Genomic DNA, 42,410 nt, shown 5'->3' with positions numbered 1-42,410 from the left:
GGATAGGTGGGAGGCTTTGAAGCACAGTCGCTAGATTGTGTGGAGCCGTCCTTGAAATACCACCCTTGTATGTTTGATGTTCTAACATTGGTCCCTTATCGGGATTGTGGACAGTGTCTGGTGGGTAGTTTGACTGGGGCGGTCTCCTCCCAAATAGTAACGGAGGAGCACGAAGGTTAGCTAATCACGGTCGGACATCGTGAGGTTAGTGCAATGGCATAAGCTAGCTTAACTGCGAGACAGACACGTCGAGCAGGTACGAAAGTAGGTCATAGTGATCCGGTGGTTCTGTATGGAAGGGCCATCGCTCAACGGATAAAAGGTACTCCGGGGATAACAGGCTGATACCGCCCAAGAGTTCATATCGACGGCGGTGTTTGGCACCTCGATGTCGGCTCATCACATCCTGGGGCTGAAGTCGGTCCCAAGGGTATGGCTGTTCGCCATTTAAAGTGGTACGCGAGCTGGGTTTAGAACGTCGTGAGACAGTTCGGTCCCTATCTGGTGTGGGCGTTGGATGATTGATGGGAGCTGCTCCTAGTACGAGAGGACCGGAGTGGACGAACCGCTGGTGTTCGGGTTGTCATGCCAATGGCATTGCCCGGTAGCTATGTTCGGAACGGATAACCGCTGAAAGCATCTAAGCGGGAAGCCGGCCCAAAGATGAGTCATCCCTGAACTTTAAGTTCTGGAAGGGTTGTTATAGACGATGACGTTGATAGGCAGGGTGTGGAAGCGTTGTAAGGCGTTAAGCTAACCTGTACTAATTGCCCGAGAGGCTTAACCATACAACGCCCAAGAAGCTTTAGGCTTTTGAGTGTTGTAGACAAGCTAAAGTAAGTAGAGTGAAAAGTAGTTACTCACTGATTGAATTGATATCCAGTTTTCTAGATTGTTACCAGTTTTTCCTGGCAGCCATAGCGATACGGTACCACCTGACTCCATTCCGAACTCAGAAGTGAAACGTATTAGCGCCGATGGTAGTGTGGGGTTTCCCCATGTGAGAGTAGGACACTGCCAGGTCCCATTAAGAAGAACCCGCCTAACGGCGGGTTTTTTGCGTTTGGAAGAAAGAAAAATGATGGGGTCAGAGTACATTAATTTCCCCGCCATGCACCAGCGAACATCAAAATGGGGTCAGAGTACTTTATTACTTCAAATATCAGTACGTGGTTATCCCTTCTTCCCCAGTGCAGCTAAGTCATAGAAAAGTACTCTGACCCCTTTATTTGTAGGGGTTAGGCTTCGGTTTGAAGGGCTTGCTTCTTTAAGGTTTCTATCATGTACTCGCGCATTTTAAATTTCTGAAGCTTCCCTGTTACTGTCATGGGGTACTCTTTCACTACGCTGATGTATTTGGGTACTTTAAAGTAAGCAAGCTTAGATCTCAGGTAGTCGCGTATTTGCTCTTCATTGATGTGTCGGTTTTCTTTCGCTTTTATCCATAGGCAAACTTGTTCGCCATATTTGTTGTCAGGAATACCAAAGACAGCAGCGTCTGACACGTCCTGATGCTGATATAAAACTTCTTCGATTTCTCGTGGGTAAATGTTTTCGCCGCCGCGAATAATCATGTCTTTTATTCTACCAACTATAGTGACATAGCCTTCTTCGTCCATTTCTCCCAAATCACCAGAATGAAGCCAACCTTCATCGTCTATGGTGGCTTTCGTCTTAACCTCATCACCCCAATAACCTTTCATTACACAGTAGCCTCTCGCGCAAATCTCACCCGGTTCTCCAATAGGCACCGTATTGCCTTGGGGATCTATGATCTTCACTTCTGTATGGGGCATAGCGCGTCCTACGGTTTTGACCTGCTTTTCAAATGGCGAGTCAATGTCAGTAATATGATTGATAGGGCTACACTCTGTCTGACCATAACCTATGACGACTTCTGTCATATGAAATTCACTATGAACTTTTCGCATGAGCTCTTCTGGACAGGTACTACCTGCCATAACGCCGGTTCTTAGTGTTGAGAGATCAAAGCTCTTAAAGTTAGAAAGTTCGAGCTCGGCAATAAACATGGTTGGCACGCCATGTAATCCCGTGCACTTTTCTTCTTCTACTGTACGGAGTGTTGTCTCAGGGTCGAATGACTCCCCTGGGAATACTGCGCATGCACCTGATGCTAAGCAAACTAAGTTGCCCAATACCATTCCAAAGCAGTGATAAAGCGGTACGGGAATACAAAGTTTGTCTTTGTGTGTGAACCTCATTGCTTGTGATACTAATAGCCCATTATTTAGAATGTTTCGGTGAGTTAACGTTGCGCCTTTCGGGTTTCCCGTGGTGCCGGAGGTAAACTGAATATTGATGTTATCATTCGCGCTAAGGTTCGATTCAACGGCCTGCAACTGAGATTTGAGCGCTTCCGTTGGTTCTATTTGCAATGCAGAAAAAGCCTGTAATCCTTCTACAGGCTTATCCCCAATAGTGTATACATATTTAAGTGAAGGCAACTTAGCAAGCGTTAGAGGACGCTTTGGTGTGTTCTTATCTTGGCTGTCTATTTCTGGCGCAAGCTCTTTCAACATAGCGACGTAATTTGACTGCTTGAATGACTGCGCCATGACTAAGTATTTTACGGAAACGTTATTAATAGCAAACGCTAATTCATCAGGACGATAAGCAGGGTTCAGGCATACCATTATCGCCCCGATTCGCGCAGTGGCCATCTGTACGATCGACCATTCGATATTGTTCGGAGACCATATACCCACACGGTCGCCAGGTTCTACATCGTTTGCAAGTAAGCCGCAAGCAACACGCTCTACTTCATACCAATAATGCTGATAGGTCCAGCTAACGTCTTGATGTTTTACAATGATCGCTGGATTATCGCCATAATTGTCGACAACATTTTTGAAATACTGACCGATAGTGAGCGACGTCAACTCAGCTTCATCAGAGCCAGTAAACTCACTTTTCTGAAGAGGGAGTAGTGAGTTTGGTGTAAGTTTTGATTCCATCATATTTTGCCTCCATGCGCGTACGCATATGATTTGTATATAAATAATAGAGTTGGCTGTTTCGGATTTTGGTTCCAAATAACCAATGGCAACAATTGCAGTAAATGCTGAATACGCAACGAATAAAACAAATAATTCAATCTTTATTAACAATATTGTTGCAAACGGGTTTTGTCGACAAGATGTTAGTCGTATATGGCGTTATTCAACGATGAATTTGTGTGACTCGTCGTACACGCTGAAAGGAGAGTAATAACTAAAAGTGACAATGTATTTGATGTCTAAAGAAAATTGTCTCAACTTTAATGAAACAAAAAAGCCTCCGACGAAGGAGGCTTCTTAAAAATTTTTACTTTACGAGTAGTGAGCGTCTATTCAGACTCAATTCCTTCGAAATATGCACGATATTCCATACGAGTAACGTAAGAATCGCCATTTTCATCCATCATCTCAAAGTCACCTTCGACATGTGCAACCTTTAACTCCTCGGCTGTAAGCTTACCGTCGCTGTCTACATCGATTTCAGTAAACTTATTGTCGGCTGTAGCTGACATCTCGGTGCGAAGCTCCTTATTCTTCTCTGATATCATTTCACCGTCAGCTTTAGAGAATAATTCAGGGTTGCCCTTTTCCGAGAGTAGAGCGTCATTGGTGCCTTCAGTTTTCACCTGAGTAATGATGTCATCGCTAAATATTGATGGTTTTTCATCAACAAACTTGTTGAATTCAACACGGCTAATCATGCTGTCACCATCGGTATCCATTTTTGCGAGAAGCTTACTGTCAATAACGCCAGAAGACTCAGAACCGACGATATAGCCGTTTCCATCCTTATCCATTGCGTTAAACCCCATCGAGATCTTCTCTTCGTGGTGGCCTGCTACTGCTGAAGCAGATAGTGTTGCAGCAATAACAGCACTGGTAATCATACTTAGTTTTGTGATCTTCATAATCAAATTCCTTCTGGCTTTTACAGTGAACTCGGGCGTTCAATTGCCCTAACCACTAGGTCCACAGACCTCAACATAGGTGCAGATTGGAAGTAAGTTTCAATCTGACACCGCTAATGACTTACGTAATTTATTATTCATTGAATGTGCCAAATGCATAACTAACTGATTTAGGAGGTAATAAAAATTTAAGGCAAGGATTTCAATGTTATTGCTATGTTAAATTGTCGCAGTGTTTGCAAGATCTTCATACGACAAACTTAAGCTGATCTCAGATAAAGATAGAACCTCATTAATGAGATTAAAACAGCGAGAGTTGATCGTTCGCTATTGTCTCAAAATTCAGGCCGATAAGAGGCAAGATACTATCGGCAATCGGCTGGATTTGCTTTTCAATATAGTGGTCATATTGAAGAGGGGCGGTGGCAGTTTCTACGGTTTGAGGGCCCTGTACTGTAATAACGTAAGCAATGGTAGTATTAAACTGATAGCGAAGTGGCAACCCTTGTTCTTTATAGTACTCGTCCGCTAATCGCGCAGCCTTTACGTGGGGAGGCAGCGACTTTGTATACGACGACAAAGGCTTTCGCAGCCGCTTTTTATAGACCAAAGCGTGATCCATCTCACCAGACTTTATCGCTGCTATCGTGCTATTTATGTAGTCTTCAACAGGCTGTCCAGTAAACACTTTTTTGTACAACTCGTACTGGAAGGTTTTAGCTAGTACTGTCCAATCAGAGCGGACATTTTCTAAGCCTTTAAAGACAAGTTCACCGCCCTTCATTCCTGCGTAACGTTTTTTGCTGCCTTCGGAAGAGCCTCGGATCGTCGGCATAAAAAACGTAGAAAAGTGAGATTCAAACTCAATTTCTAAGTGGCATTCAATGTCGAACTCACTTTTTAGTAACTCAGTCCACTTTCGATTAATAATGCTAGCTAGCTCAAGTCCAGTCTCTGACGGCGAACCCAGTGCATCACTCCCTTCTACATGAACAAATGTTGAATCGGTATCACCGTAGATAACCGTATAGCCTAGTTCTTCAATCCAACCCGCAGTGGTTTGCATGATCTCATGACCCCGCAGCGTAATAGAGCTAGCCAGGCGAGGATCGTAGAAAGGACAGCCTCCGCTACCAAGTACTCCATAGAAGGAGTTCATCAATATCTTAATCGCTTGAGAGCGTGGCGCATCTTTCTGTTTTTTGGCTTCGTCGCGCTGAAGCCATAGGTTTTCAATGATGGAAGGTAGAAAATGAGATTCGCGGCTAAATACTGCGCCTTTAAAACCTTCTATCGCCGTGTCAGGGGACTTAAGCCCTTCTGCAAGTCCCAACGGATCGATTTTAAATGTACGAATTATGGAAGGATACAGGCTCTTAAAATCGAGGACTAGAACGTCCTTGTATAAACCTGGCTGGGAACGCATGACATAACCACCCGGACTAGCCAAGCCTCCATTTTCAGGTCTTACCCCCGCGACATAAGACTTGCGGTGAAGCTTAGGCAAGTACACATTTAAAAACGCGGCCACTGACCCTCCGGGGCGACTCATATCTAGGCCGGTAAGAATACTGCGCAGCGCCAGAAAATCGATAAATTGGGTTTTATCCTGAATGCGGTTGACCAGTTCCGTGTCTTTAAAGTTATAGTTAGCGAGTGCAACGGGGTCGCTATGATAAAGACGCTTTATCGCTTCAAGCTTGTCGGCAGCTTGAATAAGCTTATTTTCGCCAAGCAGTTCTTCAGAGACGTGATCGAGCGAGAACGACTCGAATTGATAAGTCATTGTTTTTAGTGCTTCGATTCCATCAATAACACATCGTCCGGGCACATCAACGAGGGTTTGATCCTCCCACTGTCTTACAGAAGCCTCTCGGCCATGGCGGCCGATAGCATACTTTAGCGAGTTAGCCCTAGCGCGGCGTTCAAGTACCGCCATATCGAACTGTTTAACATTCCAGCCTAAAATAATATCTGGGTCGTAGGATGTAAGATAAGAAAAAAATGCTTCAAGCAGTGCTTTTTCTGATTCAACGACAATGAGCTCGTACGCGCTGTCTTCTTGTCCTTGCAATGTTTGCCCAACAAAATGTGGCGGGCATAGAAGCAGCACAACGTTGAGTCCTTCACCGGCTAACGCAATGCTAAAGAGTTCTTCATGCTCATTGCATTCGATGTCTATGCTTAGCGATGTAAATGTGGTTCTGAATTGACAGGGTCTGATTTGCGCATTTTCTATAACGGTCTGTGACGTATCGTCGAAATCTTGCGGAGCCAGAAATTCCACCGCACCATACACAAAGCGCTCCATTAAGTAGCGATCGGCAACGCGAATATCCGCTTCGTACAATACAATACTGCTTTCCTGCGCATGCTGGCGAAGCTGATGCATGTGTGATTCGGTTGCGGTTTTTACCGTCGCAACAGGAACTTGTTCCAGCGTGTGAAACCCGTCATCTGAAATACTGATCTTTGCTGAAGTACGCTCGGCGATATTGCGTAAATCATTGGCGTGATCAACAGATACAAAACAAGTGGGGTATTGGGGTGAAGAAATTAACCTAGCGGTGCTACTGGGCGTTTTTACCCATAGCTCAACATACACCTTGCCTCGCCGGGTAAACGTACTTTTATTGAGTATGAACCCTTGTTGTATTGTTGAGGCTGACATGAATCTGATTTACTAACCGGCTTTGTTGACGTTAATTTCTTTAAATAGCCTCATGGGCGTGTACGTTTTATAAACTCGCATTACCATCGTCTGTTCAATAACTGGCGCAGCGGTGCAATAAAAATGCGCTACCACTGTGCACGAGAAACGGCAGTAGGCTTAGTATAACGTTTGTTATCACCTACTCCTATAGATCTCTATTCGACAGATATGTTTGTTTTTGTAAGCAGCGCGAGTTAAAACGAAAACGTACAGTCTTTGTGCACGTTAGACCATGCACGATAGAAAAGGTGAGGGCGATATGGAATATCTATTCGATAAACAGGTAGAGCCGGGCGAGCTAACAGAAGTGGCCGATGGTGTTCTTTGGCTAACAATGCCGCTTCCATTTGAACTTGACCACATAAATTTGTATCTGATCCGCGGTGAAGGCGGTTGGGTGGTCATTGATACTGGCATAGGAACGTCCACCACCAAAGCGCTGTGGGAGCGTATATTCAAGCAATTAGACGGGCCAGTAGTTGGTGTTATCGTTACGCACTTACATCCTGATCATGTGGGGCTAGCGGGCTGGATAGCCGACGCGTATAACGTCCCCTTTTATATGTCTCAAACTGAGTATTTTACTGCTCGAGCGTTTGCGGCAGGAAGAAATGGCGCAACGAATGAACGGGATGTGCAATATTACCAGCGAGCAGGTTTAGACGAATCTATGATCGACAAGCTTACTTCTGGTGAAGGTAATGGCTACAGCAGCGTCGTTTCACCACTACCTATTAGTTACACTCGTCTAAAACATGGGATGACGCTATCGCTTGGTGGTAGCGAATGGCAGATCATCATTGGTCGCGGCCACTCTCCCGAGCATGCGTGCCTTTACAATAAGCAAAAGAATATCCTCATTTCGGGCGATCATATTTTGCCAATTATAACGCCTAACATTGGCGCTTATTCAACAGAGCCTGATGCCAACACCTTAGGCGACTACCTCAGCACGCTGCCGCAATTTAAAAACTTGCCGAAAGATACAACAGTGCTACCCGCTCATAAGCTTCCTTTTACAGGCCTGCACGAGCGAGTGGATTCGCTTATTGCTCATCATCACGAGCACCTAAAGGCTCTGTTAAATGCGTGCGAGCAACCTCGAACGGTCGTAGAGCTATTACCGGTTATGTTTAAGCGCAAGCTCTCAAGCCGAAACATGGTGTTTGCAGTTGCAGAGTGTTTGTCTCACCTTAATTACTTGCTTAATGAAGGGGCCATTTCTCGGACGTTAAACATCAAGGGTGTGTATACATTTAAAGCCTGTGAAGTAAAAAAGCTTGCCTGTTAGTTCAGTCAGAGGACATACAAACAGAGTGAGGATTAACAACGTCTTACTCTGTACTGGGCTATCTGTTTTCTAGGCCGTTTGAGAGTTTTCCGCTTCGTTTTCTTTATTCTCTTCATTATCTTCACTGGACGGGGGCTGTGCTGCAGGCTGTTTCGGAATGGTGATCTCTACCACGGTTCCTTTTGCCTCTTTGCTGCTAATAGATATTTTACCTTGATGTTGTTCAATGGCGGTGTAAGCCACAGAAAGGCCCAGCCCTTGGCCTTGCCCTTCGGGCTTTGTAGTAAAGAAAGGTTCAAAGACTCGCTTTAGATGTTTTGTAGGAATACCGCAACCCGAGTCTAGTATTTTGATGGTCACTGTCTTAGGGGACTCAATAACTGTAAGCTTGATGAAGCCCTTACCTTCTATAGCCTGCGCAGCATTGATCATGACATTCATGAGCGCCTGCTTCAGCGGCCCAGGGTTCCCCATTACTTCAACTTTTTCCTGCTCACATTCGACCTTATACTTAGGCGCGCTGTACTGGGCGGATATAAGAGTAATTAGCTGGTAACACACGGCGCAGATATCTACTATCTGCACGCCTTCGGTAGTCTCCAGCGAAAAGTTCTTAAGGTTTTCGACGATGTCTTTTACGCGGGTAAGACCGTCTGTAGACTCGGCAATTAGCTCAGTAATATCGTCCTTTAACAAGTCGTAGTGATTAGACTCAAACAGTGCGTCGACCTGCTCTTTAAGTTCGTCGGTGAAGTGTTCGAGTTGCCCCTGAACGCCATCACAAATCGCAATAAGGTGAGTTGCGTATTGCTCAAGTGTATTGAGGTTAGCGCTCACAAAACCAATAGGGTTATTAATTTCGTGGGCGATCCCCGCCGCTAGCTGACCAGTAGAAGCCATTTTCTCTGCTTGAATAAGCTGACTTTGTGCGGTATCGAGTTTGCGAATTAACTTTTTTTGCGCTTCGTGTTCTTTTTTTAGCGCTTCTGAAAGCTTTTGCTGGGCTCTAAAGTAGCTGGCTTGGGCGGTCACATCTTGCAGAAAAATACACGCCAATTTTTGCCCTGTGCTTTTGTCTTTAATGGGCAAGATTTCCATGTTTTGATACATCTGTGTTTCTTCACCCGTTATAGGGCGAGAGCTTTTAAACGGAAAGATGTGGGGGCGTTGTTCCCAATAGCTAAAACTTGGGTGCTGTAGGACAAATACTGATTTTAGCCTGCGTTTTAGAAACTTACCTTGTCCTTGAAATAACTCAACAACTGGCGTTTCTTTATAGCAGTCGCGCATATTGTGAGGAAGTCGATCTAAAAAGAAGTCGTTTAGATAAACAACCTTAAAGCTCTCATCGACTATACCAATTCCGACAGGTAATTTACCTACCAGTTGTTCAAACATTATGCGAGTAACTCATCCAATGTGTCTTTCATGCGTGCAAGAGATTCATCGTCTAAGCAGAAAACAACTCGCATGCTAAACGACGAGATCGCGATAATAAACTGCACTTCCATCACTAAGCTGTGCTGCCATTGCAACTCATCGAAGTTCGCTTTATCGGGCAAGAATAACGTGGGCATGTTCAAATTAGTGGTAAGTTCCAACTGGTCGGAAAGACCAGCCAAACACGCACCTGCCAAAATGTTACAAAGCTCCAAGATAATCTCTTGAATGTCTTCTTTGCTTAATGGTTCATCGTAATCCATTAACGTTGCGACCTCACTCAATCCAGCTTGAGATAGCACAGACATCACTTCGCCGTGTACGTCGCCTAAGAAAGACTGACGGGTATAGAAAGCGTCTTCGGTTTCAAATAAGAGACTGTAAAGCTGGGTGGGAGTAACCGCTGAGATTTTTGGGATAGAAATATCAATTTTGGTTTCAATTAACTGCGCAAGAGAGTTTGCGGCTTGCCCCATGGAAATATTTAGGAGTTCTTGAAGGGCATCTCTTTGCTCTTCGTCTAGTGGTAGTACAACGCTCATAGATACCCCAGCTCAAACAGTGCCATTGCCAACTCTTCTTTATCTAAAGGCTTGCGCAGAAATCGCTTAGCTCCAAGCGACATAACGATCTTTTGCTTTTCCGGCTGAAAGTCTGCGCTTATCACGATCACGTTTGGCATGTCAGGTCGTGCATGTAAAAACTCTAATACTCCCACTCCGTCGACCTCAGGCATAGTAAGGTCTAGAAGAACGAGTGCGAACTCTCTCTCAGAAAGTGCAGTGATCGCTTCTTGCCCGTTTGTTGCCTCGGTTATGTCGTACTCCAAATCCTGAGGTAGCGAGCGAATAACGCTGCGCCTCGACAGCTTGGAATCATCAGCAACTAGTAGAGAAAGTGACATTTACAGCCTCCTTGAGCGGCACGTGAAGTGATGCCTTTTTAGTAAAGTATGTGCAACTTTTGCGTTACTGCAACAATACCTTTAAAAATTATTGTTGTAGTCATGCTCTGCCTGCTTATTAACAGTTTAGAGTATATGACAAAGGTGACTTTTGTGCGTATTAGACTTTTAGTTGAATTGATAATGTGCGGGAAACGAATAAGGTAAGAAACGAGAGGGGGCATGTACTGATACAAATACATGCCCTATGTATTTAGCCTTTTTGCATTGCTTGCATTTTTTCTAACGCGGCTGGCATGGCATCAACATAACGTTTGACGTCAGCTATTTTACCCATACTCACTCGAGACCAATTGTTATAGGTGCGATAAATACCTCGTATAAGTACGTCTTTTTCAGCCATAGCTTGACGAAAATATTCAGCGTTTCCGTTACCAAGATTAACAAAAATAAAGTTAGTACTTGAGGTTAGGGCTGTCAAACCGTTTGCTTTAACGGCGTCCATAACCATGGACTTACCTTCATAAATCTTCGAAAAAGTTCTTGCTACGATGACATTGTGGCCCGCTTTAACAAGTGGAATCATTGGGTGTTTTGGTGGCTCATCAATGAGTTCGTTATACGCCTCATCCACTAAAACAAGTGTCTTTTTAGAAGCTTTGATGCAAAAGTCGCGAAGCTTATTCGGGGCAAGTACTTTACCCGTGGGATTGTTAGGGTTACAGATATGTACCATGCCAATTGAATATCAATTGCGGCATATGAAAACAAGGATGCACTAGGTCAGCTTATTGCTGATTATGAGAGGGCTACGGGCGTGAGTTTGGAACATGATCTTGCTTACGCAGGGCAGCTTATGACAGGGTTAAGGCAGGTAATACAAGGAGAGGGTGTGATGGTCTTACCTACCTCGGCCATTTTTCATTTAAGAGAGTCAGGGCTGGTATCGACACTCAAAATTACTCAGCCCGAAATGCACAGAACTGTATTGGCGGCGACAAACAAAAAGAAAAGTTTGCGCTCGACTATGGAAGCATTATCGATATTGTTCGGAAAGTCGTAGCAAAAGAGAATGCACTGAACCATTGGTGTGGCACGCTGGAATCTGCGGCCTCTGCCTTTGCCGCGAAATCGGCGTAATACAACACTTTCTAATTTACGGCGTTACAGAACACAGAAAAATTTACGATTCAGGTAAGACAATATCTACTAACACCGGTAAGTGATCAGAATACACCCTTGTTTTTGCATTCTTAAGCTTTCGGCATGACTTCACTTCAATATCCTCTGTTACCCAGACGCGGTCCAGAGAAAACACCGGAAATTGACTGGGAAACGTAGCGCCAATTTTTTGTTGCGATAGCAACTGATTTAATCCTTTAAATGCCTTAGAAAAAAACTGCCACTCGTTAAAATCACCGGCCAGAAATAACGGGGTTTTTCTTTCTTCCAAAAGAAGCGAAAGGTGTTCGTGAAGCATGGAAAACTGAGAACGGCGCTCGAGCTTTTTCAGACCCTTGTGGGTATTAACCACAGTAAGAGGTGTTTTTTCAGTCTTCAACTCGACAATTTGCACATTTCTCGGTTGTCGACCCGTTTGACTCACATCCAGAGTATCGTGTTTTAAAACGTCAAATCTACTTAAAATAGCATTTCCGTACCAGCCACTGGGCTCTCTTATGGCGGGAGAGGGGATTAGCGTGAATGCATTGTTTGCACATATGTCTTTAATATCCTGAGCGGTGTCACGTTCAACGGGGCGTGTATCCATCTCTTGAAGTAGTACGATGTCAGCGCCACTGTTTGCTAGAAATTGCCCTATGCGTTTGTAGTCATGCTTCTTATCCCTGCCAACTCCACTATGAATATTGTAGGTCACTATGCGGCACATTTTTCGCCCTCATCTTTTGTACCGTTACTACCTTGTGTCGCGTCACCATTTGACTCTTTTCTAGCCTGATAGTAGCGTGCAAATTTTTGTGAACCCCATATCATGAGGCCCCACATAATGATTCCTCCCACTAAATAGCTAATAGTCTCCACAGAAGGGTTCTGCCAAATTTGAGCAATCGAGTCGCCAACAAGGCCTTTAGCAATCATAGGCGGAAACATGCCCAAAAATGTACCGACTAAAAACTGTAAAATGCCAATAGATGAAATGCCCGCGACTAAATTCACCAGACTAAAGGGGGCAATAGGCAACATGCGAATTGCCGCTACGCCAACTATGCCACTGCGTTTCAATTTTTCATCAACGGCTGCAACCTTTGGTCCACCTATTTTTCGAAGGCCGGCATTACCCGATAGCTTTCCAACACCAAACATAATCGCTGAGCTCATTAGTGCGCCCATCATGCCGTAAATAGGCCCCCATATAGGACCGAAAATAGCGGCTACAGCCAAAGACAGTACAGTAACCGGGAAGAATAGGATGCCGCCAACTACATAGACGAGCAAAACTGTGGGAAGAGCAAAATAAGTGCCCCTGCTTTTCTCCAAAAAGGCATTGATACTGTCTGAGCTTAACCATGGGATTGATTGGCTAGCCCAAAACATCAACCCGCCGAGTACCGCAATAATAGCAACACCAATTAAAATCATTATGCTGCGGCGCTTAGGGTTACGCGCGGGCAGCGCGTCACCGCCAAGTGTGGGTACTGAAATAAGTGGTTCTTCAGGGTCTGATAGCGCGCGAAATACATTTTTCACCGAGTGTTCTGTGAATACCTCATCACGAACTTCGGTAAGCACATAGCCGTGTGCGATCTGACCCTGCATCAATGCTTCAACAGGGTATTGGCTGTTAAATATCTCCGGCATTGCATCTATATCACGACCTGTATGCTCAGCAAGTAAGTCATTTCTTACTTGTTCTATACATGCCTGATTGTCTTTGCTATTGCCGAATATAACCGTATCAATCTCTGTATCTAATGTCATTGAACGGTTACTTAGATTTGAAGAGCCGATAACAAGGTACTTGTTATCTATTGTCATCACCTTAGAGTGAATGCGTTTATACGCCTTACGACCTTGCATATCTTCGATTGAAGAATAAGTCAGTTTTACTCGATTGGGGTCGATCCCTTTTTCCAAAATTGCTTTAAATTCAATTCGGCTTGCCCAAAAAGCCTCACATTCAAATTTACCTTTTGGCTCGTAAGAGCTAACAATGATGACCGAAAGATTTGGCTTTAACTTTAGTTGCCTGTTAAGAGCCTCAGCAATTTCTTGGCGAGTCGTGAATTGATTTTCGATGTATATAACCGACTCTGCCTCACCAATCAGGTCAAGCAGCATATGGCGAACTTCTTGCGCCGGCTCTACTTCATCCATAAACGGGATGGTGCGGGCAAGGGCGCACTCTACGTTTTCAAAAAGAGGGGGGAAGTCTTCAGGCCATGCGTCCGGTAGCGGTGCATCTTCGTCAATAAGTGCCTCTTCACGCATGTCGATAGGAGATTCATCAGCTACGCGCTGCCATCTCCATCTAACAAGCTGCGCAAAATCGGCAACGACGGGGCCGCTCGAAACCATTTGTACATCGTGTAACGGACCGTACTCACCGTCAGGACCATCTCTTTCTTCAGAAACCACCGGATGGTCTCGGGTATCCCAGCGATTGGTCGACACATCCATGCCGCCTGAAAAAACAAGTTCGTCGTCAACAACCACGATTTTTTGGTGCTGGCTTCCGCCCATGGGAATAGTATCGTCGAGCTCTGTTTGAACATTATCTGGCGTTTTCTCTTCCCATACTTCTTTAGCCCACATCTCACGTTGCGCAAAAAAGGCTAACGACGAGTCCCATCGCAATAGGTAAATTTTAATATCGGGGTTTTGCTCAGCTTTCCATTTAAGCAAGTCGCTAATAACACTAGGCGCTTCGCTAGAGGCTTCATCGTCACCTCGTAACAAGCGGATTCGACTATCAATATCCCAACCCACAATAAAAATACTGTGCTTTGCTTTGACTATCGAGCTGTGTAGGGCTTTGTAATAGTTCCCGCAATCTACTAGAGGCGTGGAAAACCGCGCTTTGCTCTCTACCCAACAGTTTTGACCTGGTTGAAAAACACTCTTACCTGATTGCATGGTTCATTACCTAGTTTTATCGATCTACATATCTATTTATCTATGAGTTACTGCAGAATTCATACCTTATTAACCAGTGGGCGCTGGAATGTTAAGCGTCTGATTTGATTTATTTATTTAGCTTTTATCAATTTTTTTGAAGGCGAGTTTCAGTTAATTCTGTGTAATTTTTTCACATCAAGGCGAGATTAATGCTCAGAACTGGAAAAAGGTTTGAACATCTTCTATATAGCTTTAGGGTTATACAAAAGGATAAGGTTAATGAGGTTTTTTCCCAAAGAAGACGCATCGAAGCAGGCACTAGAGCAGTCGATACTTGCTGTCGTGACTATTGATGAAAAAAATAACATCACGTTTTATAACGGCGCAGCTCAAAAGTTATGGGGTTACATGCCTGGCGAGGTATTGGGAAAAAATATAAAAATATTGGTGCCTCAAGAGCATAAAGCCAATCACGATAGTTATGTTAATTCACATAGACAAACTAATATTAATAAGATTGTTGGAAGCTCTCGCGAGGTTGAACTTGAAACCAAAAGCGGTGAGCGTATCTGGGTGCAGCTGGCCTTGTCACAAGTTATTGTACAAGGCAAAAAGCATTACACTGCGTTTGTTCGTGATGTTACAGAAGAGCGTGAATCTAGAGAAATTGTGGAGCAAACCCTAGAGCAAGCACTCGATGCGGTGGTGTGTATAGACGAGAACAACAATGTCACCTTGTTCAATGCATCTGCTGAAAAATTGTGGGGATACGCGCGAGAAGAAGTTATCGGACAAAATGTGAAGATGCTTGTTCCCCAAGAGATTCAGGCAAACCACGATAATTACGTGAACGCGAATAGAGAAACGGGTCAAGATAAGATTGTCGGCACGAGTCGCGAAGTGAAAGTCGAGAGAAAAGACGGAAAAAGCTTGTGGGGAAGGCTATCGTTGTCGAAAGTAAGACTCGCTGATAGAACGCTTTATACGGCCTTTATAAAAGATGTTACTGAAGAGGTTGAACAGCGAGAGATGCAGAGAATGCTATCTCTTGTTGCTAACGAGACGGATAACGCGGTGATTATCTCCGACGCCAATGGACTAATAGAATATGTGAATAATGGATTTTACCGGCTAACGGGCTGGCAGCTTGAAGAAGTTAAAGGTAAAAAGCCGGGATCATTCTTACAAGGCGAAGAGACCGATCAGAGGACCGTTAGCGTAATACGACAAAAACTTAAAAACCGCGAAGCCTTTTACGATGAGATCCTTAATTACAAAAAGGATGGTGCTCCTTACTGGACGTCATTATCGATAAACCCTGTCTTTAAAGACGGAAACTTAGTCAATTTCATTGCCGTTCAGGCTGATATCACCCGAGTAAAACAAATGGCACTCGACTTTACTAACAAGTTGAAGGCAATCGGAAGTGCATTGGTACTACTTGAAATCGAACCTAGCGGCAAAATTATTGAGGCTAACAAACTACTTCGTGAAACGTTAAGTGGCGTGATGAGTACAGAAACATTTGCTAGCGAAGTTATGGGAAGTCTCACTACAGAGGATAAATCAACATTAGAGAAATCTGGGTTCGTTTCAAAAATTGCTGAGTTTAATATTGGGGATGATTACTTGGCGTTTGACGCTCGAATAAGTGCACTTAAAAATTTCAATGGGCAAGTAACGCGGTACGTATTCTTTGCCGTCAATGTTACGTCGAGAAAGCAAGCGGTGAATGATACACAAGATGCCATGAAAGAACTCTTAGTGACCAGTCAGACTATTAGTAACATTGTTGGCACAATTAACTCAATTTCAGAACAGACTAACTTATTAGCGCTGAACGCTGCCATTGAAGCCGCAAGAGCGGGAGAAATGGGGCGAGGTTTTGCGGTCGTTGCTGATGAAGTAAGAACGCTGGCAGGTAACTCACAATCATCATCAAATGAAATTGATAACCTTGTAAAAACAACGGTATCAAAAATAGAAGAGTTAGCCCAACTTATTCAGCGTATAGATGGTTAACACAAAAAAGCCTTCGTTAAACGACGAAGGCTTTCATAAATTATCCGTTTAAAATTCAAAACGGTTGCATCGTGTTCAATTAAAAGCGGTACTCTACCCCGATACTTGCCTGTTTTAGATCAGTTTCAAAATCAGTATCATCAATATCGTCAAACGCTTCGTCTGCATCCAGCTCCGTGTCATATACCGTGTATTCAGCGTTTACTAGGAAGTTGCTGGTAACGGCATAGCTCAGACCTGCACCGACGAAAAGACTCTCGTCGTCGTTATCACGTGAAATACCTGCGAAGTTGTATTCTGTCTCTGACCAAAGTTGGCCTGCTTTCGCGTACAGCGAGAAACGCTCGGTTAGTGGTAGAATGCCTTTAATGGCTGCAGTGTAGCCGTCGGTTTCAGCCCCTGCAATGTCGTTACCGTAGTCACCAAAATCGATGTACCCGCCTTCAATCGCAATCCACTCGTTAAACTTATAGCCCACGAGACCTTGCCAAACGTCTTTGTCGTCGTCAAAGTCATCTTCACCTTCAACACGTAGATAACCGTAATTACCACCTACGTAGAAACCACTGTCTTTTGCTTCAATTTGATTTGATTGAGCATTGGCACCGAAAGACGCCATGGCGCTTAAAGAGGCAACCGCGGCAATTCCAGTAAGTGTTTTAAGTGTGTTTTTCATAAGTTCATCCTCATTACTTCTTAACATTCCATCGACTTCTTTTATGAAGCTAATGCGTCTTGATTACATACTTCCTGTATCAATTGCTGTGCCATGGTAGAAATTTCAAACTTCGTTTCAATTGAGAGCAAACTTTACATGATACATTACGTATCTGTTTGTTTATTAATCTACTTTCGGAAATTTACCTATGTTTGAAAAGCTGAAGGCGAAAAATTTTCATAACCATTGAAAGAGATTCACAGGTGTTTAATAGGTTGGCAAGCATCACAAGCTTTTCTTGGATCAACCATCGTTTTATATTGTTGTTTTAATGTAATTGTCTGAATTTATATTGTTTTTTATTTGATTGGATTTTCTAATCAGTTGAATTCATTTTATCAACTGTAAATGTAGAGTAAGTATGTCTATCTTTTAAATGCTTGTGAGGTAAACAAAATGTTAATAGATGAGTGGTTTACAGATAACCCTCATTGATTAACGACAACAAACTCAGATGGGAAAAGACCATGACATTAAATAGGTTCAGAAAGACCACGCTGTCAGCGCTAGTTGCGCTTTCGTTGGGAGCGACAGGTGCCATAGCCAACGACCAAATCAGTAAACCCGCTGGTGCTAAAGGCACGGGCATGTCTAAAGCGTTCCAAGCGAAAACAAACCAGTTTTGGTGGCCCGATCAACTTGATCTGTCACCGCTTCGAGATCATGACAACCGTTCAAATCCACTTGGTGAAAATTTTAGTTACGCCAAAGCGTTTGCAAAACTTGATCTCGATGAAGTGAAAAAAGACGTAAACGAACTGCTTACTACATCTCAAGACTGGTGGCCTGCTGACTTTGGTAACTACGGCCCTTTCTTCATTCGACTTTCATGGCATAGTGCAGGTACCTATCGTACGTTAGATGGTCGTGGCGGTGGTGACGGTGGCCAAATGCGTTTTGATCCGCTTAACAGCTGGCCCGATAACGGTAACCTAGACAAAGCCCGCCGCCTACTGTGGCCAATTAAGCAAAAGTACGGTGAAAGTTTATCTTGGGGTGACTTGATGATCCTCGCCGGTACCGTAGGCATGGAAAACATGGGCTTTGACACCTATGGATTTGCGGGTGGTCGTACCGACGACTGGGAACCTGACATGGTTTATTGGGGTCCAGAAGTGGAAATGCTTGCGAGCGATCGTGAAGAGCGCGACGGTAAGCTTCAGCGCCCGTTGGGGGCAACGCACATGGGCTTGATCTATGTTAACCCTGAAGGTCCGAAAGGTGTTCCTGATCCGATGGGTTCAGCGAAAAATATTCGTACTGCATTTGGCCGTATGGCGATGAATGACGAAGAGACCGTTGCCCTAATAGCGGGTGGTCATACATTTGGAAAAATGCACGGAGCACACAAGCCTGCTGATTGTTTAGAAGCTGAGCCAGGCGGTGCAGGCTTAGAAGAGAAGGGACTAGGTTGGAAGAACAACTGCGGTAAAGGTAATGCAGAAGACACAGTAACGAGCGGTTTGGAAGGTGCTTGGACACAGCTACCTACTAAATGGACGAGCCTATATCTTCAAAACTTATTGGGCTTTGAGTGGAAGCAAACTCGCAGTCCTGCTGGCGCTATCCAGTGGATCCCTACCGATGAATCGCTTCATAAATCAGTACCAGATGCGCACGTAGAAGGTAAGAAAAACCCTCCTGTGATGACTACAGCTGACTTGGCGCTTAAGTACGATCCAGAGTATCGAAAAATTGCCGAGCGCTTCTTGGAAGATCCTAAAGAGTATCAAACAGCGTTTGCTAAAGCGTGGTTCAAGCTAACTCACCGCGATATGGGTCCTAAGGCACGTTACTTGGGTAACGATATCCCAGAAGAGAACTTCATCTGGCAAGACCCAGTGCCTAAAGCTGACTATAAAGCGATCTCTAATAAAGACGTTAAGAAACTTAAAGCTGACATCTTAGACAGTGGTTTAACCGTTCAGCAACTTGTGAAAACAGCATGGGCGGCAGCATCTAGCTTCCGAGCATCTGATTTACGCGGTGGAGCAAACGGTGCTCGTATTGCGCTAGAGCCACAAATGAGCTGGGAAGCTAACGAACCTGAAACGATAAAAGCTGTTGTTTCAAAACTTAAAGAGTTGCAGGAAGACTATAACTCGCGCATGTTCTCCAAGAAGAAAGTATCTCTTGCTGACCTCATTGTGATTGGCGGCGCGGCAGCCATTGAAAAAGCAGCGGCAGATGCAGGTGTTGAAGCGACCGTACCTGTAGTACCAGGTCGTACGGACGCAACTCAAGAACAGACTGACGTGAACTCTTTCTCTTTGCTAGAGCCAACGGCCGATGCGTTTAGAAACTACTATAATGCAGAAGCGAGCTATCGTTCGCCAACTGACATGCTGGTAGATAAAGCCGATCAGCTTAATTTAACGGTACCAGAAATGACTGTTCTACTTGGCGGTTTGCGTTCATTGGGAGCAAACATAGGTGGCACTAGCCACGGTGTATTTACCGACAAAGTGGGCACGCTTAACAACGACTTCTTCGTAACGCTACTAGATATGGGCGTTAAGTGGAGAAAAACGGATAACCCGTCGGTATATGAAGGTGTAAAAAGAAGTACTGGTGAAGTTATGTATACAGGTACGCCTGTAGACCTAGTCTTTGGATCAAACAGTGAGCTGCGTGCAGTGGCCGAAGTTTATGCCTACGACAACGCGAAAAGCCGTTTTGTTAAAGACTTCGTCGACGCTTGGACCAAAGTGATGACGCTAGACCGTTTTGATTTACGTCACGATCTAAGCGCCAGCTTGGGTAAATAGATGCGGTACAACTGCTATTGCGAATTAGCTGAACCACTAATTCTCAATAGACATAAAGACTAAAAGGGCGCTTCGGCGCCCTTTTTAATTGATTTCTATAAGTCGTGTTATGAATTCTTAATGTGATTAAAACGACCGCGAGACCATCGCAAACCCATCTTTAATTCGATACACTGAATCTTTATTTTTCGCTTCTACAGACAATTACCACAATGGCTAGTCTTCAACGAACGTTGGTCAATTTAGAAATGCTAAGCGACGATATTAATGCACTTCACGTCGACGCACTTGATACGCACACCCACATTAAGCTTTTACACAATGTGTTGAATGAGCTAAAGAACGCCGAGCAATTTGTTGCCTTAGAAACAGAGGCCAGTTTCCAAAAGTCATTATCCGGTTCACTGTTTGAGAACATACTTGAGCGAAAGCGTATGGTGGGTGTTTACATAAAGCTGGTGGGCTATGTAATTACAGCGTGGGAAGCGACCAATAAAGCGAATGCAATCATCAGTGAAAACTTCGATTCAAGTGCAGATAAGCGATTGGAGTTACTTCAGGTAAAAGCAATAAAAGCCAAATCTCAATTAAAAACTGTAGCGTCAGCGATGGGCAAAGAAGACTATGCAAAGTTTGTCCAGACGTTAGGTCTGTCTGCCCAAGAGTGGCAATGGGATACACTTCGCGCTAGGTTTTAGCCAGCGCGAAGGTATGACTCAAAGCGCTCATGTCATGAGCGAGTTTAGCTACGGTGTGGTATTTCGAATACCAATGCCTTGTTCGTTGATGACTCTTACTTCGCGTTGAGGGAACGGTATTTCAATGTTGTGCTCGCGTAATGTTTCAAACACAGTAAGCAGCAAATCGCCACCCACGCGGTTTTTACCATCGTCCACCCCTTCCATCCAAAACTCGACGAACATGTTAACGCCAGAGTCGCCAAAGCTATCTATTTCACAGTCAGGTAGCTCTTCAAATGGAACATCATCGCCACTGATCACCTGCGGGTGTTCCGATACCGCCTCTTTAATAATCTCTACCATCGCGCGGATATCAGTTTTATAGGCGACAGAAAAGTCGATGCGGTAACGTTGTTTTTGGTTTTTGTGTGTCCAGTTTATTAGCAAAGAGCTGATAAACTTTTCGTTAGGCACCAGTACATCTTTACCGTCATAAGTTTCTAATACGGCATAGCGCATTTTAAACTCTCTGACGATACCTTTCTGCCCGTCTTCTAATTCAACGTAATCGCCTACGGTCAACGATTTATCCAATAGAATAATGATGCCCGAAATGAAGTTTGATGCGATGGACTGCAAACCTAAGCCTAAACCCACACCTACTGCACCACCAAACACGGCTAATGCGGTAAGGTTAATTCCCATGACGTTAAGCAATAAAAGAAACACCACACAGAACAGGGCAACTTCAAACAGCTTTGCGAACACTTCTTTGGTAGAAACGTCGAGCGACTTATGGTTTCGAATAATATCTTGACCAATGGCATTCGAGCTGCGGCCTAGCCAGAACAGCAAGCCACCAAACAACAACACTCTTGTTACGCCATACGCTGAAATTTCAACATTGCCGATTGATATTGCCATTGACTCCAATGCTGAAGTTATCAGCGGAAGCACGCCAACTAAGTGTAAAAATAGGATAGGTAAACCCACCCATCGCATAAACGCTGCAATGGTGTTGTTTTCGACAAAACCAGTAATCAAGGAATTAACAAATAGCATGAGGGCTACAACAACGGCTATTTCCAATAGCCATGCATCAAACTGAAATTGCGCCCCCAACACGGTAGTAAGCTTTAGCATACTGATGGTGATAAGCGGGAATAGTGCCTCACCCAGATTGTATAAAAAGCCGTGCATTGTATGTGCGCCTTGCTGTGGCTTTTCTCGGGTAAACTTAAATGGCTTTTTTACTTGTCGTGCAAGCAAAAACGCAACGCAATAAATAATTGCGATTGTTGTAAGCTGGATAACAAAGCTATCAGACATCACCGATGCTTTGACTAAAGCCAACTTTTCCTCAAAGTGCTGGGTTAAACTATCAACATTCATGTTTTCTACTTCACTTGTTTACCACACTGCAGCAGCGTGGATGTAATTTGAGCGTGGAATAACTGCGCGCTTTTTATCTGTTATAACAAATATGGTAAAGCTTTTTTTATCCATCTAATAAAAATTGACCAATAATTGAAAGCTGGATATACCATTTTTAGTGTTAATTCCGAGCGAAATTGATGCAAAATACTGATGTTATCGAGTTTTTAATGTTATTTGAATTAAGCGTCTTTTGCTCGTATATGATTGTTTACTAATTTATTTTTTTATTTAAAGATTAAAGGTGGTTCACATTAACCTCCATTCTTCATTCATAAAAATATTTGTCGTTTAGATAGAAAAAATGCTGCGCTTTTCAAAAAGAAACTGGAATAAGTAACACACTGCGATTACAAAAGGTTTGATGCATCGCGCGTCTAGCTCCTGCAGGGGCTTTGTTAGCAAAGGCGTCAATAAAGTACTTTGGGGTCTTTAAAAACGATGCTTTCTTTCTTAATGAGTGGTGCGATTAGTTGTTATTTTTCAAAAGAGGATTGGCATTTAGTGTCTAGATTTCATTTGAAAATTATGGGGAGGCGCAACTCGACACTTAACTAATTTAAAACGCTGGTGGTCGAGTCAGCGTTTTGATTCCTTGTTGTTTTGATTGGAGTTATCTTCCTACCAAGCTATCATTAATGTAGTTGCTCAGTAGAGGCGATACAAACAGTACTAAGCCTTAAACACTTTTAAATGTAAATTGACTATGACCAAATTGATGTTGCTGCCTGTTATTATCGCTATCGGCATACTTTTTTTTGCTCCCGTAGGGCGCACGGAAGGCCTCGAGTTTTCCGGTTTTGCAAGGGCGGTTGCTGGCAAAATAGATACTGAAAAAGCTACCTATGAAGGTTATGACAACAGCATAAGCTTTTCTGAAAAGTCGCTCATAGCACTTCAAGCTGACTATAATTTTTCGTCCTCATTCTCCGCATCAAGTCAATTTCTTCTTCACACCGACGACGATAGAGAGTCAGGGATAGAGTGGCTGTATCTAACCTATGCTCCTAGTGAAAGTTTTCAAATTAACGCTGGCCGGCTTCGTACCCCTTTTTTGAAGTACTCTGATGTTATTGATGTTGGGTTCGCTTACCCGTGGATAAATGCACCGCAGCAACTCTATAGCAGCTACTTATTCTCTCAGTATGAAGGTGGTAATGCTAGGTTGAGAAGGTCTTTTGGCGATGTTGTAGTTGATATAGAGGCTTACTATGGAAAGTATGAGGATGAGCTGGTCTCGAGCGGTATCAACGTAGATGTTGAAGTGGATAACTTGTTCGGCGGCGTTATTGAAGTCAACTATGGTGGTTTGCAGTTAAGAGCAGCCACTGTTAATGCGCCTAAAGTTGAAACAACTATCGATGAAATAGCGCCTCTTGTTCAGGGACTTAGAGCTGCTGGGTTTGACAACATAGCGGAACAGTTTGATATCAATGATCGTGCTGGAGCTTTTTTACTGGGTGCCAGCTATGACGCGCTTAACTGGTACGTAAGCAGTGAATGGATGAAAGTTTCATCTGATATCGATGTGCTCGCCAATCTAGATAGTTTTTATGTCTCGTATGGCTATTATCTTGATGAAGTCCTTTTACACCTGACCTATGCTTCATCTAGGCAATCACTCAATACCATCGAAAACACTATTCCGTTGGGTGCGTCACCCGAGTTAGATCAACTTTATTTCGCAGTTGAGCAACTAAATAGCTTCTTTCCTACAGATGACCTTGATACCTGGACACTAGGCGCTAGGTGGGATGTGAAAACTAACATTGCACTTAAAACTGAAATATCAATTCTTGACGGTAAAGAGGGAAAATCATCGTTTTACGACATTAAAGAGAATAGTTTCGATAGAAATGCGACCTTGTATCAAGTGGCAGTAGAGTGGGTATTTTAATGCAAAAATATTTGCTCGTTTTCTTTCTCTTACTCTTACTTTGTTCTCGTATAGCCGTTGCGCAAGATGGTATTTGGGTTGTTGCAAACGTTCCTGAACAAAACTTCGTGCTAACAAAAGCAGAAGTACGCAATCTTTTTATGAGAAGTACAACATCATCCAGCGATGCCCTAATACCCGTAGCTATGAGCCCAGGCAATAGGGCGCGGGCCATTTTCAATACCAAGATAATTGCTTTGACCGAATCACGAATTCAATCCTATTGGGCGCAAATGCGCTTCAGTGGACGACAAACACCGCCTATTGAGTTCAATAATTTGGACGCATTGCTTGAGCACGTAACAAATACTGAAGGTGCGATAGGTTATGTTCCCGCTGGAACGGCGTTACCCGAAAATGTTAAGGTGGTTTATCGAAGCTTTTAAGCAACCGCACCTTTTAGGTGTTTTGCGATTGATTTACAGTTTTACCAACCAATTCCATCAGTGGAATTGGCCGGCTGTAAAGAAAGCCTTGAAGCGTATTGCACCCCTGGTTTATTAAAAACTTGGCTTGTTCTTGAGTTTCAACGCCTTCTGCACACACGGAAAAGTTCAAACTTTTAGCCATATCAATGATGGTCTTAGTGATCATTTCTGATTGCTTGGACTCACCTATTTTGTTTACAAAACTTCTGTCAATTTTTAGCGTGTCTATATCAAACTGCGTTAAATAACTCAGAGAAGAATAGCCAGTGCCGAAATCATCAAGGGCAAGTTTACAGCCTAACTCTTTCAGTGATGCAAAAAACGGGTTCGCCACGTTGAAATTATTCATATAAGCAGATTCCGTAATCTCAATTTCTAAGTTTGAAGCGGGGAGTTTGCCTGTATCTAACTCGTGGAGTAAAAATTGCGTGACATTGTGGTTGTTTAAATCGTGGGGACTCAAGTTAACCGATACAACGACGTTGCTGCCGAAGGCTTCAAGGAGAAGTGGAAATTCGTCCCGAAGTTGCTTTAAAACCCATAGGCTTATTTGTGATATTTTGTCGGTTTGTTCTGCGACATGAATAAACTCACCTGGCGGAACCTGACCTAACACTTCGTCTTTCCAGCGAAGCAGAGTCTCAAACCCCGTGATGTTCTTATCTGAATCCACTTTAGCTTGATAAGTGAGGTAAAACGCGTTGTTTTCAAGAGCGTCAGTTATGCGAGTGGATATAAGCACTTTGCGTTGGGTACGTGCCAGCATTTCATCTGTAAACCATACGAATCTAGATTTACCATCGTCTTTAGCCTTGTACATGGCGACGTCAGCGTTAGTTATAAGGTTGGTTAGTGAGTATTTACACTCACTTGCAAGTGCAAGACCTAAGCTAGCACTTGAGTCTAGCTTCAGTCGGTTAATGATATGAGGTTGAGACACTACTTCTACGAGCTTTAGCGCTATTTTTTCTAGGTCACTAGGCGTTATAAGCTCCCGTACAATAACAATAAACTCGTCACCGCCTAAACGCCCTAATGTACAATTATCTCCAAGTGTACTGTCCATTAATAAACTGATGTGAAGGAGAAACTTGTCTCCCGTATCGTGGCCGAAAGAATCATTAATAGCTTTAAAGCCGTCTAAATCGATAAACAGCAAACCCAATTCATGAGAATTTTTCTGCGCTAGGGCGAGTTCATTTGATAAAAGCTTCATTAAGCACTGTCGATTCGGCAGTCCTGTTAATGCATCGAAATTAGCAAGCCGCTCCATCTGAGACTGTTGCTTCTGCAACATTTCGTTTTTTTGACGATTCGCCTCAGACTGTTTTTTTATGTTTGCCATCATATTGTTAAAGGCCCGAGACAAAGCAAGCATTTCCTCTTTGTTTACTTCCTCAACCTTAACATCGTAAGCGTTGTCATCTACTACACTGTCCATTGTTTTAATTAGGGTGTTCAGCGGACGCATTGCTCTGCTCTGAGCTCTTGATGATATGAATAACGAGATAATAATGAGTAAGGCAACGGAAGGCGTGACCAAAATAATATATCTTTGCCGGCTTGCTTTTAACGCTTCTTCAAGATTGAAAACCAGTGCAAGTCTCCCCATAGGAAAAACCTCTTCGCCTACTGTTTTCACTACTATTACTTTGCTAGAAGTGAGATGTAACCCAATGGAGAGTGTAGCGATACTTTTATCGATGTCAGTTTGGCTGAGCTGAGGAGACATTTTTTCTTGCGGTTTAGTTAGCCCGCCTTTAAAGCCGGCAGGACCTATATAATGGCTCAACAGCGTACCGTCATTACCGAAAATATAGGCAGCTTCAGCATATTCATACTCGTCTAAACGAAGCAAAATTTCCGTTTGATTGAAACTGCCGGCAGGCTCATCGATGAAGTCGATGAGATCAACAGCCATGTTTACACTTATAGCATCTACTTCCGCAGACACGAATTCAACGTAAAGCTTCTCATAGACATAGATAGACAGACCAATAATCAGCGCACTGACTACGGATATAGATGCAAGCGTATTGAATGATATTTCAGAACGAAGGCTTTTCAAAAAGTACTCTTTTAAATTGAACTAAGTGGCAGCAAATACTTTTTAAAAGTATTAGAAAAAAACGTTTTTTCTTTTTTACCAGTATAGACGTTTTACATCATTTCTTGATTAGCAATTTGGGTGAAATTACGTGAGGGCGCAATATTAAACTATCAGTTGAACAAAAAATGCTCTGGTGGACTTTAGTGTTTAGTGGTAGACTCCGCGCGCAATTTGTAAGAGTAAACACCTACGTTCTTTTCTTGATGTCAAACACCAATAAGCCAAGTTGGCAATGGCGTATCTCTTTAGGTTTTCCCAGTAATCTATAACCCCCACGGTTAGCAATAAAGCACCAACGCTTATACCTTTGCGGTATGCAATTTTTTATAAATACCTATGACAGGAGTTTATTAATGTCATTTACCCAATTAGGGCTCGCTGAACCCTTGTTAAAAGCTATTGAAAAACGAGGGTTTAGTACACCATCACCAATCCAGGAAAAGGCAATACCAGAAGTATTGCAAGGAAAGGATGTGTTGGCAGCTGCGCAAACGGGAACAGGGAAAACTGCAGGATTTGGACTTCCTATTTTACAGAGATTGATGGAAGGGCAACCTGTATCTGGCAACAATGTTCGGGCACTTATCTTAACACCCACGCGAGAACTTGCTGCTCAGGTAGAAGAAAGCATCAGAGCGTTCAGTGAGTTTTTGCCGTTAAAAACTGCCGTGGTATTTGGTGGTGTAGGTATTAATCCTCAAATGATGAAGCTGCGTAAAGGTGTGGATGTGTTAATTGCTACGCCTGGACGATTGCTTGACCTCTACCAGCAAAACGCTGTTAAGTTTTCTCAGCTTGAAGTGTTGGTATTGGATGAAGCCGACAGAATGCTTGATATGGGCTTTATTCACGACATTAAGAGAGTATTGAAGCTATTGCCACAAGAGCGTCAAAGCTTACTGTTTTCAGCCACGTTTTCTGATGAAATCACTGCGCTGGCGAAAACAATAACGCGCAACCCTGTGAGTATTTCAACCGCACCAGCCAATACCACGGTAGAAGCTGTTCAGCAGCACTTAGTGACCATTGATAAATCCAAAAAGACGACCGCGCTTATATGTCTGATCAAACAGCAGAAGTGGGAGCAGGTGTTAGTATTTAGCCGCACGAAACACGGCGCTAACCGTATTGCAGAAAAGCTAACTCGGTCAAAAATTCCAAGTGCCGCTATTCACGGTAATAAAAGCCAAGGAGCGAGAACTAAAGCGCTCGCTGACTTTAAAAATGGCGCAATTAAAGTGCTCGTAGCCACCGATATCGCAGCACGCGGCATCGACATTAGTGAATTGCCTATCGTTGTAAACCTAGACTTACCCAATACGGCTGCTGATTATGTTCACCGAATTGGTCGTACAGGGCGAGCAGGCGCTAGTGGTCAGGCGTGGTCATTTGTATGTGCCGAAGAACTGCAAAACTTGAAAGATATTGAGACGCTGATTCAAAAGCTGCTTCCTCGTGAAACGTTGGAAGGTTTCGAGCCTCAGCAAGCCGTGCCCGTTACCACGCTGTCTAAGCCTAAAAAGCCCAAGAAGCCGAAAAAGCCGAAAGCACCAAAAGGTGAGAGCGGCAGCGAAGATAAACGAAGTGGCGAGAATAAAAAGACGGGTCAACGCCAAGGTAACCGTAGTGGAAACGGTAATCCGCGCGCAGGTAAATCGGATTCGCGCAACAATAGCGGTGGAAAGCCTGCAGGTCGAAGACGCCCAGGAAGTGAAGGAAGTGCCGCTAAACGACCAGCTAAGCGCAGAAGTAATGCATCAACCGGGTCGAGCAGCGCAAAAGCGTAAATAGCTGAATATCCCCCTGATAAAATGCGGTTAAATTAAAAAAGGGCCCTCCATTACGTGAAGGGCCCTTTTTCTATTTTTTTCACTAAGCGCTTTAATTCTGCTCCCAAGAAAACGGATTGTAATGTCGCAATGCTGGCGTGGTGTTGACTCCGTTGCCATCCTCAGAATCTAACGTAAGCTCGGCGCGCTTTATCAGCGTTTTTTGCAGTTCAGTGCGAAACCCTTTGGTCTCTTTCCATAGCTCGTTAAGCTCTTGTGGGGTATTACCTTGTAAATCTAGCGCAAGTAGCGGACCGAGTTTGTCATAAGCGCTTTGTAGTCTGAGTGCTTGCTCTTTATTGTAAGCTTCTTCTTCATCTGTCGTTTCCCAGTTGATAAACGGGGCTTTTTGCGCAGTTGTCATTGCAGGAAAGCGAGAGAAATACTGAATGTACTCCGATAAGGGAATGCTGTCAGCGCGCCCCCATATATCCATTGACGTTCTGTTTAACAATGCGCTGGTTTTAGGTTCAACTACCATTACTGTTGGTGTGGCGTAATAAATGGGGTAATCAAATCGCTCGGTTATATTTCTTCTGTCTTCAAGTGTTCCCACATCAACAAATACGGTTTCATAATGAGCTCGTAGAATAAGGTCCATTTCCTTTGTCGCAAAGCGCTCAGCTAAGCCAGTACTGTCGTGGCACCACTGAGCACCCAGTACAACCAAAAGTAATTTGCTTTGTTCCACAGCTCGCTGCTGTGCACTAACCACATCTTGATAGGGTGATGCAGACGGAGCATAAGTGTAAGGACTTTCATTTTGAGTACTTACACAGCCATTTAACGTGGTGAAAGTGGCAATTAGGACAGCAATGTTCAGGCATTGTCTAAAAAAGCGGGCTCGGCGAGCAATGAATTTTTTTTGCATACGGTTATCAAAATAGTAGTTAAATCAACAGCAATGTAGCATAAAAAGGATGCAGCGACGCACCTAAAACGCAGTAGAGTAACTTAAGCACAGAAGGGCAAAGTCAAGCAAACTCGGGTGCCTGATGGTTTGTTCTGAGAAATATCAAACTCACCATTTATCAACTTTGCGCGTTCTCTCATCGACAGCAGGCCGAGTGTGGGTTCAGCGTTTGCTAAGTGGGCACTATGCTCAGGGATGCCGCCGCCATCGTCAGTAACGGTAAACACGGAACTGTGTTGCGCATAGTTGATATCAATACTGAGCGACGTCGCATTGGCATATTTTATACTGTTTGTCACCGCTTCCTGCACAATACGATAGATGTGTATTTTCTGGTTTGAATCGAACGGTACTGGCGTGCCGCTAACGTTAAACGAATAGTCTATGTTTGCGCGTTTGAGCGTGGTAATAATCTCTGAACGTTGAATCACGCTTTCAATGGGAAGTGTATCAATACCGGACGGACGCAACCCCCCTAAGCTCTTCTTCATTGCGTGGTATAGAGCATCTATCTTATTGAGCATCATGTCGTTGTCGCTTTCTCTGCTATCTAGCGACAAATGAAGTTTCAAATCGACTATGCGGTGACCAAAGTCGTCGTGTAAATCCCGCGATAAGCGCTTTCGTTCATCTTCTTGCACTACCACTAATTGACTGGCCAGTGCTTGAGCGCTTTGCACCGATACTTCAAGATCCTCGTTTTTCTTCGCAAGTTTCATATTCAGCAAGGTAGATTGGTTAATTGAAGCACCTAAAATGAGGCAACTTGTACATGATGCTAAGATGTAAAACTGATGCTCAATGGGAGGAAGTGCGCTCTGGCTTGCCACCACGAACGCAGTAATACCTATGAGTAAACACGAAAACGCACTGCCAACTATGGCATAGCGATACGATAAAAACAGCGCGGGGAAAACCGCTACGTACTTAACCTGATAGCTGATGTTAATTTGTTGGGAGTAGGCATAGCTGCTCAGTATCAGTAAAACCAGCCAAGCGATTGTTGTAAGGTACAGTGCTAAGTGACTCTTAGGAATAGATGGCCGTTTATATAATGCGAAGAGAAACGGACAAAGAACAACAATTCCTACAAAGTCACCTAATGAAAAATCAAACAAAATAGAAAGAAAAACCTCTATGTCTGTTTGCAGTTCAATAGCCCTTCTTCCCAAAAATACCGCCCCAAGAGCAACACTTATAAGAACACCAAAAGCCAACGTGGCAAGGGTGCTGGAAACATTGTCTATATAAGGTGCGCTAAAGCGACGTCTGAATAAATAAACGCAGGTGCAAATTACCGCAGGTGACAGCACTAAATGGACTAAGTACCAACCTATGGTTCCACTTAAAAACGCCGTGTTGTCGAGAATGCCACCGGGGTGAAATAAAATGAAGTGGGTTGATTTTTCTGCGATGAGTAGCAGTGGCCAGCTGTAAATTGGCAGTAGTAAAAACGCCGCCAGGCGAACACCAGCAGGCAAATACCAGCTCACCGTACCTGAAATAATTTCAAATTGAGTGCTGAACAACCACACACCGTGAAATAGCGCGGTATAACCTAATCCTATTAGTAAATAGGTAACGTTGAAATACCGCGTTAAATTCATCAATTTACTTTGACTAGCGTATCGTCGTAGATAACGTCAGAAACGTCGAGGTACCCAGTTTCTAACGCAATTCTAAGTAAACCAAATTGGGAAGTTACATTGAGTTTCTTGTAAATATTAGTTCTATGAACCATCACTGTTTTCGGGGCAGTGTCTATGTAGTATGCAATCTGTTTTGGCTGAAATCCTTTTGCTAACAGTAAGAAAATTTCCTTTTCCCTTTCAGTAAGGATAGAGGTTAGCTGTTTATCACCGAAAGCTAACTTTTTACTGATATCTGTGCTTAGATAATTCTCGTCTTTTTCTAGAGATTCCAACGCGTCCATTAACTCTTTGGTGGCGGCATTCTTTGTAACATAGCCATCGGCGCCGAGCTCAAGCGCTTTACTGATATAGCCTACATGATCATACATGCTCAGCATCAAGCACTTTATAAACGGCGCGTCTTTCTTGATTTTTCTTAGCGTGTCGAAACCACTTTCCTGTGCTAACGAGATATCTAGAATGGCAACGTCAATATCGTCTAACGTAGCGAAGGAGGGAAGAGCATCCAGAGAGCTTACTGCGTAAGAAACATGCCAGCCATACTCTTGCTCGATGAGTGTTTTAATGCCATCCCTTACAATTTCGTGATCGTCAATAATGAGTATGTGCATGGAAAAAATGCTTATTATTCCTTAATGCATCAAGTGTACGTTGTATTTGGCTTATAGTGAATAAGCCGATGGCTTAGACTGGCGCTCTCTTTAATTCTCAGAATAAAAAAAGCCGGCCTATCCTTGGCCGGCAATTGCTTAACTCTTAACTGTTCAGCGTTTCATTCGCCAACTGTCACGAAGAGTGCGTCAGCGATACGCAAACTACATTAAAGGTTTACCGTCACTGGTGCTGAGCACGCTGAGGTTTCATCACACACCGTGTAAGTATACTCACCCGGTTGGACGCCCCTGCTTCTGTCGCGATAGCGACCAGAATTGCTTACTTCTTCGAGTAGCTCACCATTGCGATAAATCATTACCGTATCGGCCATCGAGCCGCTATAAGATAAATCTACACGTAGTGAACCGAAGCGAGAAAGCATAGCGCGGTCAATCTCGGCAACAATGTTGCTATCTGAAACTGATACTGTTTCTGTTGATACGCCAGTTTGGCCTTCAGAGTCGGTAACCGTAAGGGTTACGTCATAGGCGCCAGTGCTCGCGTAAACATGCGTTGGGTTCTCTTCTGTTGAAGTAGAGCCATCGCCAAAGTCCCAGCTATAGCTGACAATGTCGTCATTAACGTCGTTACTGCTATTAGTAAAGCTTACTGATAAGCCTGAAGCGTCATAGGTAAACGCAGAGTTAGGCGGTGTTGAACCTACTTCACCAATACCGGTCACCACAAGGCTCCATGTGTTTACAGTGCCGTTGTCACCGTTGAACGTATCAAGCACGTTCAAGGTCCAATCGCCTGTTGCTACTTCGCCGTTAAAGGCATCAGAGTTATAGCTCTCAACAATATCATCTGTAGCGCCACCTTGATTCTGACGAAGAACGGTGGTCGTACCCTGAGGAGAGGTTAGTGATAGTACGAGGTCACCGCTATAGGTGTGTGTGATATTTACCGACGCCTGCATCCCGAATACGGTTAAGTCGTCAGGTACGTTAATTACCAGGTCTACGCCAACATCGTCTGGATCTTCTTCATTCGGTAACGTAGGTACAGCATCACCAGAATACGCGTAAGGGAATTCGTTTAGCCCTTGAGGGTAAACGTAAAGGTTCGCTGATTTAGATTTTTCAATATCACCGCTTACACCGTTAACCGTAAAGCTGTACGGACCCCAAGGCGTATCTTCAAATGTCTCTACGGTCAGTGTTACCGTATCGCCAGGCATTGCCGAGCTTGCACTTAAAGACGCGATATCACTTGGTTCTGCAAGCGATAGCTGTACTTCTTCTTCGTAGCCAGCAATTGAACCAACTTCAATAGTGAAGGTGTAGGTCTCACCCGCTTCAATTTCAGCTGAGCCAGGTGTAATGCCCAGTTTGAAGCCTGGAGTTGGATCGGCTTCTTCAAGTGCGTTAAGTACATTTAGGCGGTTGCCAGACACGGTGCGACCATCAGCCCATAGACTGGTTTCACCTGTAGCCATCAACAGCTCTTTCATTTCAGAAGGCGTAAGCTCTGGGTTTAGAGACCACACAAGCGCGGCTGCACCCGCAACATGTGGCGTTGCCATTGATGTACCAGAGTATGCTGCATAGCCGTTACCTGGTACTGTAGATAGGATAGCTGTCCCCGGCGCAGCGATGTCTACGGTTTCAATACCGTATGAGTAGCCGCTGTCTCCGTCAGTACGAGTGTGGCTAGCAACTGCAAGCAGACTGTTTGTTGTAGTGACATAGTTAGACGGGTAGTTATCTACGTTGTCGTTGTTTGAACCAGAGTTACCTGCCGCAGCAACAAACAAAATACCTGCTTGGCCAGCTTCTTCAATAGCAGTTTCTAGCGCTTCACTATAGCCGCCGCCACCCCAGCTGTTGTTGGTAGCTTTAATATTGATGCCGCGGTTCTCTTTAAGGTCGGTGAAGTAATCGATACATTCAATAGCGCCAGCGGTTGAACCGCCGTCAGGACCTAAGAATTTACATGCAGCGATTGACACGTCATGGTTTACACCGACTACGCCAATTCCGTTTCCGCCCACAGCGCCAATTGTCCCGGCCACATGCGTACCATGAGAATCATCGTCCATAGGATCAGAATCGCCGTTAAAAGCATCGATACCGTAAACATCGTCAATATAACCGTTGCCATCATCATCAATACCGTTACCAGCAATTTCACCTGGGTTAACCCATGCGTTATCTGCAAGGTCTTCATGATTGTAGTCAACACCCGTATCGATTACGCCGATGACCACCTCGCTATCGCCGGTAGTGATATCCCATGCTTCTGGTGCGTCAATATCCACATCTGCAGTACCGCCGGCTTGACCGGTGTTATTCAAACCCCATAGGTCACCGTAAGAGGGATCGTTAGTCACCAATGCTTTGCGGTACAAGAAGTTTGGCTCGGCGATTTTAACCGCAGGATTTTTCTTTAAGATTTCTATGGCGTCTTTTACAGACTTGCCACGAAGTTCCAGTTTGGCAATGCGGCCGTTTAAAAGGTTAGAGAAACGGTCGTCTACTTCATCACGATTAGCGTCGCTAATTCTTGCGCCCACTGAAGAACGTGCGCGCATTTTCTCCGCTTTGCTGACATTTTCTTTATATACAACGATCACGCTATCATCGAAGATTTCGGCCTTCGCGGCGTGTGCATGGCTAGAGGCCATTAGCGGAAGTAGGGCTAATGACAGTGCTGAAAGGCCTGTTTTAAAAGGCGTTGTTTTCATAATTAGATTCCATAATTAGCAAGAATGCTTAAATCACAGAACCTTCTCGTTCGGTCTGATATAACTAACGGTTAAAACTTATAACGCAAATTTAAAAACCTGCCACCCCTAACCTTAAATTTTGTTCAAAAATACTACTTAACCATTAGGGAATACACCGAGGTATGACGTGAAGTGGTACTTATTTATTAGGAATTAGAGTAAATGCAAAGCGTTGGACCGCAAAGCAAGTAGGTGGTCTAACCAATGTATTTTTCCTGTGTCATTTTTAGTTAAATCTAGCACTAAAGTATGAGTGTTTTTCGCTAGCCCGCAGGTTTCACGGCAGCAGACGTTATTTTGCCGTTATAAATACAACTTAATAGTGATGGTTTCTCGTGCTTTTAAAGCGTTTTATAAAAGGGTCACCTTTGTTGTTAATTAAGGAAGTAGTCGTTCTCATGGACAAGAAACTAAAGGTTAAAAAATACCAATGCACTAAACACGTAGGAGCAATAAAAGCCACTGTGTTTTCAGCTTTAACGGTATGTAGTCTTTTAACCATCAATTCCCCTGTCCATGCCCATAAGTCCGATTTATCAACAAGTTCCGACATGGTGGAATCTTCTCTTTCAATGAGTCTGAATGCTCAAGCTATTACGATAGACGATGAAACGGTCTTCATTGCTGTCAGTCAGTTTGGGCTAAATAACATAACTAACATTATCCAAAGCGGCAACGGCGCCAACCTATCTAACGTTGTTCAAAACGGCAGTAATAACGAAGCTATCATCACTCAACTAGGTGAAGGTAACGTTGTGAATTTGCTGCAGCAAAACAACAACAATTATTTCGAAATTATTCAAGATGGGTTCGACAATGTTGCCAATGTTAATCAATTGGGTGAACAGTCTTTCACTGTTTATCAGATAGGGAACGAAATGGTGATTAACATCACACAATATCAAGAATGATGTGATTGCCATAGGGAGACAAATGTGAAAATGAAAAAAACAAAAATAGCGAGTGCATTGCTTTTAGTAGCAGCGTCAGGATGGGCGTCAGCTCAGGAAGTTCCTGCAACTAAAACTGTCGACTTTAACGCCACAGCAGATTTTGTAGCTGCGGCAGAAGGCAATGAAATTACGCTAACCCAAACGGCACCAGAGGGAAACGAAGTAGGTAATGAATCAGTTTTAAGCCAGGAGGGCGACCTAAACGCCATATTTGTTGAGGTAACGGGTGACGCAAACGAAGTTCTTGCTTCGCAAATGCAATCAGGCAACAGCTTCTACGCGAGCGTTACTGGAAATGGCAACTTCTTGGAATCTGAGCAAGACAGTTTAAACAGTACCGCAGATTTTGTAGTTGAAGGCGACGACAACATAGTCTCACTGGTTCAGTTAGGTGACGGCGGCCCTATCGGTTTTATTTTTAATCGCTCTATAAACAGTATTTCGGGCAGTGGAAATACCTTGTCAGTGTATCAGGGTGATGGTGGCAACTGGGCTAATAACGCGATTTCTGGTAATGACAATACGATTTTTGTTGATCAAAGCGGTGAGTGGCACGAATCATATGTTCGCGAACTAAGCGGCGATGCTAACGTAATTGACGTTATTCAAGATGGTTACTACAACATTTCAGATTTAACTGTAATTGGTTCTGATAATGAAGTTGAAGTCGATCAAGATGGCGATCAGAATGTGATCGGTTGGACTATGATTGGCGACGGTAACGTGCTTGAGTTCGAACAAGACGGCGACGGCAATGAAATAGCTACGGGTGCGTTTGAAGGTTCTGGCAACGAAGTAAATATTGACCAAATCGGTGACGTAAACCTGGCTACGGTTGAAACTATCGGCGGAGAATCTAATACGTTCGAAATTAACCAAGTGGGCGAAGGAAATACGGCTTACGCTGGCGTGATTGGCCTATTAAACGAGTTCGACTTAACGCAGGTAGGCGATGCCAATGAAATCAGCACAGTTAATTTCGATGGTATTCTTAATACCGTTGAAATTGAGCAAGATGGTGATGGTAACTTGGCGTTAGCGCAAGCTGGTATTAGTGACGCAAGTTACTACGCAGATGGCAACATTATCGAAATGTCTCAAGAGGGCGTTGAAAATGACGCGTCAGTTGAATTGGCGAGCAATGTTTCATCAAGCTTTAACGACATTACGGTTTCGCAATCAGGTGAGCTCAACTTACTCGACTTGCTGGTTAACGGTGACGAAAACGTTGTTAGCGTCATGCAAGAAGGCGTGGGTAACTGGGTAACAGATGAAACGGGCGGGCAGTTCGTTATTTCAGGCGATATGAATACCTTTGAAGTTACGCAAATGGGTAACGACAACTTAGTTACGGGTAGTATCACTGGCAATGGCGGCACAGTAAGTGTTACGCAGGTTGGTGACTATAACGTAGCTACCGTTGTTCAGATGTAAATGTACTAACGGACAGCGTGAATAGCCGGGCGAGAGCCCGGCTATATTTATCAAAATGAAGTACTTGTACCGTTTCTCTCTTTCCACACTGTTTTTATGTGTGCTCTTTTCTCCGATTCACGCAGAAGAAATTCGGTTAGGCGGGCTGTTGCTTGATAACAGTATAAGCCGTCAGGGCCACGAATTTGCCTCCCGAATAAGCCAATACTGGCGAGAAGTTCCAGACAGTTCGGGTAAAAACCTTATTGTTAAAGAGATTATTGTGCCACAAGCAGGTACCTTATTATCAGTAATTTATGACAACAAAGTGGTCTACCAAACGTACATGGGGCGTAGGCAAGTTCCGATAGATGAAAAAGTACAGCAAGCCATTATGTTGGTATTAGATGCGGTGGCAAATGCGAGTATAGACAGTAGAAGCCCAGATTTAGCAGGGGACGAATGGTAATGATTAAAAGGATAGTGGTTGCAACATTCATAGCGACTGCGCTAACAGCGCCAGCGACAACGCAAGCAACTGAATTAGTCTATGAGCCGATAAATCCATCATTTGGTGGTAATCCACTTAACGGCTCATTTTTATTAAGTAAAGCAAATTCGCAAAATGCGCACAGCGCACCACTAAGCGAACGCTCATACGATGAGCGACTTCAAGAGTCACTAGAACGTGCCTACATTAACCGTATCGTTCGAGAAATTACGGATATTGCATTTGGTGAACAAGAATATGATGAAGACGGCAACCCGATAGACAGCATATTCAATCAGGATAGTATTTTTGTTAGTGGTGACTTTCAGGTAGAGCTTATAACAAGCAATCCTGACAGCATTGTTGTGAACATTACTAACTTACTGACAGGTGAGGTTACTGTCGTCGAAATTCCACGGTTTGGGTAAGGAAACACATGAGAAGTACCGTTTTTTTAATAATGGCAATGGCGCTTACAGGATGTCAGTCTATCACCAATACACTACCGCCTGATACAACGGTCGCTGATGTAATTAAAGACAGTGCCACATTATCTGAAGTAAAAAGCTTGCCCGCGCCTATGGGGCAAATTCCCGTTTCTGTGTATGCGTTTAGAGATCAGACAGGGCAATACAAGCCGAGCTCTGGGGCAAGTTCGTTTTCTACTGCGGTGACTCAGGGCGCAACCTCTATTCTTGTTCAGACTTTAAGTGAAACATCGTGGTTTTTGCCGGTTGAGCGTGAAGGACTGCAAAACATTCTTACCGAACGCAAAATTATTCGAGCTGACGACAGTAACAGTGGTGAGTTGCCGCCACTCACTACAGCTAGAATTATTATAGAAGGTGGGATAATTAGCTACGATACCAATATTCGTACCGGCGGCGCTGGTGTAGAGTACTTTGGCATTGGAGCGAGTGAGCTGTTTAGGGAAGATCAAATTTCCATTTACATGCGCGCCGTTGACGTGAGAACAGGTCAAGTATTGGTGTCGGTTTCAACATCTAAGAAAGTGCTAAGCCAAGAGGTGAGAGCGGGATTGTTTAGGTATGTCTCGCTAAAACGTTTGCTTGAAGCCGAAACGGGTTACACCACCAACGAACCCATGTTTGAGTGCGTTAAGCAAAGCATAGAGAAAGCGGTAAGTGAATTAGTATTACAAGGAATGGAGAAAGGGGTATGGCGCGCTAAAGCGTAAGCGCCATTCATCATTCATACTTCAGTTGATTGTCGGTTTAGTAACTCACCTGTTGGGGCTGACTAAATTGATGATCAAACCATTTAATGAGTTCAACTCGATTCCTACAGTCTGTCTTTCTGAATATGCTGTACACGTGTGTTTTCACTGTATTCACACTGATATGCAAGCAGTCTGCAATCTCTTGATTCTGCGCACCATCGGCAATTTTACGTGTGATGGCAAGTTCCCGTTTAGTTAACACTGTGGTTGACGATTGAAGTGCTGCTATGGGCTTGGTTTTTGCAACGAGGTTAGCATCAATGTAGCGGCTCATTATCTCGCGACTGAACCATTTGTTTCCTGCTTGGACTTGTTGAACACCGCGAACCAGAAGTTCTAAATTATCTTCAATATGGAAAATACCGTTAATACCATGTTGTAGTGCTGCATAATGAAAATCGACGTCAGACTCTGGCACATTGAAAATGACTTTGTTCAACTCTGGGTTATCGTTGACTACAGGCAAATTGAGCACAGCGGCAGAGTCACAATACTGCGCATCAATAAAAAAGGTATAGGTGTTATTAAGTACGCTTCGAGGCGGCTGGATGGCACCTGTTGTGACGGTGAAACCGCAGCTGGGCAAAATACTAAGAAACCGTTCGTAAGCCTCTTTTGCTCTGGTATTGCCTGAGAAACTGTTTCTTGTTAAAACGAAGGCTTGATGTGACATGAAAACTCCTTTTCGTGTGTATCAACCTTACGAACTAAAAAGTGTCTTTACAATACTTCTGTGGTCTTACTTGCAGCGTCAAAGCGTAACAAAATGTAACGATGAAACACGCTTATTAGCGTTTCTTAAAAATAACCTATTTTGAAATGCACAACGCATTAAATATAAGTAAATTATATCTATAAAAAACGTCTTCCCCCTTTGTTAAAAATGGCGTTAGTGTATAGTTCATCACCAAGTTCATCCTTCCAACACTTCAACACAGAGAGAATCATGACCGTAAACGTTGACACTCAGTCTTTGATTGCATCTATGCGCGATGTAGTAGGGCAAGCCTATTTGTTAACAGATAAAGCGAAGAAGCAGCCATATACCAAAGGGTTTCGCTTTGGTGCGGGCGAAGCACTCGCAGTAGTAAGACCAGGTACGCTGGTTGAAATTTGGCGTGTGTTGAAGCTGTGTGTTGATGCTGATATTGCGGTCATTATGCAGGCGGCAAATACAGGGTTAACCGGGGGGTCTACGCCAGACGGTAAAGATTACGATAGACCTCTTGTTATTATAAGCACTATGCGAATTGATGAAATTCAGCTGGTAAATAGTGGTAAACAAATTGTAGGTTTAGCTGGCAGTACCCTATTTGGATTAGAAGAGACGCTTGCGCCTTACGGCCGTGAACCTCACTCAGTGATTGGGTCTTCATGTATTGGCGCATCCATCGTCGGTGGAATCTGCAACAACTCTGGTGGCGCTTTGGTTAAACGAGGCCCTGCCTATACTGAACTCGCACTTTTTGCCCAAATCGACGCTAATGGCAATCTATCTTTGGTAAACAATCTGGGGATTAACCTAGGTAGCGAGCCAGAAGAGATTTTAAATAATCTTGAGAACAAACGTTACAAAGAAGCTGACGTTCAGCACCCTGACGCTCGTGCATCAGACAACGAGTATGATGAACGAGTTCGAGACGTTGATTCAGACACACCTTCGCGCTTCAATAACGACGGCAGGCGACTTCACGACGCTTCAGGCTGTGCAGGCAAACTAGCTGTGTTTGCAGTAAGGCTAGACACGTTTCCTATTCCTGAGAAAAAGCAGGTATTTTATGTGGGGTCTAACGACGCCGCAGTGTTTACCAAAGTGCGTCGCGACATACTTTCTACTTTTAAGAACTTGCCAGACTCGGGTGAGTACCTTCACCGTGACTGCTACGACGTATCAAAGAAATACGGTAAAGATATGTTTATCGTTATCAGCAAGCTTGGCGCCAAATTTATTCCTAAGCTGTTTGCATTTAAGCGCAAATTTGACGCATTTACCGACAAGTTAGGTTTTTTACCCAACAAAATGTCAGACCGCGTCATGCAGTACATGAGCTATATTTTTCCTAATCACTTACCCAAGCGCATGGAAGCGTTTAGGGACAAATATCAGCATCACTGGATTTTGGAAATGAGCAACGACGGGGTAGATGAAGCTAAAGCCTATTTAGATGAGTTCTTTAAAACCAATGAAGGTGGCTACTTTGAATGTACCGAGGAAGAAGCAGATAAAGCGATTTTACACCGCTTTGTTGCCGGTGGAGCAATAGGTCGCTACCACGTAATGCACAGTAAAGATGTGGGCGCTATGATGACCATAGACGTTGCACTTCGCCGTAACGACCCTGATTGGTTTGAAGTATTGCCTAAAGAAATAGACGACCAGATAGATACCAAACTCTATTACGGTCATTTGTTTTGTCACGTGATGCACCAAAACTATGTATTGAAGAAAGGCGCCGACGCAAAATTGCTAAAAGGCAAAATTCTAGAAACCTTTGATGCAAGAAGCGCTGAGTATCCTGCAGAGCACAATGTGGGTCATGAGTACTTTGCCAAAGATGCGCTTAAGAACTTCTATCGCGAACTCGACCCAACTAACAGCTTTAACCCTGGCATAGGCAAAACCACCAAGCTTAAAAACTGGGCTGAGCATGAACGTGGATGTTGTGGTGGGCATCATTAAGTGTCATAAGATAGTAGGGAAAGCAAGGCTGCTTTCCCTTATTTATCCCCTAATTAATTACTTACTTAGAAGTAGTTAGCAATTTGGTTAATAACCGCATTTACCGCGCGGTAAGCATTTGATTCGTTTTCAACGCCACAGGCTTGGCCATTACAGCCTGACCAGTAAGGGTCAGAGAAGTAGTCTAGCTGTGTAGCACTGCCGAATGCCTGAGGGTAGGCCATGATAGTTGAGAAGTTGTTATCAACGCCGTGACCAATACCATCACTATATACACCGCCTACTGAACCTTGGCGAACAGAGTGGCCTAAGCCCATGTTGTGACCGAGTTCATGAACAAATGTAGACAGACCGCAGTCAACGGCGCTGATGCTGTACATGCGGCTTTGCGAGCTAGCGTACAGTGTACCGTTGTTGCCTTGACCAACCCAGCCAATGCCGCACACGTAACCCGCTAGCTGACCGCCTTCATAAATGTTTTCACGATTACCTAAAAGCACAACCATGTCTGCGCCGTTTGAAGATCGTGCGTTTTGCACACCACTGCTATCAGTTAACAAGTCTAGCGCACTTTCTGTAGGTTGAAGGTCGCTAGATGTTGCAGCAGAAGACTGAGCGCCTACTAAACGCAACTGCAGATCTACCGCATTATTTTGATAAACACGGTTGGCGTGTGAGATGTATTGGTTAATTTTAGTGTCGATATTAGACACATTGTTTGCAGCAGGTTGGGTGTAAAGCACCATTACATCGATGGTGGCTGCTGTTACTGATGTTGCACAAAGCAGTGAAACTGCCATTGCCGTTAAACACTTAAATGTGTGTTTCATTTTTATTTCCTTCTTGTTGTTTTATTTGAGCTTGTTGAATTTCCTGTGAAGCTCAACAGGCACTAGGGGATTAGTTTTGGCCGAGATCGAAGACTTCTTCAGCGTTGTCGTCGCTAAGCGGGCGTTCGCTGTCGGGTTCACGTTCGATGTGGTTTTGCATCATTGAAGACTTTGGGGCTATCCACGCGTATTTATCATTGCCTTCAAGCACAAACACGTCGCGAGGCGTGGCTAAGTTTCCGTAGGTGGCATTTTCGCCAAGCGTTATAACGGCGGCGTAGAGAGAGCCCGCACCTGGGATGTGGGCCTCTACGGTACGATCGCCGTTTGGATGAGTGACAACGTGGTCAACTTCACCGGTGTAACTGCCACCGAATTGTGGGATGTATAAATCGAGATACTCGCCAACTTCTACCGTCATTAATTCTTCACGATCAAGCTCAATGTAAGCTTCATCGGTTACGTCAGCGGGAATATAGCCTTCTGCTTCAAGTATCGTTTTGCCATCTTCTGATGTTGTCCAGACGATGGTGTCTTTCTCTGATCTACCGTTAGTAGTAGTTGTAGCCTGAGCTTTTAGCT

The 42,410-nt window shown here is 43.9% G+C and carries 32 protein-coding genes, 2 rRNA genes and 1 pseudogene (1 of these 35 cut by a window edge); 16 read left to right on the top strand and 19 right to left on the bottom strand.

Going from position 1 to position 42,410, the window contains the following annotated elements; genetic code table 11:
• Both ACXAGV_RS03385 and rrf read left to right on the top strand, forming a co-directional pair.
• Positions 1–788 (top strand): 23S ribosomal RNA (locus tag ACXAGV_RS03385); the annotation flags it as partial.
• A 119-nt stretch (positions 789–907) separates the two neighbouring features.
• Positions 908–1,023 (top strand): 5S ribosomal RNA (gene rrf / locus ACXAGV_RS03380).
• A gap of 215 nt (positions 1,024–1,238) precedes the next feature.
• Here rrf and ACXAGV_RS03375 read toward each other — a convergent pair.
• From ACXAGV_RS03375 to ACXAGV_RS03365, 3 genes are all read right to left on the bottom strand, one after another.
• Entirely contained in the window at positions 1,239–2,978 is a 1,740-nt protein-coding gene (locus tag ACXAGV_RS03375; protein WP_474871883.1) for an AMP-binding protein, read from the bottom strand.
• A gap of 368 nt (positions 2,979–3,346) precedes the next feature.
• On the bottom strand, positions 3,347–3,925 hold the full coding sequence (locus ACXAGV_RS03370) for an EF-hand domain-containing protein (RefSeq protein ID WP_474871881.1): 579 nt from the start codon (positions 3,923–3,925) through the stop codon (positions 3,347–3,349).
• A 301-nt stretch (positions 3,926–4,226) separates the two neighbouring features.
• A complete protein-coding gene (locus ACXAGV_RS03365; RefSeq protein ID WP_474871879.1) occupies positions 4,227–6,596 on the bottom strand; it encodes a DNA polymerase II in 2,370 nt (789 codons plus the stop codon).
• 301 nt (positions 6,597–6,897) lie between these two features.
• On the opposite strand from ACXAGV_RS03365, the gene ACXAGV_RS03360 reads away from it, so the two are divergent.
• Complete coding sequence (locus tag ACXAGV_RS03360; protein ID WP_474871907.1) at positions 6,898–7,929, top strand: MBL fold metallo-hydrolase; 1,032 nt, start codon at positions 6,898–6,900, stop codon at positions 7,927–7,929.
• Positions 7,930–7,998: 69 nt separating this feature from the next.
• Here the strand turns inward: ACXAGV_RS03360 and ACXAGV_RS03355 are convergent, their stop codons facing one another.
• From ACXAGV_RS03355 to ACXAGV_RS03340, 4 genes and pseudogenes are all read right to left on the bottom strand, one after another.
• Entirely contained in the window at positions 7,999–9,327 is a 1,329-nt protein-coding gene (locus tag ACXAGV_RS03355; RefSeq protein ID WP_474871877.1) for a sensor histidine kinase, read from the bottom strand.
• Entirely contained in the window at positions 9,327–9,911 is a 585-nt protein-coding gene (locus ACXAGV_RS03350; protein WP_474871875.1) for a chemotaxis protein CheX, read from the bottom strand. The genes ACXAGV_RS03355 and ACXAGV_RS03350 overlap by 1 nt, the downstream gene beginning before the upstream one ends.
• Positions 9,908–10,273, bottom strand: coding sequence for a response regulator (locus tag ACXAGV_RS03345; RefSeq protein ID WP_474871873.1), 366 nt, complete (start codon positions 10,271–10,273; stop codon positions 9,908–9,910). Before ACXAGV_RS03345 ends, ACXAGV_RS03350 begins: the two co-directional genes overlap by 4 nt.
• A gap of 253 nt (positions 10,274–10,526) precedes the next feature.
• Positions 10,527–11,035: pseudogene (locus tag ACXAGV_RS03340) on the bottom strand (aminotransferase class I/II-fold pyridoxal phosphate-dependent enzyme); the annotation flags it as partial.
• 55 nt (positions 11,036–11,090) lie between these two features.
• Here ACXAGV_RS03340 and ACXAGV_RS03335 point away from each other — a divergent pair.
• Positions 11,091–11,336, top strand: coding sequence for a hypothetical protein (locus ACXAGV_RS03335; RefSeq protein ID WP_474871871.1), 246 nt, complete (start codon positions 11,091–11,093; stop codon positions 11,334–11,336).
• A gap of 120 nt (positions 11,337–11,456) precedes the next feature.
• Here the strand turns inward: ACXAGV_RS03335 and ACXAGV_RS03330 are convergent, their stop codons facing one another.
• Both ACXAGV_RS03330 and ACXAGV_RS03325 read right to left on the bottom strand, forming a co-directional pair.
• Positions 11,457–12,164, bottom strand: a complete 708-nt coding sequence (locus tag ACXAGV_RS03330) for an endonuclease/exonuclease/phosphatase family protein (RefSeq protein ID WP_474871869.1) — start codon at positions 12,162–12,164, stop codon at positions 11,457–11,459.
• Positions 12,152–14,368, bottom strand: a complete 2,217-nt coding sequence (locus tag ACXAGV_RS03325) for a VTT domain-containing protein (RefSeq protein ID WP_474871867.1) — start codon at positions 14,366–14,368, stop codon at positions 12,152–12,154. Before ACXAGV_RS03325 ends, ACXAGV_RS03330 begins: the two co-directional genes overlap by 13 nt.
• Positions 14,369–14,629: 261 nt before the next feature.
• Here ACXAGV_RS03325 and ACXAGV_RS03320 point away from each other — a divergent pair, with 261 nt between their 5' ends.
• Complete coding sequence (locus ACXAGV_RS03320) at positions 14,630–16,372, top strand: PAS domain S-box protein (RefSeq protein WP_474871865.1); 1,743 nt, start codon at positions 14,630–14,632, stop codon at positions 16,370–16,372.
• 79 nt (positions 16,373–16,451) lie between these two features.
• Here the strand turns inward: ACXAGV_RS03320 and ACXAGV_RS03315 are convergent, their stop codons facing one another.
• Entirely contained in the window at positions 16,452–17,048 is a 597-nt protein-coding gene (locus tag ACXAGV_RS03315; RefSeq protein WP_474871863.1) for a porin family protein, read from the bottom strand.
• A 509-nt stretch (positions 17,049–17,557) separates the two neighbouring features.
• Here ACXAGV_RS03315 and katG point away from each other — a divergent pair.
• Positions 17,558–19,858 carry a catalase/peroxidase HPI gene (gene katG, locus ACXAGV_RS03310; RefSeq protein ID WP_474871861.1) on the top strand — a complete coding sequence of 767 codons (2,301 nt, stop codon included), beginning with the start codon at positions 17,558–17,560 and terminating at the stop codon, positions 19,856–19,858.
• 212 nt (positions 19,859–20,070) lie between these two features.
• Complete coding sequence (locus tag ACXAGV_RS03305; protein ID WP_474871859.1) at positions 20,071–20,556, top strand: hypothetical protein; 486 nt, start codon at positions 20,071–20,073, stop codon at positions 20,554–20,556.
• Between the two features lie 48 nt (positions 20,557–20,604).
• Here the strand turns inward: ACXAGV_RS03305 and ACXAGV_RS03300 are convergent, their stop codons facing one another.
• A complete protein-coding gene (locus ACXAGV_RS03300; protein ID WP_156078821.1) occupies positions 20,605–21,930 on the bottom strand; it encodes a mechanosensitive ion channel family protein in 1,326 nt (441 codons plus the stop codon).
• Positions 21,931–22,678: 748 nt separating this feature from the next.
• Here ACXAGV_RS03300 and ACXAGV_RS03295 point away from each other — a divergent pair.
• Together ACXAGV_RS03295 and ACXAGV_RS03290 are read left to right on the top strand one after the other, a co-directional pair.
• Positions 22,679–23,869 (top strand): hypothetical protein, encoded by a 1,191-nt coding sequence (locus ACXAGV_RS03295; RefSeq protein ID WP_474871856.1) that lies wholly within the window; start codon positions 22,679–22,681, stop codon positions 23,867–23,869.
• Positions 23,869–24,294 carry a hypothetical protein gene (locus ACXAGV_RS03290; RefSeq protein WP_474871854.1) on the top strand — a complete coding sequence of 142 codons (426 nt, stop codon included), beginning with the start codon at positions 23,869–23,871 and terminating at the stop codon, positions 24,292–24,294. The genes ACXAGV_RS03295 and ACXAGV_RS03290 overlap by 1 nt, the downstream gene beginning before the upstream one ends.
• Positions 24,295–24,307: 13 nt before the next feature.
• Here the strand turns inward: ACXAGV_RS03290 and ACXAGV_RS03285 are convergent, their stop codons facing one another.
• On the bottom strand, positions 24,308–26,404 hold the full coding sequence (locus ACXAGV_RS03285; RefSeq protein ID WP_474871852.1) for an EAL domain-containing protein: 2,097 nt from the start codon (positions 26,402–26,404) through the stop codon (positions 24,308–24,310).
• Positions 26,405–26,799: 395 nt separating this feature from the next.
• Between ACXAGV_RS03285 and ACXAGV_RS03280 the strand changes: the two genes are divergently transcribed.
• On the top strand, positions 26,800–28,233 hold the full coding sequence (locus tag ACXAGV_RS03280) for a DEAD/DEAH box helicase (RefSeq protein WP_474871850.1): 1,434 nt from the start codon (positions 26,800–26,802) through the stop codon (positions 28,231–28,233).
• 94 nt (positions 28,234–28,327) lie between these two features.
• Here ACXAGV_RS03280 and ACXAGV_RS03275 read toward each other — a convergent pair whose 3' ends face one another.
• The 4 genes from ACXAGV_RS03275 to ACXAGV_RS03260 form a co-directional block, all read right to left on the bottom strand.
• The gene (locus tag ACXAGV_RS03275; protein WP_474871848.1) at positions 28,328–29,146 is read right to left on the bottom strand and encodes a thioredoxin family protein; all 819 of its coding nucleotides are present in this window, start codon (positions 29,144–29,146) and stop codon (positions 28,328–28,330) included.
• A gap of 83 nt (positions 29,147–29,229) precedes the next feature.
• On the bottom strand, positions 29,230–30,795 hold the full coding sequence (locus ACXAGV_RS03270) for an ATP-binding protein (RefSeq protein WP_474871846.1): 1,566 nt from the start codon (positions 30,793–30,795) through the stop codon (positions 29,230–29,232).
• On the bottom strand, positions 30,795–31,451 hold the full coding sequence (locus ACXAGV_RS03265; protein WP_474871844.1) for a response regulator: 657 nt from the start codon (positions 31,449–31,451) through the stop codon (positions 30,795–30,797). Before ACXAGV_RS03265 ends, ACXAGV_RS03270 begins: the two co-directional genes overlap by 1 nt.
• A 209-nt stretch (positions 31,452–31,660) precedes the next feature.
• Positions 31,661–34,180, bottom strand: coding sequence for a S8 family serine peptidase (locus ACXAGV_RS03260; RefSeq protein ID WP_474871842.1), 2,520 nt, complete (start codon positions 34,178–34,180; stop codon positions 31,661–31,663).
• 440 nt (positions 34,181–34,620) lie between these two features.
• Between ACXAGV_RS03260 and ACXAGV_RS03255 the strand changes: the two genes are divergently transcribed.
• The 5 genes from ACXAGV_RS03255 to ACXAGV_RS03235 are packed head-to-tail and all read left to right on the top strand — an operon-like array spanning position 34,621 to position 38,276.
• Positions 34,621–35,133: a curlin subunit CsgB gene (locus ACXAGV_RS03255; protein WP_474871840.1), complete on the top strand. Its 513-nt coding sequence runs from the start codon at positions 34,621–34,623 to the stop codon at positions 35,131–35,133.
• Between the two features lie 30 nt (positions 35,134–35,163).
• Positions 35,164–36,609: an autotransporter outer membrane beta-barrel domain-containing protein gene (locus tag ACXAGV_RS03250; RefSeq protein WP_474871838.1), complete on the top strand. Its 1,446-nt coding sequence runs from the start codon at positions 35,164–35,166 to the stop codon at positions 36,607–36,609.
• A gap of 55 nt (positions 36,610–36,664) precedes the next feature.
• A complete protein-coding gene (locus tag ACXAGV_RS03245) occupies positions 36,665–37,057 on the top strand; it encodes a CsgE family curli-type amyloid fiber assembly protein (protein ID WP_474871836.1) in 393 nt (130 codons plus the stop codon).
• Positions 37,051–37,506: a curli assembly protein CsgF gene (locus ACXAGV_RS03240; protein WP_474871834.1), complete on the top strand. Its 456-nt coding sequence runs from the start codon at positions 37,051–37,053 to the stop codon at positions 37,504–37,506. The genes ACXAGV_RS03245 and ACXAGV_RS03240 overlap by 7 nt, the downstream gene beginning before the upstream one ends.
• A gap of 8 nt (positions 37,507–37,514) precedes the next feature.
• Positions 37,515–38,276 carry a CsgG/HfaB family protein gene (locus ACXAGV_RS03235; protein ID WP_474871832.1) on the top strand — a complete coding sequence of 254 codons (762 nt, stop codon included), beginning with the start codon at positions 37,515–37,517 and terminating at the stop codon, positions 38,274–38,276.
• Positions 38,277–38,313: 37 nt separating this feature from the next.
• Here ACXAGV_RS03235 and ACXAGV_RS03230 read toward each other — a convergent pair whose 3' ends face one another.
• Positions 38,314–38,991: a helix-turn-helix transcriptional regulator gene (locus tag ACXAGV_RS03230; protein ID WP_474871830.1), complete on the bottom strand. Its 678-nt coding sequence runs from the start codon at positions 38,989–38,991 to the stop codon at positions 38,314–38,316.
• 273 nt (positions 38,992–39,264) lie between these two features.
• Here ACXAGV_RS03230 and dld point away from each other — a divergent pair, with 273 nt between their 5' ends.
• Positions 39,265–40,998 (top strand): D-lactate dehydrogenase, encoded by a 1,734-nt coding sequence (gene dld, locus ACXAGV_RS03225; protein WP_474871828.1) that lies wholly within the window; start codon positions 39,265–39,267, stop codon positions 40,996–40,998.
• A 65-nt stretch (positions 40,999–41,063) separates the two neighbouring features.
• Here the strand turns inward: dld and ACXAGV_RS03220 are convergent, their stop codons facing one another.
• Positions 41,064–41,828, bottom strand: a complete 765-nt coding sequence (locus ACXAGV_RS03220; protein WP_474871826.1) for a zinc-dependent metalloprotease family protein — start codon at positions 41,826–41,828, stop codon at positions 41,064–41,066.
• A 70-nt stretch (positions 41,829–41,898) separates the two neighbouring features.
• On the bottom strand, positions 41,899–42,410 hold the 3' portion of the coding sequence (locus tag ACXAGV_RS03215) for a lipocalin/fatty-acid binding family protein (RefSeq protein ID WP_474871824.1). Its footprint extends 211 nt past the window's final position; only the last 512 of its 723 coding nucleotides appear in the window; its start codon lies beyond the right edge, outside the window; it ends in the stop codon at positions 41,899–41,901.

It is taken from the genome of Alteromonas sp. ABH4_453, assembly GCF_056160665.1.
The sequence above is the reverse complement of the archived record's forward strand: the minus strand, read 5'-3'. Positions and strand labels throughout refer to the sequence as shown.

Bases quoted from the DNA above. Each gene is read 5' to 3' on its own strand.
- ACXAGV_RS03375 (WP_474871883.1), bottom strand. From the start codon at position 2,978: ATGATGGAATCAAAACTTACACCAAACTCACTACTCCCTCTTCAGAAA.
- ACXAGV_RS03370 (WP_474871881.1), bottom strand. From the start codon at position 3,925: ATGAAGATCACAAAACTAAGTATGATTACCAGTGCTGTTATTGCTGCA.
- ACXAGV_RS03365 (WP_474871879.1), bottom strand. From the start codon at position 6,596: ATGTCAGCCTCAACAATACAACAAGGGTTCATACTCAATAAAAGTACG.
- ACXAGV_RS03360 (WP_474871907.1), top strand. From the start codon at position 6,898: ATGGAATATCTATTCGATAAACAGGTAGAGCCGGGCGAGCTAACAGAA.
- ACXAGV_RS03355 (WP_474871877.1), bottom strand. From the start codon at position 9,327: ATGTTTGAACAACTGGTAGGTAAATTACCTGTCGGAATTGGTATAGTC.
- ACXAGV_RS03350 (WP_474871875.1), bottom strand. From the start codon at position 9,911: ATGAGCGTTGTACTACCACTAGACGAAGAGCAAAGAGATGCCCTTCAA.
- ACXAGV_RS03345 (WP_474871873.1), bottom strand. From the start codon at position 10,273: ATGTCACTTTCTCTACTAGTTGCTGATGATTCCAAGCTGTCGAGGCGC.
- ACXAGV_RS03330 (WP_474871869.1), bottom strand. From the start codon at position 12,164: ATGTGCCGCATAGTGACCTACAATATTCATAGTGGAGTTGGCAGGGAT.
- ACXAGV_RS03325 (WP_474871867.1), bottom strand. From the start codon at position 14,368: ATGCAATCAGGTAAGAGTGTTTTTCAACCAGGTCAAAACTGTTGGGTA.
- ACXAGV_RS03320 (WP_474871865.1), top strand. From the start codon at position 14,630: ATGAGGTTTTTTCCCAAAGAAGACGCATCGAAGCAGGCACTAGAGCAG.
- ACXAGV_RS03315 (WP_474871863.1), bottom strand. From the start codon at position 17,048: ATGAAAAACACACTTAAAACACTTACTGGAATTGCCGCGGTTGCCTCT.
- katG (WP_474871861.1), top strand. From the start codon at position 17,558: ATGACATTAAATAGGTTCAGAAAGACCACGCTGTCAGCGCTAGTTGCG.
- ACXAGV_RS03305 (WP_474871859.1), top strand. From the start codon at position 20,071: ATGGCTAGTCTTCAACGAACGTTGGTCAATTTAGAAATGCTAAGCGAC.
- ACXAGV_RS03300 (WP_156078821.1), bottom strand. From the start codon at position 21,930: ATGAATGTTGATAGTTTAACCCAGCACTTTGAGGAAAAGTTGGCTTTA.
- ACXAGV_RS03295 (WP_474871856.1), top strand. From the start codon at position 22,679: ATGACCAAATTGATGTTGCTGCCTGTTATTATCGCTATCGGCATACTT.
- ACXAGV_RS03290 (WP_474871854.1), top strand. From the start codon at position 23,869: ATGCAAAAATATTTGCTCGTTTTCTTTCTCTTACTCTTACTTTGTTCT.
- ACXAGV_RS03280 (WP_474871850.1), top strand. From the start codon at position 26,800: ATGTCATTTACCCAATTAGGGCTCGCTGAACCCTTGTTAAAAGCTATT.
- ACXAGV_RS03275 (WP_474871848.1), bottom strand. From the start codon at position 29,146: ATGCAAAAAAAATTCATTGCTCGCCGAGCCCGCTTTTTTAGACAATGC.
- ACXAGV_RS03270 (WP_474871846.1), bottom strand. From the start codon at position 30,795: ATGAATTTAACGCGGTATTTCAACGTTACCTATTTACTAATAGGATTA.
- ACXAGV_RS03265 (WP_474871844.1), bottom strand. From the start codon at position 31,451: ATGCACATACTCATTATTGACGATCACGAAATTGTAAGGGATGGCATT.
- ACXAGV_RS03260 (WP_474871842.1), bottom strand. From the start codon at position 34,180: ATGAAAACAACGCCTTTTAAAACAGGCCTTTCAGCACTGTCATTAGCC.
- ACXAGV_RS03255 (WP_474871840.1), top strand. From the start codon at position 34,621: ATGGACAAGAAACTAAAGGTTAAAAAATACCAATGCACTAAACACGTA.
- ACXAGV_RS03250 (WP_474871838.1), top strand. From the start codon at position 35,164: ATGAAAAAAACAAAAATAGCGAGTGCATTGCTTTTAGTAGCAGCGTCA.
- ACXAGV_RS03245 (WP_474871836.1), top strand. From the start codon at position 36,665: ATGAAGTACTTGTACCGTTTCTCTCTTTCCACACTGTTTTTATGTGTG.
- ACXAGV_RS03240 (WP_474871834.1), top strand. From the start codon at position 37,051: ATGGTAATGATTAAAAGGATAGTGGTTGCAACATTCATAGCGACTGCG.
- ACXAGV_RS03235 (WP_474871832.1), top strand. From the start codon at position 37,515: ATGAGAAGTACCGTTTTTTTAATAATGGCAATGGCGCTTACAGGATGT.
- ACXAGV_RS03230 (WP_474871830.1), bottom strand. From the start codon at position 38,991: ATGTCACATCAAGCCTTCGTTTTAACAAGAAACAGTTTCTCAGGCAAT.
- dld (WP_474871828.1), top strand. From the start codon at position 39,265: ATGACCGTAAACGTTGACACTCAGTCTTTGATTGCATCTATGCGCGAT.
- ACXAGV_RS03220 (WP_474871826.1), bottom strand. From the start codon at position 41,828: ATGAAACACACATTTAAGTGTTTAACGGCAATGGCAGTTTCACTGCTT.